Source organism: Streptomyces sp. RPT161, from assembly GCF_027533845.1.
In the GTDB taxonomy this organism is placed as follows: Bacteria; Actinomycetota; Actinomycetes; order Streptomycetales; family Streptomycetaceae; genus Streptantibioticus_A; species Streptantibioticus_A silvisoli_A.
This window is the reverse complement of record NZ_JAPZVN010000001.1, coordinates 1-57,671: the sequence shown is the minus strand read 5'-3', so window position 1 is coordinate 57,671 and position 57,671 is coordinate 1. Positions and strand designations below refer to the sequence as shown.

Sequence of the window (57,671 nt, the reverse complement as noted above, 5' to 3'; positions counted from 1 at the left end):
GGATCGCCACCCGCACCCGCAACCTGGCCGGTGGATTCCTGGAGGAGGACGGCGAGGTGTGGGACTCCGAGGACCGGTTGGTGGTCCAGTCACGGCAGTTGGCGCGGGTTCGCTGAGCGTCGGCTGTCGGCGGGCGCCGCCCACGCCAACTGTTCGCCGCTGGCCTCCGCGGTGCCCTCGCGCACGGTGGGCGGTTCGCGGTCGCGCTGAGGGTTTGCGCGTCGGGGGGTACGCCCACCCGGCCACCCCGTTGCCGCCGGGCTTCTGCTCGCCGTCGCGCTCGGCTGGTTGTGGGCCGGGGCGCGCCGGGGACACGCCCCTGCTGCGGCGCCCGGGTGGGGGTTGCCCCCTGCCCGACTGCCGTGGGGGCGTTTGGCTCTGGGCCGCGCCGCGGGGTGCGGGTGGCCTGGACCGGCCCCCGGCCCGGCGCGGATGCGGCGGACGGGCTCGTAGAATCGGGTCCACCATGGCCTACCTTGACCACGCCGCCACCACTCCGATGCTTCCGGAGGCGGTCCAGGCGATGACCGAGCAGCTCATCAGCACCGGGAACGCCTCCTCGCTGCACGCCGCCGGGCGGCGCGCCCGGCGGATGGTCGAGGAGTCCCGGGAAGCACTCGCCGCCGCGCTGGGCGCCCGGCCCAGCGAGGTGGTGTTCACCGGTGGTGGCACCGAGTCCGACAACCTCGCGGTGAAGGGCCTGTACTGGGCGCGCCGGGCGGCCGACCCGCGCCGCACCCGGGTGCTGGCCAGCCCCGTCGAACACCATGCGGTACTCGACGCGGTGCACTGGCTCGCCGACCACGAGGGCGCCAGGATCGACTGGCTGCCGGTCGACGGCCACGGCAGAGTGCACCCCGAGGCGCTGCGCGAGGCGATCCAGCGCGACCCCTCCGATGTCGCGCTGGCCACGATCATGTGGGCCAACAACGAGGTCGGCACGGTCTTCCCGATAGGGGAACTCATGGCCGTGGCGCGGGAGTTCGAGGTTCCGCTGCATTCCGACGCGGTACAGGCCTTCGGCCAGGTCGAGGTCGACTTCGCCGCCTCGGGCCTGGACGCGATGACGGTGACCGCGCACAAGATCGGCGGCCCGTACGGCGTCGGGGCGCTGGTGCTGCGCCGCGAGTGGGCGCCGGTGCCGTTGCTGCACGGCGGCGGGCAGGAGCGGGACGTCCGCTCCGGGACGCTGGACACCCCCGCGGTGGTGGCGTTCGCCACGGCGGCCACGCTGGCCGCGCGGCGGCGGGAGGAGTTCGCCCGGCAGATCGGCGGACTGCGCGACCAACTGGTCGACGCGGTACGGGAGGCGGTGCCGGACGCGATCCTCAACGGCGATCCCACGCCGGAGGGGCGGCTGCCCGCCAACGCGCACTTCTCCTTCCCCGGGTGCGAGGGAGACTCGTTGCTGCTGCTGCTCGACGCGCGGGGGATCGAGTGCTCGACCGGGTCCGCGTGTACGGCTGGGGTGGCCCAGCCGAGCCATGTCCTGCTGGCGATGGGGGCGGATTCCGCTCGGGCGCGGGGGTCACTGCGGTTCTCGCTCGGGCACACGTCCACCGCTGCCGATGTCGCCGCGGTGGGCGAGGCGATCGGCCCGGTCGTTTCGCGCGCCCGGGCCGCCGGGCTGTCGTAGGGGTACGCGGGTTCGCTCGCGCCGGCGTTCGGGGGTTCGTCCCGCCCCGCCCACGCCTTGACCCTGCGCCTTCGGTCGCCGTTGCGCGCGGTTGGCCGTGGGCCGGGGGGGACCCTGCGAAAAGGGCGGATGGGTGGGGAAAGGCCTCATTTGTCGCCCGGGGCGTGTGACGACGGTTGCGGTGCTCGTGGGGCGTGCTCGGGCGTCTTGAAGAACGGCTGGCGGATGGGGAAGAAGCCCCCGCTCGTCGGCGGGGCGCGTGAGGACGGTCGTGGAGCACCCCGGGCGCTGTGGACCGGGCGGGTGGGAGGGCGATGCTCTGGCCCTCGGGTAGTCCGCCGCGCCGCGTACTCTTGAAGGGCTATGACTGAATTCCCAGGCGCCCCGAACGGGCCTCGTAACGGCAGCCGCCTCCGGGTGCTCGCGGCGATGTCCGGTGGGGTGGATTCCGCCGTCGCCGCTGCCCGGGCCGCCGAGGCGGGGCATGACGTGACCGGCGTCCACCTCGCCCTGTCGGCGAACCCGCAGTCCTTCCGTACCGGCGCCCGTGGCTGCTGCACGATCGAGGACTCCCGGGACGCCCGGCGCGCCGCCGACGTGATCGGCATCCCCTTCTACGTGTGGGACCTCGCCGACCGCTTCCGCGAGGACGTCGTCGAGGACTTCCTCGCCGAGTACGCGGCCGGCCGCACCCCCAACCCCTGCCTGCGCTGCAACGAGAAGATCAAGTTCGCGGCGCTGCTGGACAAGGCCCTGGCGCTCGGCTTCGACGCGGTGTGCACCGGCCACTACGCCACGGTCGTGCTCCGCGAGGACGGCACCCGCGAACTGCACCGCGCCAGCGATGCCGCCAAGGACCAGTCGTACGTCCTCGGCGTGCTCGACGAGCGGCAGCTCGCGCACGCCATGTTCCCCCTCGGCGACACCCTCACCACCAAGGACGAGATCCGCGCCGAGGCGGAGCGCCGCGGTCTGGCCGTCGCCAAGAAGCCGGACAGCCACGACATCTGCTTCATCGCCGACGGCGACACCCAGGGCTTCCTGGCCAAGCGCCTGGGCACCGCGGAAGGCGACATCGTGGACCAGGACGGCACCAAACTCGGTACCCACGAGGGCGCTTACGGCTTCACCATCGGCCAGCGCAAGGGCCTGCGGATCGGCACCCCGGCCGCCGACGGCAAGCCGCGGTACGTGCTGGACATCTCCCCGGTGAACAACACGGTCACCGTCGGCCCGGCCGAGGCCCTGGACGTGGTGGCCCTGACCGCCGTCAAGCCCCGCTGGTGCGGCACCCCGCCGACCGGCCCTGGCCAGTACACCGCCCAACTGCGCGCCCACGGCGGCGAGTCGCGGGTCACCGCCGAACTCGTCGACGGGGAGCTGCGGGTGCGCTTCACCGAGCCCGTACGCGGAGTCGCCCCCGGCCAGGCCGTGGTGCTCTACGACGGCACCAGGGTGGTCGGTTCGGCCACCATCGCGACGACGGAGCGGCGCGAGGGTGCGGCTACCGTAGCCGTATGAACATCTGCGTCTTCCTCTCCGCGGCCGATCTGGACGAGCGATACACCACCCCCGCCCGGGAGTTCGCGGAACTCATAGGCAAGGGTGGGCACACCCTGGTGTGGGGTGGGTCCGACGTCGGTCTGATGAAGGTGGTCGCGGACGGCGTGCGGGAGAACGGCGGGCGCCTGGTCGGGGTGTCCGTGGAGTTCCTGGGCGACAAGGCGCGGACAGACGCGGACGAGATGGTGGTGACCGCCGATCTCGCCGAGCGCAAGGCGCAGTTGCTGGCCCGCTCCGACGCGATCGTGATCATGGTGGGCGGCACCGGCACGCTGGACGAGGCCACCGAGATACTGGAGCTGAAGAAGCACGGGCTGCACACCAAGCCGGTGGTGCTGCTCAACGCGGCCGGCTTCTACGACGGCCTCCGGCAGCAGTTCCAGCGCATGGAGGAGGAGGGCTTCCTTCCACTGCCGCTGGCCGACCTGGTGTTCTTCGCCGAGGACGGCGTCGGCGCGCTGGCCTATCTGGAGGAGGCCGTCGGCATCCAGTGATGCCCGGTGATGACAGCATGGCGGCATGAGTACGCATCTGATCACCGGAGCGGGTTCCGGCATCGGCGCGGCGGTCACCCGCCGTCTCCTCGACCGCGGCGACGAACTGTGGCTGCTGGCCCGGGACGCGGGCCGCGCCAAGGAACTCGCCGAGGCCTTCCCGGGCGCCCGCACCCTCGTCGGCGACCTGGCCGAACCGGAGCGGTTGTCCTGGGCGTTCGGCCACCAGACGCTGCCCGACCGACTCGACTCGCTGCTGCACGTCGCGGGCGTGGTGGACCTCGGACTGATCGCTGAGACGAGCGTGCAGACCTGGAACCGTACGCTCGCCGCCAACCTCGTCGCACCCGCCGAGCTGACCCGGCTGCTGCTGCCCCAACTGCGGCTGGCCCGCGGCCATGTGGTCTTCCTGAACTCCGGCGCGGGCCTGCGCGCCAACCCCGACTGGGGCGCGTACGCGGCCAGCAAGCACGGCCTGAAGGCGCTGGCGGACTCGCTGCGCGCCGAGGAGCACGACAACGGCGTACGGGTGACCAGCATCCACCCCGGCCGCACCGCCAGCCCGATGCAGCAGAAGGTGCACCAGCAGGAGGGCAAGGAGTACGACCCGCAGCGGTGGATCGCCCCCGAGTCGGTCGCCACGACCGTGCTCACCGCCCTCGACCTGCCGCGCGACGCGGAGATCACCGAACTGTCGATCCGCCCGGGACGGTAGCCGGTAACCACGGCCGGCCCGGGCGGTGCCGCGTCGGGCGGTGACGGGCGGGCGGTGGGAGATCTTCCTGGATCGCGGCCCGGGCGCGCCCCGCCCCGGCCGTCTCATACGCTCAGGGCGTGAGCACGGACAACGAAACCCAGCCCCGCCCTTTCGAGCCGCCCGTCGGAGCGGCCACCGGCGTGGGATCCATGCCCGGCGGCGACGCTCGGGAGGCCGCGCGCACCGCCGTCGGAACGGTGGAAGCGCTGCCGTTCCTGCCGGAGCTGCCCGCACGCGGACCGGGCGCCGACATGATCGGCCGCTCCCTCGGCATGCTGGTGGAGCTGTACGCCCGGGTTGAGCCCAGCGGCTGGCGGTTCGGCGACCGGCCGGGCCGCGACACCCGGCGCGCCCGGGCCTGGCTGGGCGAGGACCTGGACGCGCTGGAGGAGTTCACCCAGGGGTACACCGGTCCGCTGAAGGTGCAGGCCGTGGGGCCGTGGACGCTGGCCGCCTGCGTCGAGTTGAAGGGCGGTGAGGCGGCGCTCGGCGACCCCGGCGCCTGCCGGGACCTGACCGCCTCGCTCGCCGAGGGCCTGCGGCAGCACGTGGCGGAGGTGCGGCGCCGAGTGCCGGGTGCCGAGGTGGTGCTGCAACTGGACGAGCCGTCGCTCGCCGCCGTACTGCGTGGGCAGGTGCGCACCGCAAGCGGCTACCGGACGTACCGGGTGGTGGACCGAGCGGTGGTGGAGGGCGCGTTGCGGCAGGTCGTGGCGGCGGTGCGCACGCCAGTGATCGCGCATTCGTGCGCCCCCGCCGTGCCGTTCGCGCTGCTGCGGCGCTCCGGTTTCACCGGTGTGTCGTTCGACTTCGCACTGCTCACGGAGCGTGAGTGGGACGCCATCGGGGAAGCGGTTGAAGGAGGCGTCAAACTGCTCGCCGGAGTGGTGCCCGGCGCGGACGCGGATTCGGGCACCGATTCGAGGGCATTGTCAGACCCTGCCGGTAGCGTCAGTGGTGTCCGGTCGTTGTGGCGCAGGCTGGGGCTGGCACCGGGGACCCTCGCGGAGTCCGTGGTGGTGACTCCGGCGTGCGGTCTCGCGGGCGCCTCGCCAGCGTACGCCCGCGCGGCGCTGGCGCACTGCGTCAAGGCGGCCAGGACACTCGTCGACGACCCTGAGTAGCCGCCCGCAGCGCGCAATGAGGACAACGGAGGACCGGCATGGAGACACCGGCAGAGGTACGGGAGCGGCACGCCCAACTGGCCGAACAGGTCGAGGAGCACCGCTTCCGGTACTACGTGAAGGACGCGCCGGTCGTCAGCGACGCCGAATTCGACCGGCTGATGCGCGAGTTGGAGGCGCTGGAGGACGAGTACCCGCAGCTGCGCACGCCCGACTCGCCGACCCAGAAGGTCGGGGGGACGTATGCCACCGAGTTCACCGAGGTCCGGCACCGCGAGCGGATGCTCTCGCTGGACAACGCGTTCGACGAGGCCGAGTTGGCGGCCTGGGCGGACCGCGTCGCCCAGGACCTGGACGGGCTGCCGTACCACTTCCTGTGCGAGCTGAAGGTGGACGGCCTGGCCGTCAACCTCACCTACGAGCACGGGCGGCTGACCCGGGCCGCCACCCGGGGCGACGGCCGCACCGGTGAGGACATCACACCCAACATCCGTACCATCGGCGAGATCCCCAACCGCCTCAGGGGCGACCGGATCCCGGAGCTGGTCGAGGTCCGCGGCGAGGTCTACTTCCCGATGGAGGAGTTCGAGGCGCTCAACGCCCGCCTGGTGGAGGCTGGTGAGAAGCCGTTCGCCAACCCGCGCAACGCGGCGGCGGGCTCGCTCAGACAGAAGGATCCGCGCATCACCGCCAGCCGTCCGCTGCACATGGTGGTGCACGGCATCGGCGCCCGTAGCGGCTTCGACATCGACTGCCAGTCGCACGCCTACGAACTGCTGCACGAGTGGGGCCTGCCGACCGCCGCTCACTACAAGGTGGTCGACTCCATCGAGGCGGTGCGCGAGTACATCGCGTACTACGGCGAGAACCGGCACTCCGTGGAGCACGAGATCGACGGTGTGGTGGTCAAGCTGGACGAGATCGCGCTCCAGGGCCGCCTGGGCTCGACCTCGCGGGCACCGCGCTGGGCGATCGCGTGGAAGTACCCGCCGGAGGAGGTCAACACCAAGCTGGTCGACATCCGGGTCGGCGTCGGCCGCACCGGGCGGGTCACGCCGTACGCGGTGGTGGAGCCGGTGACGGTGGCGGGCTCCGAGGTCGAGTTCGCCACGCTGCACAACCAGGACGTGGTCAAGGCCAAGGGCGTGCTGATCGGTGACACCGTGGTGCTGCGCAAGGCCGGTGACGTGATCCCGGAGATCCTGGGCCCGGTGGTGGACCTGCGGGACGGCACCGAGCGGGAGTTCGTGATGCCCGCCGAATGCCCCGACTGCGGCGCGGCGTTGCAGCCGATGAAGGAGGGCGACGTCGACCTGCGCTGCCCCAACGCCCGTTACTGCCCCGCCCAGTTGCGGGAGCGCGTCTACTACCTGGCGGGCCGCAAGTGCCTGGACATCGAGAACTTCGGCTACGTGGCGGCCACCGCGCTCACCCAGCCGCTGGAGCCCGCGGAGCCGCCGCTGCGCGACGAGGGCGATCTGTTCGGCCTGACGGTCGAGGAGTTGCTGCCCATCAGGTCGTACGTGCTCGATCCGGACACCGGCCTGCCCAAGCGCGACCCGAAGACGGGTGAGGAGAAGGTCGTCACCTTCTTCGCCAACCAGAAGGGCGAGCCGAAGAAGAACACCCTGGCCATGCTGGAGAACATCGCGGCGGCCAAGGAGCGTCCGCTGGCCCGGATCATCACGGGGCTGTCCATCCGCCATGTCGGGCCGGTCGCGGCCGAGGCGCTGGCCCGCGAGTTCCGTGACCTGGACCGCATCGCCGAGGCGGACGAGGAGGAGCTGGCGGCCGTGGAGGGCGTCGGCCCGACCATCGCCGCCTCGCTCAAACAGTGGTTCGCCGAGGACTGGCACCGGGAGATCATCGAGAAGTGGCGGGCCGCCGGTGTCCGTTTCACCGAGGAGGGCTCCGACGAAGGCCCCCGGCCACTCGAAGGGCTCACCGTGGTGGTAACCGGAACCCTCCAGGAGTACACGCGAGATGGCGCGAAAGAGGCGCTCGTCAGCCGTGGCGCCAAAGTGACAGGGTCTGTTTCGAAGAAGACCGGATTCGTTGTGGTGGGAGACAACCCCGGTTCGAAGTATGACAAGGCGGTTCAGCTGAAGGTGCCGATCCTCGATGAGGCGGGGTTCGCCGTGCTGCTCGAACAGGGTGCGGACGCGGCTCGTGAGGTGGCGGTCAACCCGACCGAATAACAGGTATACGTCACCCGTTCGGCGCATACCAGAAGGATGAGGGAAGCAGTGTTCCATTCGGGCAACCACGGTGGATCGCTGCCCGCGGCAGGCTTATCCGGCCTACTGTTGAGGAGCGCTCCTGCCGGGCATCAGTCCCAACGCCGGGCGTGGCGACCAACAGGCGCAGCACCCCCGGCTGTGAGAGGGACGGGCATGAAACCGACGGACAGCGCCGAACCGGCTTCGCGCCGACGGCGGTCCGCCGTGCCGCCGGTACCCCCGGCGGTGCTGCGCGGAGGGCTGGTAGCCGGTGCCGCGCTGGCGCTCACGGCGGGCGTGGCACGGATACTGGCGGACGGTCACGCCCTGTTCCCCGGCGGCGCGCCGGGCTGGGCGTTCGCCATCCTCACCGGCATCATCGTCGGCCATCTGGTGGCGCTCGGCCGCGACCGCTGGTGGGGCGGCACCGGATCGGGCGCCGCGCTCACCCTGGCGGTGCTGCTGCTGTACGGCTGGGTGCCCTCGGTCCTGGTCAGCCTGGCGGTGGTGGTGCTGGTCGGCACCGCCCGCAGGCACCGATGGCGGCAGGCGGTGCTGCACGGGGCGGTGGACATCCTGGGCATCGGCGCGGCCGCGCTGGCGCTGACGGTGTCCGGCAACCACCCTTCCGTGGAACGCCCCTGGCGGCCCGAGACCTGGGAGCTGTCAGCGCTGCCGGTGGTCGTCGCGGCCTCGCTGTGCTACCTCGCGGCGACCCGCACCCTGCTGTGGTACGCGGTCGCGCCGCGCGGCGGCGGGCTGCCCACGGTGGCCCGTACCGCGCTGATACGGCAGGCCCTGGTCGGGGTGGCGCTACTGGGCATCTCGCCGCTGATCGTCGTGGTGGCCGACCGGATGCCGGTGGTGCTGCCGCTGTTCGCGGTGCCGCTGATCGCGCTGGACTCCACGCTGTGGATCGCCAGGGCCCGGGCGGAGGAGCAGCTGCGCGACCCGCTGACCGGACTGCCCAACCGCCAGTGGCTGTTGGAGCGCACCTGGTCGGCGCTGGACCACGCGGAACGCAACGGTGAACGTGCGGCACTGGTACTGATAGATCTCGACCGGTTCCGCTCGGTCAATGACACACTGGGTCATCTCGCCGGTGACCGGCTGCTGTTGCAGATAGCTGACCGGCTACGGCTCGCACTGCCGCGCGGCGCGGAGGCCGCCCGGCTCGGCGGCGACGAGTTCGCCGTGCTGCTGCCCGCCTGCGACTCGCCGACCCGCGCCCAGCGGGTGGCCCGCACGCTGGTCGGGGCGCTCAGCTCACCGCTCAACCTGGACGGGCTGACGCTGGTGCTGGAGGCCAGCGCCGGCGTGGCCGTCTTCCCGGACCACGCGGTGGACGCCGAGGGGCTGCTGCGGCGCGCGGACGTCGCGATGTACGAGGCCAAGCAGGACCGTAGCGGGGTCGAGGTGTACGAGGCCACCCGGGACGGCAACACCCCTGACCGGCTCGGCCTGTTGGGCGATCTGCGGCGCGCGCTGGACGTCGGGGACGTCAAGCTGCACTACCAGCCCAAGGTGCGGTTCGACGGACAGGTGGCCGGACTTGAGGCGCTGCTGCGCTGGGAGCATCCGGAGCGCGGGCGGGTCAGCCCCGAGGAGTTCATCGCGATCGCCGAGAGCTCCGGACTGATGCCGCAGTTGACCGAGTACGTGCTGGAGACCGCGCTGGCGCAGGTGGCGCGGTGGCGCCAGATGGGCATAGAGGTGCCGGTCGCGGTGAACGTCTCGCCACGCGATGTGCACAGCCCCGGGTTCGCGGGTGCGGTGGCGGCGCGGCTGGCGCGGCATGGAGTGCCGCCGGGGGCGCTGCAGTTGGAGATCACCGAACACGTACTGCTGGAGGATCCGCAGCGCGCCGCCGACACGCTGGCCGGGTTGACCGGGCACGGGGTGAAGATGTCGCTGGACGACTTCGGCACCGGGTACTCGTCGCTGGTGCATCTGCGGCGGCTGCCGGTGAGCGAGCTGAAGATCGACAGGTCGTTCGTGGCCCGGCTGGTGGTCGACAACGAGGACGCGGAGATCGTGCGCTGCACGGTGGATCTGGCCCATTCCCTGGGCCTGCTCGTGGTCGCGGAGGGCGTCGAGGACGACGAGACGTGGGAGCGGCTGCGCGATCTCGGGTGCGACGCGATCCAGGGCTGGCTGGTGGCGGCGGCGATGCCGCCGGAGGAGACGACGGCGTGGCTGCGGATCCGGGCGAAGAGCGGGTGGCATCGCGGGGATGATTCCGTTCGCCCCACGCAGGCGTCCCCTTCGGGCCAGCCCGTGAAGTAGCTCTCCCACCCACCGCCCCTCTCCGCGGGTGTGCCCCAGGCTTCGCCTGGGGCTGCGCCCAGACCTCGCTGGCGGCGCCGCCCGACCCCCGCCTCCAGCCGGGGCTCCAGGCCCCGCCCGAAGCGCCCGGGGTGACGCCGTGGCCGGGGCGGGAGAGCCCCCGGCGGGGCCACAGGCATAACCGTTTCGCGGGGGTGGGGGCGGGAGCCATAGGATTGGGCGCGGAAACTACAGACTCACTCCCTGAGGATCGCCGCATGCCTGGCATCACGCGCGAGGAGGTCGCCCACCTCGGCCGGCTGTCGCGTCTTGAGCTGAAGGACGAAGAGCTCGATCACTTCGCCGAGCAGCTCGACGAGATCATCGGCGCGGTCGCCCGCGTCTCCGAGGTGGCCGGCGAGGACGTACCGCCGACCTCCCACCCCCTGCCGCTCACCAACGTCATGCGCCCGGACACCGTCCGGCCGTCGCTGACCCCCGAGCAGGCCCTCTCCTGTGCCCCGGCGCAGGAACAGCAGCGCTTCAAGGTGCCGCAGATCCTGGGGGAGGACTGAACCGTGAGTGACGTGCGCGCGGCCGCCGGGCCGCACCCGACCACGAAAGCCGCGCCTCTGCGCCGCGCGGGCGGAGAAGCGAACAGTAAGGCAGGGGCATGACCGACCTGACCAGGCTCACCGCGGCCGAGACCGCCGCGAAGATCGCCTCCGGCGAGACCTCCGCCGTCGAGGTCGCCCAGGCTCACCTGGACCGGATCGCCGCGATCGACGAGAAGGTGCACGCCTTCCTGCACGTCGACAGCGAGGGCGCGCTGGCCGCCGCCCGCGCGGTGGACGACAAGCGTGCCAGGGGCGAGAAGCTCGGCCCGCTCGCCGGTGTCCCGCTGGCGCTCAAGGACATCTTCACCACCGAGGGCGTGCCGACCACCGTCGGCTCCAAGATCCTCGAGGGGTGGATCCCGCCGTACGACGCGACCCTCACCAAGCGTCTAAAGGCCGCGGACATCGTCATCCTCGGCAAGACCAACATGGACGAGTTCGCCATGGGGTCCTCCACCGAGAACAGCGCCTACGGCCCGACCTCCAACCCCTGGGACCTCACCCGCATCCCGGGTGGTTCCGGCGGTGGCTCCTCGGCCGCGCTGGCCTCCTTCCAGGCGCCGCTGGCCATCGGCACCGACACCGGCGGCTCCATCCGCCAGCCCGCGGCGGTCACCGGCACCGTCGGCGTCAAGCCGACCTACGGCGGGGTGTCCCGCTACGGCATGGTCGCCTTCTCCTCGTCGCTCGACCAGGGCGGGCCGTGTGCCCGCACCGTGCTGGACGCGGCGCTGCTGCACGAGGCGATCGCCGGGCACGACCCGCTGGACTCCACCTCCATCGACGCTCCGGTTCCGCCGGTGGTCGAGGCGGCGCGTAACGGCGACGTGAAGGGCCTGCGGGTCGGCGTCGTCAAGGAGTTCGCCGGTGAGGGCTACCAGGCCGGTGTGATGCAGCGCTTCAACGAGTCCGTGGAGCTGCTGCGCGAGCTGGGCGCCGAGGTCGTGGAGCTGTCCTGCCCCTCGTTCACCTACGCGCTGGCCGCGTACTACCTGATCGCGCCGTCCGAGTGCTCCTCGAACCTGGCCCGCTTCGACGGCCTGCGGTACGGGCTGCGCACCGGCGACGACGGCACCCGCAGCGCCGAGGAGGTCACCTCCCTCACCCGCGAGGCAGGGTTCGGCCCCGAGGTCAAGCGCCGCATCATGCTGGGCACTTACGCGCTCAGCTCCGGCTACTACGACGCGTACTACGGCTCGGCGCAGAAGGTGCGTACCCTCATCACCCGGGACTTCGAGCGGGCCTTCGCGGACGTGGACGTCCTGGTCTCGCCGACCACCCCGACCACCGCGTTCCCGATCGGGGAGCGGGCGGACGACCCGATGGCGATGTACCTCGCCGACCTGTGCACCATCCCGGCGAACCTCGCGGGCAACGCGGCCATGTCGCTGCCCTGCGGGCTCGCGCCGGAGGACGGTCTGCCGGTGGGCCTGCAGATCATCGCCCCCGCGCTGGCCGACGACCGGCTCTACCGGGTCGGCGCGGCGGTCGAGGCCGCGTTCACCACCCGTTGGGGACACCCGCTGCTTGAGGAGGCACCGACTCTATGAGCACCGCGAAGAAGGTCAAGGGCTTCAAGAAGTCCAAGCCCGGCACCTACCTGCAGATCGGCACCTCGCTGTTCGGTGCCGTCTCCGTGATCAAGCAGCTGCGCACCGCGCGGAGCGAGGGCGACAAGCTCAAGCTCATCGACGCGGTGGTGGGTGCGACGGCCATCGTCACCGGCGTGGCCCTGCTCGTACGCGATCTGCGCCGCCTCGACAGCGGCGACGTCCTCGCCGACTGACGGGTCAGAAAAGGGAAAGTTTCCGTGACTGTCACTGAAGACCTGGTGTCGTACGAGGACGCGCTGGCGGCCTACGACCCCGTCATGGGCCTTGAGGTCCACGTCGAGCTGGGCACCAAGACCAAGATGTTCTGCGGCTGTTCGACCGAGCTGGGCGCGCCGCCCAACTCGCAGACCTGCCCCACCTGCCTCGGCCTGCCCGGCTCGCTGCCGGTGGTCAACGCGGTCGGCGTGGAGTCCGCGGTCAAGATCGGTCTCGCGCTCAACTGCGAGATCGCCGAGTGGTGCCGGTTCGCCCGGAAGAACTACTTCTATCCGGACATGCCGAAGAACTTCCAGACCTCGCAGTACGACGAGCCGATCGCCTTCAACGGCTATCTGGACGTCGAGGTCGACGGCGAGACCTTCCGGGTCGAGATCGAGCGCGCCCACATGGAGGAGGACACCGGCAAGTCCACCCATGTCGGCGGCGCGACCGGCCGCATCCACGGCGCCCAGCACTCGCTGCTCGACTACAACCGGGCCGGCATCCCGCTGATCGAGATCGTCACCAAGCCGATCGTCGGCGCCGGCGCCAAGGCCCCTGAGGTCGCCAAGGCGTACGTGGCCGAACTCCGCGAGTTGATCAAGGCGTTGGGCGTCTCCGAGGCCCGCATGGAGATGGGCCAGATGCGCTGCGACGTCAACCTGTCGCTGCGGCCCATCGGCGAGGAGAAGTTCGGCACCCGCTCCGAGACGAAGAACGTCAACTCGCTGCGCAGCGTGGAGCGCGCCGTCCGGTTCGAGGTCCAGCGGCACGCCGCCGTGCTCGGCACCGGTGGCAAGATCGTGCAGGAGACCCGGCACTTCCACGAGGAGGACGGCTCCACCACCTCCGGCCGGATCAAGGAGGAGGCCGAGGACTACCGGTACTTCCCGGAGCCCGACCTGGTCCCGGTCGCGCCGTCGCGCGAGTGGGTCGAGGAACTGCGGGCGACGCTGCCGGAGTTGCCGCGGGTGCGGCGCCAGCGCCTCCAGGCGGAGTGGGGCATCTCGGACCACGAGATGCAGTCGGTACTCAACGCGGGCGCCATCGACCCGATCGTCGCCACGATCGACGCGGGCGCCCCGGCCGACCAGGCCCGTAAGTGGTGGATGGGCGAACTGGCGCGCCGCGCCAACGAGTCCGGCACCGAGCTGTCCGCGCTGCCGATCTCCGCGGCGCAGGTGGCCCGGGTCTGCGAGCTGGTCGCCGAGGGCACGCTCAACGACAAGCTGGCCCGCCAGGTGATCGAGGCGGTGCTGCTCGGCGAGGGCGACCCGGACCAGGTCGTGGAGCAGCGCGGGCTGGCCATCGTCTCCGACGACAGCGCGCTGGGCGCCGCCGTGGACGAGGCCATCGCGGCCAACCCGGCGGTGGCCGACAAGGTCAGGGACGGCAAGATCGCGGCGGCGGGCGCGCTGGTCGGCGCGGTCATGAAGGCCACCCGCGGCCAGGCCGACGCGGGCCGGGCCCGCGAGCTGATCCTGGAGCGCCTGGGCGTCCAGGGCTGAGACCCACCGTGGAACCAGAGAGGCGGCGATCCGGTACCCCCGGGTCGCCGCCTCTCGCGTACGGCGGCGCGCCCGACGCGCGGCCCCCGGCGCTGCCGCGTACGGCCTGGGTAAGGCCCTGATGAAGGCCCGCTGAGAATTCCCTCCCACGGCTGTGAGGAAGGCCACGAAAGCCGCAAAGGATCTCTTCCGGCTGCCACAGTGGACCGCTGTACCCGCATGTTCTTTGAGGGCATTCGGCCCGAAAGATTCTTTTGCCCGGGTAGTTCCGGTAAGCGCCAGGAAGCAGGGGAATGGCCGCACTCGCCCGGTGGTGTCTGCACCGCCGCCTCGCTGTGATCGTGCTGTGGCTCGCGGCGTTCGCCGGACTCGCCACGGCGGCCTTCGCCACCGGATCCGCGTACTCCAGCGTCTACAACGTTCCCGGCACCGAGGCCGGGCGGGCGGCGGCGCTGCTCGGCAAGTCGTTCCCGGGCGCGGCGGGGTCGGCCGACACCATCGTCTGGCACACCACGCACGGCACCGTGCGCGCCGCCTCGGTGGAGCAGCGGGTCGGCCGCGCGCTGGACGAGGTCTCCCGGCTGCCCGGCGTGCGCACCGTCACCAGCCCGTACGGCCCGCAGGCCGCGGGTGCCGGTGGCGCGCAGATCAGCCGGGACGGGCACACCGGGTACGCCACGGTCACCTTCGACGCCGACGCCGAGCACCTCGACGCCGGCCAGGTGAAGCACGTGGTCAGCACCGCGAAGAGCGCCGCGGCCAAGGACCTCCAGGTCGAACTCGGCGGTGACGCCATCGCGCTCACCCAGCCGGCCAGCGGACAGCTCAGCGAGGTCGTCGGGGTGGCGGTGGCCGCCGTGGTGCTCCTGATCGCGTTCGGCTCGCTGGCGGCGATGTGCCTGCCGATCGTGACCGCCTTGGTCAGCGTGGGCGCAGCGACGATGGGCATCCAACTGCTCAGCCATGTCATGAGCATCGCCAACTTTGCGCCGATGCTCGGCACGTTGATCGGCCTTGGCGTGGGCATCGACTACGCGCTGTTCATCGTCACCCGGCACCGCAGGGGCCTACGGCGCGGTCTGCCGGTGGCCGAGGCGGCGGAGCGGGCCATCGCCACCTCGGGGCGCGCGGTGGTGTTCGCGGGTGGCACGGTGTGCGTGGCGGTGCTGGGCATGCTCGTACTGCGGCTGAGCTTCCTCACCGGGGTGGCGATCGCCGCCGCGCTGACCGTGCTGCTGACCGTCGCCGCCTCGGTCACCCTGCTGCCCGCGCTGCTGGGGGTGATCGGCAGGTTCGCACTCAGCAAGCGTGAGCGGCGACGGCTCTGCGAGCACGGCCCGCAGCCGGAAGTGCCCACCGGCCTGGCCGCCCGCTGGTCGGGCTTCGTGGAACGCCATCCGCGGCTGCTGGCCACTGTGGCCGCAGTGGTGATGCTGGTGCTGGCGGTGCCCACGTTGTCGATGCGCCTGGGTACCTCGGACCAGGGCAACGATCCCGCGACATCCACCACCCGCAAGGCGTACGACCTGGTCGCCGAGGGCTTCGGGCCGGGCGTCAACGGCCCGCTGCAACTGGTCGCGCGTACCGACGACGCGGCCGACAAGGTCGCCCTGGACAAGCTCACCGACACCCTGCGCGACACCCACGGCGTCGCCTCGGTCGCCGCCGGAACCGCCCAGCGCTCCGGTGACATCGAGGTGCTGACCGTCGTGCCCACCACGGCGCCGCAGTCGCAGGACACCAGCGACCTGATCAACCGGCTGCGGCACGAGGTGGTCCCGGCCGCCGAGAAGGGCACGGACCTCCAAGTCGACGTGGGCGGGGTCACCGCGGGGTACGACGACTTCGCGTCCGTGATCGTCGGCAAGCTGCCGGTGTTCGTCGGCGTGGTGATCGCGCTCGGCGGCGTACTGCTGCTGCTCGCCTTCCGCAGCCTGGGCATCCCGCTCAAGGCCGCACTGATGAACCTCGCCGCCGTGGCCTCCTCGTTCGGGGTGGTGGTGGCGATCTTCCATTGGGGCTGGGGCAGCGAGTTGCTGGGCCTGGGCCGGGCCGGTCCCATCGAACCGTTCCTGCCGGTGATCATGGTCTCGGTGCTGTTCGGGCTCTCCATGGACTACCAGGTGTTCCTGGTGAGCAGGATGTACGAGGAGTGGCGGGAGACCGGCGACAACCGGCGGGCGGTACGGGTCGGGCTGGCCGAGACCAGCCGGGTGATCAACTCGGCCGCGGTGATCATGATTTCGGTGTTCCTGGCGTTCGTGCTCAGCGGCGACCGGGTGATCGCGATGTTCGGCATCGGACTCGCCGCCGCCGTCGCGCTGGACGCGTTCGTGCTGCGCACCCTGCTGGTACCGGCGCTGATGCATCTGCTCGGCGGCGCCAACTGGTGGCTGCCCGGCTGGCTGGAGCGCAGACTGCCCCGGCTGAGCATCGAGCCGCCCGAGACTGAGGAGGCACCGGCGCCGCCTAAGGTCCTCCAGGCGCCGGACGCCGTACGGCCTAAGGCATCCGGTACCGCATAGATCGGTAACTCGCCCGATGTGGCGCACCCCCTGGGAGACGAGGCTTGGGGCAGATCGAAAAGCCCAAGTCACCACGTTCACAGGGGGAGTCATGTACTACTACGAGTCCGAGATCCGGTCCCGCGCCGCCGAGCTGCGGCGGGACGCCTGCAAGTGGCGGCGGGCCCAGGAGGCGCGCCGCGGCCAGGACGACGCGCCGCCCGCCCGCGGTCGTGCGGTGGCCCGGCTGCGCTCCCTCATCCACCCGCGCCTGGTCGGCTGACCAGCCGGTATGACGGCCATCGCGCCGGTCCGCAGTACACCGCGCACCGGATTGTCAGACCCCTGTGCGATGCTCGGCATCGTGCAGACGCAGCCCGTGTCCCCGGTGTTCGTCGGCCGCATCCGCGAGCTGACCGACCTCGACGCCGCGCTCGCCCGCGCCAACGCGGGCGAGCCGCAGGCGTTGCTGGTCGGCGGCGAGGCGGGGGTCGGCAAGAGCAGGCTGCTTGAGGAGTTCCTGGGCCGCTGCCGCGCCGCGGGCGCGGTCACCGCGACCGGCGGCTGCGTCGAAATGGGCTGCGACGGGCTGCCGTTCGCCCCGGTGGCCACCGTGCTGCGGGTACTGCACCGGCAGTTGGGGGACGAGCTGGCCACGGCCGCCGCCGGAGTGGAGGGTGAACTGGCCCGGCTGCTGCCGGAGTTGGGCGAGGCCACCCGCGAGGCGCACAACGAGACCGGCCGGGCCCGGCTGTTCGAGCTGACCGCCCGGCTGCTGGAGCGGCTCGCCGCGGACCGTACGCTGGTCGTCGCCATCGAGGACCTGCACTGGGCGGACAGCTCCACCCGCGAACTGCTCGGCTATCTGTTCCGCTCGCCGCACCGGGCCCGGCTGGTGGTGATCGCCACCTACCGCTCCGACGACATCCACCGCCGCCATCCGCTGCGGCCGTTCCTCGCCGAGACCGACCGCATGCGCGTGGTGCGCCGCATCGAGCTGCGCCGCTTCAACCGGGCCGAGGTGCACGCCCAGTTGGCCGGGATCAACGGCACCGAGCCCGGCCCCGCCCTGGTCGACCGGGTCTTCGAGCGCTCCGAGGGAAACGCCTTCTTCGTCGAGGAGTTGGCGCGCAGCATCGCCAAGGGCTGCGGGAGCGGACTGAGCGAATCGCTGCGCGACCTGCTGCTGGTAAGGGTCGAGGCGCTGACGGAGGACGCCCAGCGGGTGGTGCGGATCACCGCCGAGGGCGGCTCCGAGGTGGAGTATCCGCTACTCGCCGCGGTGGCCGGGCTCGGGGAGGAGCAGTTGATCGAGGCGCTGCGGGACGCCGTCGGCGCCAACATCCTGCTGCCCACCGCCGACGGCGACGGCTACCGGTTCCGGCACGCCCTGGTCCGGGAGGCGGTGGTCGACGATCTGCTGCCCGGCGAGCGCTCCCGGCTCAACCGCCGTTACGCCGAAGCCCTGGAGGCCGATCCCGCGCTGGTCCGCGCCGACCAGCGCGCGGCCCGGCTGGCCAGCTACTGGTACCACGCCCATGACCCGGCCAAGGCGCTGCCCGCGGTGCTCGCCGCCTCCGTGGACGCCCGCCGTCGGTACGCCTACGCGGAGCAGATGCGGCTGCTGGACCGGGCGTTGGAGCTGTGGGAGGACACCCCGCCGCACATCCGCCAGGCGCAGCGCCCCTTCGACCAGGTGGACGTGTACCCGGCCTGCGGCTGCGACGACGAGGCGCTCAGCCACCTCGACCTGCTCGCCGAGACGGTGGTCGCCGCCCATCTGTCCGGAGAGCGCGAGCGGGCGCTGTCCATCATCAAGCGGGCGCTGCGCGCCCTGGACGACGGTGCGGACGCCCTGCGCGCCGCCTGGTTCTGGACCCAGCGCGGCAAGCTGCTGGAGGGCCTGGGCCGGGGCGACGGTTGGGCGGAACTCAGCCGCGCCCAGGAACTGGTGCGCGGTCTGCCGCCGTCCGCAGTACATGCCGAGGTGCTGGCCCAGGTGGCGGGCTGGTGCGCGCTGCACGAGCCGGGCCCCGAAGCGTTCAGCACGGCGGAACGGGCGGTGGAACTGGCCCGGTTGGTGGGCGCCGAGGGCACCGAAGTGCACGCCAGGCTCACCCTCGGCTGGCTCAAGGTGGACTCCGGAGATGTCGCGGACGGCCTGGCCGAGATGGCCGAGCTGTGCGAGCGGGTCACCGAGATCGGCAACGTCGGCGTGCTCGGCCGCTGCTACGTCAACTACGCCTCCGCCCTCGAAGGGGTCGGCCGCTCCGACCAGGCGGTTCAGGCGGCGCTCAGGGGCGTCGAGGTGGTGCGCCGGTTCGGACTGTCCGACGCCAGGGCGTGGTTGTACTGCAACCTCGCGGAGTCGCTGTTCTCACTCGGGCGTTGGGCCGAAGCCGAGGAAGCGGCGCTGTCCGCGCGGCGCCTGGCCGCTGGAGCCAACCCCCGCGCCGCCGCGGCCAGCAGACTCACCCAACTCGCACTGGCCCGGGGCGAGCTGGACACCGCCGAGCGTGAACTGGCCGTCTCCCGCGAACACTACGGCACCCACAATCCGCAGCCGCAGTACACCATCCCCACGCTGCGGCAGACCCTCAGCCTCGCCGCGGCCCGCGGCCGGATCCAGGACGCCCGCGCCGCACTGGACGAGGCGCTGGCGGAGGGCTTCCCGCCCGGCACCCAGCGGCACGCCTGGCCGCTGCTGCTCGCGGCGGCCAGCGCGGAGGCGGACGCCGGTGGGCTGCCCGTCGCCGCACCGGACCGGGCCGAAGTCCTGGGCCGCATACGGCTCGCGGCGCGACGGCTGCCCGGCACCGTCCCGGTGTGGCAGGCGTACGCACGGCTGGTGGACGCCGAACTGCTGCGCGCCGAGGGCCGGGACACCCCCGGGCTGTGGGCCGAGGTGGTCGCCGCCTTCGAACCGCTGGAGCGGCCGTACCAGTTGGCGACCGCCCGGTTCCAGTGGGCGCGTGCGCTGCTCGCCTCCGGCGCGGACGGCGAGGCCCGGCAGCGCGCCGCGCGTCCGCTCGCCCTGGCCCACGCGGCCGCCGAGCGAATGGGCGCCGGTCCACTGCGCGAGGGCACACAGCTGCTGGCCCGGCGGGCCCGCCTGTCGTTGGACGAGACGTCCGACGGCGACGGCCAGGACCCGGCCGAGGAGTTGGGCCTGACGCCACGCGAGCGCGATGTGCTGCGGTTGGTCGCGGCGGGGCGGAGCAACCGGCGGATCGCCGAGGAACTGTTCATCTCGCCGAAGACGGCGAGCGTCCATGTCTCCAACATCCTGGCCAAGTTGGCGGTCTCCAACCGCGGTGAGGCGGCGGCGCTGGCGCACCGCCTGAGGCTGTTCGCCCCGGAACCCGCCCCAGCGGCTCCCCACTGACGGCGGCGGGAGGCGCGCGCCCCCACGGGGGTGGGGCACGCCCCTCCCGCCGCGACGGCTCTCATCGGGGGCAACTCGCGAAAGGGCTCTGCCTGATGGGGGCCGGGGTTAGCCCCGGAAAGGGACCCGTCGCGGTGGTGAGCAACCGCGACGGCCCAGACCGGTGGTCTCCAACCCACCGCGACCAAACCGCCGCCGGGCAACCCTCAGTCCCACGACCCCCTGGCAGGCGGCAAACCCGTGACTTCCGCCAAGTCCGCCGCAGACAGCCGTAGTTCCGCCGCCGCCGCGTTCTCCCGGGCCCAGTGGGCCCGCTTCGTGCCCGGTACCGGCACCACGTGCCGGCCTTGCGCCAGCACCCAGGCCAGCGCGACCTGCCCGGGAGTCGCCCCGTGCCGTACCGCGACCCGGCGCAAGCCGGCCACGATGGGCTGGTTGGCGGCCATCATCTCGGCCGTGAACCGCGGATGCCGGGCTCGTACGTCGTCCGGTTCGAAGCCCTGGCCCGGGGTGAGCGTGCTGGTCAGGAAGCCGTTGCCGAGCGGCATCGCCGCCATCAGGCCGACGCCGCGCACCGCGCACCACGGCAGCAACTCATCCAGCGCCTCCCTGGCCCACACCGACAGCTCGGCCTGCACACAGCTCACCGGGAACACCTGCTGCGCCCGCTCCAGCTGGCGCACCGTCTCGGTGTGCAATCCCGTTCCGTAGCGCCGGTTGCCGCGCGCGCCCACCGCGCACAACCCCAGCGAACGCACCTTGCCCGCGGCGACAAGTTCCGCCATCGCGCCCCAGGTCTCCTCGATCGGTACCTCGGGGTCCACCCGGTGCAGCTGGTACAGGTCGATCACATCGGTCTGCAACCGGCGCAGCGAGGCGTCGCAGGCCCTTCTTATGTAGCCGGGGCGGCCGTTGGCCACGATGTGCTGGTCGCCGACGAGCAGACCGCACTTGGTGGAGAGGAAGGCATCCTGCCGCCGCTCCTTCAACACCCGCCCCACCAGAAGCTCGTTGGTGAACGGGCCGTACATGTCGGCCGTGTCGAGCAGCGTGGTGCCCGCGTCGAGTGCCGCGTGCACGGCGCGCAACGAGCCCTCGCCGTCCTGCTGCGAAGTGGTGTACGCCCAACTCATCGGCATGCAACCCAGCCCCACCGCGCCCACTTCGAGGGCTGCCGCACCGATCGACCTGCGCTCCACCTTGGCCCCGTCCTCCTGAAGCTTCCCGCCCGTCGCCCCCCCACCGCTCTCGAAGGAGGCGCTCCGCGCCGCAGCGCTGACCAGCAGGGCGCCCCCCAAGGTAACGCGCCGGTAGAAGGCGCGTTCGTACAGGCCATCGCATAGCCTCCAGAGCATGGTGCGAAGCGCGAACACTCCCGTGACGGTCTGGCTGCCGATGGACCCGGCCACCATCGACGGGCTCCCCGAGGGGCCCGAGTACGTGCGCTGGGACGGCGAGGACGAGTTCCCGGCCGACCCCCGTAACATCGACTTCTACGTACCGCCGTACATGCGCGGCGCCGAGGTCGCCACCCGGCCGCTGCGCCACGGCGCCCGGCCCGGCGTGGTGCAGACGCTCACCGCCGGGGTCGACCACGTACAGGACGAGGTGCCGCGGGAGACGGTGCTGTGCAACGCCCGCGGGGTGCACGACGCCAGCACCGCCGAGTTGGCGGTCACCCTCACCCTCGCTTCACTGCGCGGCATCCCGCGCTTCGTGCGGGGCCAGGACAACGAGAAGTGGTACGCCGGGATGTACCCGGCGCTGGCCGACCGGACGGTGGTCATCGTCGGTTACGGTGCGATCGGCGCCGCGATCGAGGACCGGCTCACCCCGTTCGAGTGCGAGGTGGTGCGGGTGGCGCGTTCGGCGCGGGAGGCCGAACGCGGCCCGGTGCACGCCATGGCCGAGCTGCCGCGGCTGCTGCCCGGCGCCGATGTGGTGATCCTGGTGACCCCGCTCACCGAGGAGACCCGGCACCTGGTGAACGCGGAGTTCCTGGCCCGGATGCCGGACGGCGCCCTGCTGGTCAACGTGGGGCGCGGCGCCGTGGTGGACACCAAGGCGCTGCTGGCCGAGCTGGAGTCAGGACGGCTGACCGCGGCCCTCGACGTCACCGACCCGGAACCGCTGCCTCCAGGGCATCCGCTGTGGCACGCGCCGGGAGTACTCATCTCCCCGCATGTGGGCGGGAGTTCCTCCGCGTTCCCGCCGCGCGCCCGGCGCCTACTCGTTGAGCAACTGCGCCGTTACCTCACCGGGGAGCCGCTGCGCAACACCGTCAGCGCCCCCGAGCCCCCGAAGTTCTGACCGAAAGGCATCAGATGAACACGCTCCGAAACCGCCATCATCTGCCCGATTACGCTGTGTAGAGGAGCTATGTCCCTGAGTGACGGATCTGGTGTATCGTCCCGATCGGGGGTGCGCCGAACAGGCCACGCTTGGCCCTGGCGCGCACCGGAGATGAACAACGCGCACCGGAACGAAACTGTCCGGTCGGTTGCCGAGAACCGGAGACCGGACACTTCAGGACGCGCTTCAGGACGCGAGGGGGATGACGGGCGATGTGCGGCGAATGGAGATTCTCACCGGTACGGACACACCGCCGGGTGCGGTGCCGGGCGGTCGGATGAGCGCGTCCGGGGCGGTGCTCTCCGGTCCGTCCGCCGCTGGCGGACGGACGGCACTCGTGCCCCAACTCCTCGTCGCCGTGCTCTGTGGCGGCTACGCCGCCGGCGCCGCCCTGGGCTGGGGCTCGCCCGCCCTCGCGCAGTTCATGGGTGACTTCGGGCTGTCCGGCGCAGCGTTGACCGCCTGTGCGTCGTGCCTGTGGTACGCGCGCTCCGTCCCCGGCCGGAACCGGCCCGCCTGGGTGCTGTTCGCCGTCTCCTCCGCGATGGTCGCGGCGGGCAACGCCGTCTGGGGATGGTACGAACTGGTGCTGCGCGAGGCCGTACCCCGGGCCTCCGCCGCCGACTTCTGCTTCCTGCTGTTCGCACCGCCGGCCATCATCGGCCTGCTGGTGCTCGCCAAACGCCCGGTGAACAGGGCGGGTTGGATCTGCCTCGGCCTGGACGCCTGGTTGATCGGCGGCTCGCTGCTGACGTTGACCTGGAGCCTGGCGCTGGCCCGTACCGCGCAGTGGGACGGCCGCAGCACGGCCAGCATCGCACTGTCGCTGGCCTATCCGGTACTGGACATCATGTTGGTTTCCATGGTGCTGGCGTTGCACTTCAGGCGCTCCTCGGCCAACCGCTCCGCGGTCAACACCGCGATCGCGGCACTCGCCCTGACCGTGCTGTGCGACGCGCTGTTCACCTCGCCGCTGCTGCGTGAGCACTACCGCTCGGGGCAGATCCTCGACGCGGGCTGGTTCGCCGGGAGCATACTGCTGGCGTACGCGCCATGGGTCGGCAAACGGGACACAACCCGCCGTACGGTACCGCCGCACGGCTCACCGGACCCCAGGGGCAACGGTTCGCTGGGCGCGCTCACCCCGTATCTCGCCGCCGCCGTCTGCACGTTGGGGATCCTGTACAACGTGCTCAACGGTCGGAAGATCGACCGGGTGGTGCTGTTCACCGGCTGCACGGTCGCCCTCGTACTGGTGGCGCGCCAGGGCATCATGCTGCTCGACAACATCGCGCTGACCCAGGAACTGGCCCAGAAGGAGAACCACTTCCGCTCCCTGGTCCAGGGGTCCAGCGATGTGATCATGATCGCCGCGCACACCGGCGTCCTGCGCTACGTCAGCCCCGCCGCCAAGGGTGTCTACGGGCGGGACGCCGAGCAGATGGTGGGCACCGAACTCGCGTCGCACATCCATCCGGAGGACCTCGGCAGAGTGCTGCACGAGGTGCGGCGGTTCCTTGCCGCACCGCCCTCCGAGGAGCCCGCCACCCGTATCGAGTGCCGCATCCGCTCCGGCGACGGCGGCTGGCTCAACGTGGAGTCCTCCGTCAACCGCTACCAGGGCGGCCTGATCTTCAACAGCCGCGATGTGACCGAACGGGTACGGCTCCAGGCCCAGTTGCAGCACAACGCCTCCCACGACCCGCTCACCGACCTGCCCAACCGCGCGCTGTTCTCCGAGCGGGTACGACAGGCGCTCGGCGGCCGCCGAGCCGACGACGGCGAGGCCGCCGTGCTCTACATCGACCTGGACGGCTTCAAGGCGGTCAACGACACCGTGGGCCACCAGGCCGGGGACGAACTCCTCATCCAGGCCGCCCGCAGGCTCCAGGAGTCGGTACGGGCCGGGGACACGGCGGCACGGCTGGGCGGCGACGAGTTCGCCGCCCTCATCTGTGGTGGCAAGGGTGACCGGCACGTGCGCGAGCAGCAGATAGTGGAGATCGCCGAACGGCTGCGGATGACCCTGTCCGAGCCCTACGCCGTACTGGCGGGCAACGCGGCCCGCGGCGGCCCGTCCGACGGCGCGCGCGGCACCACCGCCGAGCGCACCGGGCAGCGGGTCGGGGAGACCACGGTACGGGTGGCCGCCAGCATCGGCGTGGCCTTCGCCGGACCCGGCATCGGCCCGGCCGAGCTGATGCGCAACGCCGACCTGGCCATGTACCGGGCGAAGTCCGCGGGCAAGAACCGCGTGGAGGTGTACGCGCCGCAGATGCAGGCCGAGGTGGCGCGCCGCGCGGAGCTGGCCGAACGGCTGCGAAACGCCCTGGACAAAGGCGAGTTCACCTTGCTGCACCAGCCCGTGGTGGACCTGGAGAGCGGAGTGGTGGACGCCGTCGAGGCGCAGGCCCGCTGGCGGTCCGCCCAGGGCATCCTGTTCACCCCGGCCGAGTTCCTGCGGCTCGCCGACCAACGCCGGGAGGTGGACGAGGACCGCGCCGAGGTCAGCCGCTGGATGCTGGAGCAGGCCGTCGAACAGGCCGCGCACCGGCACCGTATGGGACATCGGGTGCCGGTGTCGGTGCGGATGTCGGCGCGGCGGTTGATGGGCCGCGATCTGCCGCCCAAGACGGTGGAGTCGCTGCTGGCCCGCCATGAGCTGCCCGCCGGTGCGCTGGTGCTGGCGCTCACCGGCCACGATCCGGGGATCTGCCTGGACGAGTTGGAGCGGCGGCTGCTCGCGCTGCGCCGCGCGGGGGTGACCATCGCGCTGGAGGGGTTCGGCACCGGCTACGCGGGCATGCTGGCGCTGCGCAGGCTGCCGGTCGACGTGGTGCGGCTGGACCGGGCCTTCACCGCGGACCTGGTGGAGTCGGCCCGGGTACACAAGATCACCGCCGGGCTGCTGCGGATCGCCCGCGACCTCGGCCTGCGCTCGGTGGCCGACGGCGTGGACCGACCCGAGCAGGTGGTGGCGCTGCGCGAGATGGGGTGCACGCACGGGCAGGGCATGGCGTTCTCCGGGCCGCTGGACGAACCGCGGCTGCGCGGCTCGCTGGCCCGCGGCGGCTACCCGGTGCCGATGTGCGCGGAACGCGATGTCGTACCCGCGGGTAGCGGGATGGGGCTTCGGGGGGTGTCCTCTGACCAGCAGAACACGGCGCTCACATAAAACCATCGCGCTCACATAATGAGACGTCCGTCCCACCCACTTGACACTGGTGACCAAGGGGGAGGAGGGTCGGAGCCATGCGCACCCGAATTCTCGTACTTGGAAAGCGCGTCGGCTGATCCCGGGGCCACTCGTCCGCCCCGCTGACAGCACCGGCGCGCTCCCCTCGCTTGCCTAACGGCACGAGGGGTTTTTTGTTGCACTGGCACCTACCGCCCCTCATACCATTGAGCCGGGGCGGCCTCTTCGAGAAGAGAAACGCAGATGACCGAGCAGGCCACTGGGGCCCACCATCCGCAGCCGCGGGCCCGCAGCGCGGCACAGGCAGCACAGCCCGTCACCGAGCACGTGACGGGTGCCCAGTCCCTCATCCGCTCTCTGGAGGAAGTCGGCGCCGACACCGTATTCGGCATTCCCGGCGGGGCCATCCTTCCCGCCTACGACCCGATGTTCGACTCGAAGCGCGTGCGCCACATCCTCGTCCGCCACGAGCAGGGCGCGGGCCACGCCGCCACCGGCTACGCACAGGCCACCGGCAAGGTCGGGGTGTGCATGGCCACCTCGGGGCCCGGTGCGACCAACCTGGTGACGCCGATCGCCGACGCGCACATGGACTCGGTGCCGCTGGTCGCGATCACCGGCCAGGTCAGCTCCAAGTCGATCGGTACGGACGCCTTCCAGGAGGCGGACATCTGCGGCATCACCATGCCGATCACCAAGCACAACTTCCTGGTGACCAAGGCCGAGGACATCCCGCACACCATCGCCGAGGCGTTCCACATCGCCTCCACCGGACGCCCGGGACCGGTCCTGGTGGACATCGCCAAGGACGCGCTCCAGGCGCAGACCGTCTTCAGCTGGCCGCCGCAGACCGACCTGCCCGGCTACCGCCCGGTGACCAAGCCGCACGCCAAGCAGATCCGCGAGGCCGCCAAGCTGATCGTCCAGGCCAAGCGGCCGGTGCTGTACGTCGGCGGCGGGGTGCTCAAGGCCCAGGCCACCGAGGAGCTGCGGATCCTGGCCGAGCTGACCGGCGCGCCGGTCACCACCACGCTGATGGCGCTGGGCGCCTTCCCGGACAGCCACCCGCAGCACGTCGGCATGCCCGGGATGCACGGCTCGGTCTCCGCGGTCACCGCGCTGCAGAAGGCCGACCTGCTGATCGCGCTCGGCGCCAGGTTCGACGACCGGGTGACCGGCAAGGTCGACACCTTCGCCCCGCACGCCAAGATCGTGCACGCCGATGTCGACCCGGCCGAGATCGGCAAGATCCGGGCCGCCGACGTGCCGATCGTCGGTGACGCCCGCGAGGTCATCGCCGATCTGATCGTCGCGGTCCAGGCGGAGCACGAGGCCGGCCACCGCGGCGACTACGCCGACTGGTGGGCCCAGATCGACTCCTGGCGCAAGACGTACCCGCTCGGCTACGACCTGCCGGACGACGGCAGCCTGTCCCCGCAGCAGGTCATCGAGCGCATCGGCCAACTGGCGCCGCCCAACACCATCTACGCGGCCGGGGTCGGCCAACACCAGATGTGGGCCTCGCAGTACATCAACTACGAGAAGCCGTACACCTGGTTGAACTCCGGCGGCGCCGGGACGATGGGCTACGCGGTCCCGGCCGCGATGGGCGCCAAGGCGGGCATGCCGGACGCCGCGGTGTGGGCGATCGACGGCGACGGCTGCTTCCAGATGACCAATCAGGAACTGGTCACCTGCGCGCTGAACGACATCCCGATCAAGGTCGCCATCATCAACAACGGCGCGCTGGGCATGGTCCGCCAGTGGCAGACCCTGTTCTACAACGAGCGGTACTCCAACACCGTGCTGCACTCCGGCCCCGCGGCAGAGGAGAAGCAGGCCAACCTCGGCACCCGCACCCCCGACTTCGTCAAGCTCGCCGAGGCGATGGGCTGCGTGGGCATCCGCTGCGAGGACCCCGCCGACCTCGACGCGGTGATCGAGAAGGCCAACTCCATCAACGACCGCACCGTGGTGGTGGACTTCATCTGCCACGAGGACGCGATGGTCTGGCCGATGGTCGCCGCGGGCACCTCCAACGACGAGGTGATGGCCGCGCGCGGAGTCCGCCCGGACTTCGGCGACATGGATGACTGAGACCAGGACCGAGCCAGGAAGCGAAGGAAGAACCGCCGTTATGTCCAAGCACACGCTCTCCGTCCTGGTGGAGAACAAGCCGGGCGTGCTGGCCCGGATCACCGCGCTGTTCTCGCGCCGCGGCTTCAACATCGACTCGCTCGCCGTCGGCACCACCGAGCACCCCGACATCTCCCGCATCACCATCGTGGTCAACGTGGTGGAGGAGCTGCCGCTGGAGCAGGTCACCAAGCAGCTCAACAAGTTGATCAACGTGCTCAAGATCGTCGAGTTGGAGCCGTCAGCGGCGGTGCAGCGGGAACTCGTCCTGGTGAAGGTCCGCGCAGACAACGAGACCCGCTCGCAGATCACCGAGATCGTCTCGCTGTTCCGCGCCAAGACCGTCGACGTCTCACCGGAGGCGGTCACCATCGAGGCCACCGGCGGCAGCGAGAAGCTGGAGGCGCTGCTGAAGATGCTGGAGCCGTTCGGGATCAAGGAACTGGTCCAGTCCGGCACCATCGCCATCGGCCGCGGCGCCCGCTCCATCACCGACCGCTCGCTGCGCGCCCTGGACCGCAGCGCGTAACCGGTCCGCCGACCGCATGGCGAGACCGTCAAGACCCCCTTCCACCCACCGGCATACGGTGGGAGGCGCAACCTTCACATCAGCCAAGGAGAAGTCCCAAGTGGCCGAGCTGTTCTACGACGAAGACGCCGACCTGTCCATCATCCAGGGCCGCAAGGTCGCGGTTCTCGGCTACGGAAGCCAGGGCCACGCCCACGCGCTGTCGCTGCGCGACTCGGGAGTGGACGTGCGGGTCGGCCTGCCCGAGGGCTCCAAGTCGCGGGTGAAGGCCGAGGAGCAGGGCCTGCGCGTGGTCACCCCGGCCGAGGCGGCCGCCGAGGCTGACGTGATCATGGTCCTGGTGCCGGACCCGATCCAGGCCAAGGTCTACGAGGACGCCATCAAGGGCAACCTCAAGGACGGCGACGCGCTGTTCTTCGGGCACGGGTTCAACATCCGCTTCGACCTGATCAAGCCCCCGGCGAACGTGGACGTGTGCATGGTCGCCCCCAAGGGCCCGGGCCACCTGGTGCGCCGCCAGTACGAGGAGGGGCGCGGGGTGCCGTGCATCGTCGCGGTCGAGCAGGACGCCAGCGGCAACGCGTTCGCGCTGGCGCTCTCGTACGCCAAGGGCATCGGCGGAACCCGGGCGGGCGTCATCAAGACCACGTTCACCGAGGAGACCGAGACCGACCTGTTCGGCGAGCAGGCGGTGCTGTGCGGTGGCGCCTCCGCGCTGGTCAAGGCGGGCTTCGAGACCCTGGTCGAGGCGGGCTACCAGCCGGAGATCGCGTACTTCGAGTGCCTGCACGAGCTCAAGCTGATCGTCGACCTGATGTACGAGGGCGGCCTGGAGAAGATGCGCTGGTCGATCTCCGAGACCGCCGAGTGGGGTGACTACGTCACCGGTCCGCGGATCATCACCGACGCCACCAAGGCGGAGATGAAGAAGGTCCTCGGCGAGATCCAGGACGGCACGTTCGCGCGGAACTGGATCAACGAGTACAACGCGGGTCTGCCCAAGTACAACGAGTACAAGAAGGCCGACAGCAACCACCTGCTGGAGACCACCGGCAAGGAGCTGCGCAAGCTGATGAGCTGGGTGGACGACGAGGCGTAACGCCTCCGGCGCGGTTGGTTCCGGTCCGGGGGCTCCGGCCCCCGGACCTCCTCGCGCGGGCCGCGCCCCCGTGTCCCCCGTCCTGGTTGTGGTTAGCCGCGGCGTATAGACCCGTGAGGGTGATCCTTACGGAACGGCGGGAGACGCGCGGTGGTCCGCCGATACAATTCGTTAACAAGCGCGTCAGGCTCACAGCGTCGTGCGTCTTCCACGCGGCATGCCATCCCTCCCTCTCTGGAGCGGCCGTACGGGACCGGCCAGCCCGAAGGACAAGTGAGGACTCCGTGAGCACTGCTTCAACCACCAAGCCTGTCGTACTCATCGCCGAGGAGCTGTCGCCCGCGACCGTCGACGCGCTCGGGCCGGACTTCGAGATCCGGCACTGCAACGGCGCCGACCGTTCCGAGCTGCTGGCCTCCATCACCGACGTCGACGCGATCCTGGTCCGCAGCGCCACCAAGGTCGACGCCGAGGCGATCGCCGCCGCCCGGAAACTCAAGGTCGTGGCCCGCGCCGGGGTCGGCCTGGACAACGTGGACGTCTCCGCCGCCACCAAGGCGGGCGTGATGGTCGTCAACGCGCCGACCTCCAACATCGTCACCGCCGCCGAGCTGGCCTGCGGCCTGATCATCGCCACCGCCCGCAACATCCCGCAGGCCAACTCCGCGCTGAAGAACGGCGAGTGGAAGCGCAGCAAGTACACCGGCGTCGAACTGTCCGAGAAGACCCTGGGCGTGGTCGGCCTCGGCCGCATCGGCGTGCTGGTCGCCCAGCGGATGTCCGCGTTCGGGATGAAGATCGTCGCTTACGACCCCTACGTACAGCCCGCGCGCGCCGCGCAGATGGGCGTCAAGCTGCTCTCGCTGGACGAGCTGCTGGAGGTCTCCGACTTCATCACCGTGCACCTGCCCAAGACGCCCGAGACCCTCGGCCTGATCGGCGACGAGGCGCTGCACCGGGTCAAGCCGAGCGTCCGGATCGTCAACGCCGCCCGCGGCGGCATCGTCGACGAGGAGGCGCTGGCCTCGGCGTTGAAGGAGGGCCGGGTCGCGGGCGCGGGCCTGGACGTGTTCTCCACCGAGCCGTGCACCGACTCCCCGCTGTTCCAGTTCGACTCCGTCGTCGCCACCCCGCACCTTGGCGCGTCCACCGGCGAGGCCCAGGAGAAGGCGGGCATCGCGGTCGCCAAGTCCGTACGGCTCGCGCTGGCAGGCGAGTTGGTGCCGGACGCGGTCAACGTGCAGGGCGGTGTGATCGCCGAGGACGTACGACCCGGACTGCCGCTCGCCGAGAAGCTCGGCCGCATCTTCACCGCCCTCGCCGGCGAGGTCGCGGTGCGCCTGGACGTCGAGGTGCGCGGCGAGATCACCCAGCACGACGTCAAGGTGCTCGAACTCTCCACGCTCAAGGGCGTGTTCGAGGATGTCGTCGCAGAAACGGTCAGCTATGTGAACGCCCCGCTGTTCGCCCAGGAGCGCGGCGTCGAGGTCCGGCTGACCACCAGCTCGGAATCGCCCGAGCACCGCAACCTGGTGACCGTGCGAGGCACGCTGGCGGGCGGCGACGAGGTGTCGGTCTCCGGGACGCTCGCGGGCCCGAAGCACATCCTGAAGATCGTCGGAGTCGGCGACTTCGACGTGGACCTGGTCCTCACCGAGCACATGGCCTTCCTGCGCTACGGTGACCGCCCCGGCATCGTCGGCATCATCGGCCGGATCCTCGGTGACGCCGGGATCAACATCGCCGGTATGCAGGTGGCCCGTACCACCGAGGGCGGCGAGGCGCTGGTCGCCCTGACCGTGGACGACTCCATCCCGCAGCCCGTACTGGCCGAGATCGCCCAGGAGATCGGCGCCACCTCGGCGCGCGCGGTCAACCTGGTGGACTGACCGCGGGGTTGCCCGACCCGTCCGGCCCGTCGCCCTCCCGGGGCGGCGGGCCGCTGCTGTCTGTTCGCCGTGCGGGTTGGCGCCGCACCGCCGAGCAGCCCTCCATGGCGCGATCTGGACATCGACCCGCCAACGCTCGCCAGGCAGGCCCTAGCATGGCGGTTCGGGTGCCAAGGGGGAGGGGCCACAGGGATGTCCTTACGGGGCCGGGCGGTGTGCGTCGTGCTCGGGGTCGCGTTGGCGGTCCCCGGCTTCACGGCCTGCAACGACCTGAACACATCGGCGGACTGCGGCAGGTCGGCGCTGAGGATCACCGGGGATGTGCAGGACGTGGTGGCCGCGGTCACCAACGTGGGGAACCTGGTGGACTCCGAGCGGCGCAAGCAGACGTCCCAGTCGTTCCACAAGCTCCAGCGGGACGTCAAGGACATGGCCAGGAACAGTCACAACGTCGACCAGCGCAAGGCGGCCGACGATGTGGCCAAGGCCGCGCGGGGCGTCAAGGCCGCGGCCGACAGCGGCGGTTCGCCGGACGTGAAGCCGCTGGGCGACGCGGCGGCCGAGCTGTCCAGGGTGTGCACCTCGTCCTGAGCGGACGACGGTCACAACCTGGCCGCCTTCAGGGCCATGTGCAGCAGCAGCCGGTCCTCGCCCTCGTCCAGGTCGAGCCCGGTCAGCCGCTCGACCCGGGACAGCCGGTAGTAGAGCGTCTGCCGGTGGATCGCCAGCGCCGCCGCCGCGCGGCCCGCCTGGCCCGCGCAGTCCAGGAACACCTCGGCGGTGTGGGCGAGTTCGGTGTGCGCGGGCCGCAGCAACTCGGCCACACTGCGGTCCGCGCCGGCCGGCAGAGCGGTCAGCAGCCGGTACGGCCCGATGTGCGACCACTGCGCCACCGGCCCCAGCCGCGGCTGCGCCCGAACCGCCCGCGCCGCGCCCGCCGCCTCGCGCCAGGCGTCCGCCAACTCCCCGAGTCCCGGCCGGGGTTCACTGATACCGGCGGCGCCCCGGGCACGGGACGACTCCAGCAGCCGGACGGCGGCGGTCCGGGCCGGGGTCACCACGTCCGGTGAGCGCAGCCGCACCAGTGCCGCCAGCCCCTCGTCGCGCACCGGGCACAGCGCCGCGGTGCCCGGCACTGCGCGTACGTCCGGCAGCGCGTCGGTGTCCTCGTCGGTGTCCGCGGTGTCCCACGGGCTCACGCAGAGCAGTGCGAACGGTCCGTCCGCGGCCCGGCCGAGGGTCGCGCGCAGCACGTGCTCCGCGGCCTCCCGGCGCTCCCGCGGTCCGGTGATCAGCGCCAGCAGCTCCCGGCCGAGGTCGGCTCCGGCGCGTGCCTCCGCGGCCAGCAGGGTGCCGATGCGCGCTGCGACCGCCATCGCCGCCCCCAGCGGCCGGGCCTGCCCGTCGTCCAGCAGCCACACATAGCCGTAGACCACGCCCCGGTGCCGGACCGGCAGACAGATCCGCGCCCGTATCCCGGCCTCCGGATCCGCCGGGATGCGCACCGGCGCCTGCGCCCGCGCGATACCGAAGCCCTCGAACCAGGAGCGGACCTCGGCGGTGGAGCCGCGGGTCAGGATGGAGCGGGTGCGGATGGGGTCCATCGCGCCCGCCTCGCTGTCGTGCGCGCAGAAGGCGATCAGCCGGAAGTCCCGGTCCTCCAGGGTCGCGGGCGCGCCGAGCAGCGCCGACACCTCGTCGACGAGTTCCTGGTAGTCGCTGTAGTCCCCGCGCACCGGGCCATTGTCCCTCATACATGTGTATGAGGGGTCGGTCACGGATGCGTGACACCTGTCGATAGCTCACGGTGAGGGGGAAACCTAGATTTCATGGCGGAGCCACCTGCGCGAAGTGGTCACTTCGCATGCCTCGCCGCACGCGTACGGGCTCCTTGCACCCTTGCTCTACGCGCACATTGGAGGAGCCCCGTGCTGGGTCCCGTGTTGCTCGCCGCCTCGCGCAGCGACCGCATGCGCCGCATCGTCGCGGCCGCCCCCGTCACCCGGCCGGTCGTGGACCGCTTCGTCGCCGGTGACGAACTGCGGCCCGCCATGGCCAACGTCCGGGCGCTGACCGCCGCCGGGCTTGAGGTCACCCTCGATCACCTGGGCGAGGACGTCACCGACCGGGTCACCGCCAACGCCACCCGCGACGCCTACCTCCGGCTGCTGGAGGCCATCGCCGCCGAAGGGCTCGGCAAGCACGCCGAGGTGTCGGTGAAGCTGTCCGCCTTCGGCCAGGCGCTTCCGGTGGACGGGCACGACATCGCGCTGGAGAACGTCCGCGAGGTCGCCGAGGCGGCCACCGCCGCGGGCACCACGGTCACCCTCGACATGGAGGACCACACCACGGTCGACTCGACCCTGGCCATCCTCGACGAACTGCGCAAGGAGCACCCGGGCACCGGCGCCGTCGTGCAGTCCTACCTGTTCCGCACCGAGGACGACTGCCGCCGCCTGGCCACCCCGGGCTCCCGGGTGCGGCTGGTCAAGGGCGCCTACAAGGAGCCCGCCTCGGTCGCGTACCAGGACAAGCGCGAGGTGGACCGGGCCTATGTGCGCTGCCTGAAGATCCTGATGGCGGGCGGCGGGTACCCGATGATCGGCTCACACGACCCGCGCATGATCGCCATCGGCCAGGACCTGGCCCGGCGCAACGGGCGGCAGCCCGGTGACTACGAGTTCCAGATGCTCTTCGGCATCCGCACCGCCGAACAGCGCCGCCTGGCGGCGGAGGGCGAGCGCATGCGCATTTACGTGCCGTACGGCGCAGACTGGTACGGGTACTTCATGCGCCGACTCGCCGAGCGCCCCGCGAACCTCGCGTTCTTCCTGCGCTCGTTCGTCCCCGGCGCCTGACCGGCGCCACAGCATCACCCAACGTAGAAGGAGACCCCCTCACATGGACGCCGTGACCCAGGTCCCGACTCCGGTCAACGAGCCGGTGCACTCCTACGCGCCGGGCAGCCCGGAGCGTTCCCGTCTCGAAGTGAAGCTCAAGGAGCTGAGCGAGAACCCGGTCGACCTGCCGATGACCATCGGCGGCGTGAAGCGGATGGGCGGAGGGGAGCCCTTCGACGTCGTACAGCCGCACAACCACGCGGCCCGGCTCGGCACGCTGCGCGGCGCCACCGCCCAGGACGCGCGGGACGCCATCGACGCGGCGCTGGCCGCGGCGCCCGCCTGGCGCGAGATGTCCTTCGACGACCGCGCCGCGATCATCCTGCGCGCCGCCGAGCTGCTGGCCGGGCCGTGGCGGGAGACGATCGCCGCCGCGACCATGCTGGGCCAGTCCAAGACCGCCCAGCAGGCCGAGATCGACACCCCCTGCGAGCTGGTCGACTTCTGGCGGTTCAACGTCGCCTACGCCCGGCAGATCCTGGCCGAGCAGCCCCCGGCGAACTCGCCGGGCGTGTGGAACCGCCTCGACCACCGCCCGCTGGAAGGTTTCGTCTACGCGATCACGCCGTTCAACTTCTCGGCGATCGCGGGCAACCTGCCGACCGCGCCCGCGCTGATGGGCAACGTGGTCATCTGGAAGCCGTCCCCGACGCAGACCAGGGCCGCCGTGCTGCTGATGGAGCTGCTGGAGGAGGCGGGCCTGCCCAAGGGCGTCATCAACCTGCTGACCGGCGACGGCATCGCGGTCTCCGAGGTGGCGCTGAACCACCCCGAGCTGGCGGGCATCCACTTCACCGGCTCCACCAGGACCTTCCAGTACCTGTGGAAGACGGTGGGCGCCAACATCGAGAAGTACCGGAACTACCCGCGGATCGTCGGCGAGACCGGCGGCAAGGACTTCGTGGTCGCCCACCCGTCGGCCGACCCGGCGGTGCTGAAGACCGCCCTGACCCGCGGCGCCTTCGAGTACCAGGGCCAGAAGTGCTCGGCGACCTCCCGCGCCTACATCCCGCGCTCCATCTGGGACAGCGGCTTCAAGGAGGCCTTCGCGGCGGAGGTGGACGGCATCACCATGGGCGATGTCACCGACCTCGACAACTTCATCGGTGCCGTGATCGACGACCGGGCCTTCGCCAAGAACAAGGCCGCCATCGACCGCGCCAAGGCCGACCCGACCTGCGAGATCATCGCCGGCGGCACGTACGACGACTCGGTGGGCTACTTCGTCCGCCCGACCGTCGTGGTCTGCGCCGACCCGGAGAACGAGGTCTTCCAGGACGAGTACTTCGGCCCGTTCCTCGCCGTGCACGTCTACGAGGACGAGAACTACGAGCAGATGCTGGCGCAGATGGAGTCCGTCTCCAAGTACGCGCTGACCGGCTCGATCATCGCCGGTGACCGGGCCGCCGCCGCGCACGCCATGGACGTGCTGCGGTACGCCGCGGGCAACTTCTACATCAACGACAAGTCGACCGGCGCCGTGGTCGGCCAGCAGCCGTTCGGCGGCGGCCGGGCCTCCGGCACCAACGACAAGGCGGGCGCCGCGCAGAACCTGATGCGCTGGACGTCCACCCGTGCGATCAAGGAGACGCTGGTCCCGCCGACGGACTACCGCTACCCGCACATGGGCTGAACCCGGCCTGGCCCTGGCCTACGGCATGGGCGACCCGCGGCCCCCTGGCAACCGCCAGGGGGCCGTTCGTGTGGTTGCCGTCTCAGATAGTAGGAAGTCCGAGTAATCATGGCGACAGAACGGCGAAGTCGTCCTAGCGTTGTAAGAGCCGAACGTCTCGCTTGATCCAGCGATCGGCGGATGAGAGCCGGTGCCTTCGCGCAGGCCACCCCTGCGGCTCCCGCTCCCCGCCCCTTCCGGCGCACCCCTCGCCCCCTGCCCGGCAGGGGACCCCAGCGTCATGGTTGGAGTTGTGCACCCATGGATGAGACCGCCCGCAAGAACGCCGCCGAAGCCCTGCAGCGCGCCCTGGACCGCCGCGACAACGGCGGAGCCACCGGTCACGAGCGCCGCTGATGCACCGTAACTCCCTCTCCGGCCGGGCGACTTGGCCGCTCGGCCGGTCGGGCGTCCAGAATGTGGATACGCAATGTCATTGACTGGGACGAGGCGTACAGTGCCCACCATGTCTCGCACCATCAGCCTCGCAGTGATCCCCGGTGACGGCATCGGCCAGGAAGTCGTGTCAGAAGGCCTCAAGGTGCTCAGCGCCGTCCTTCCGCAGGACGTGAAGCTGGAGACGAAGACCTACGACTTCGGCGCCAAGCGCTGGCACGGGACCGGTGAGACCCTCACCGACGCCGATCTGGCACAGCTCAAGGAGCACGACGCCATCCTGCTCGGCGCCATCGGCGACCCGTCGGTGCCGTCCGGTGTGCTGGAGCGCGGGTTCCTGCTCAAGCTGCGGTTCGCCTTCGACCACCACGTCAACCTGCGGCCCAGCAAGCTGCTCCCCGGTGTGAAGTCCGCGCTCGCGGGCGACCATGAGATCGACTTCGTGGTGGTCCGCGAGGGCACCGAGGGTCCGTACGTCGGCAACGGCGGTGTGCTGCGCGCCGGTACGCCGCACGAGGTGGCCACCGAGGTCAGCGTCAACACCGCCTTCGGCGTCGAGCGGGTGGTGCGGGATGCCTACGCCCGTGCCCAGGCCCGGCCGCGCAAGAAGCTCACCCTGGTGCACAAGAACAACGTGCTGGTGCACGCCGGGCACCTGTGGAAGAACATCTTCGACCGGGTCGGCCAGGAGTTCCCCGAGGTCACCACCGACTACCTGCATGTGGACGCGGCGACGATCTTCTTCGTCACCCAGCCCGAGCGGTTCGACGTGGTCGTCACCGACAACCTCTTCGGTGACATCCTCACCGACCTCGCCGCCGCCATCACCGGCGGCATCGGCCTGGCCGCCAGTGGGAACATCAACCCCTCCGGGGAGTTCCCGTCGATGTTCGAGCCGGTGCACGGTTCCGCGCCGGACATCGCGGGCCAGGGCAAGGCCGACCCGACCGCCACCGTGCTGTCGGTCGCCTTGCTGCTCCAGCACCTCGGCCACCCCGACGAGGCCGCCCGCATCGAGGCCGCGGTCGCCGCCGACCTCGCAGAGCGCACCGGAGCCCAGCGCTCCACCAGCGCGATCGGCGACGCGCTCGCCGCCCGAGTATCCGGCTGACGCCGGACCCCTACCTCCACGAGGACCTGTCCGGCGGAACCAGCATCCGCCGGACAGGTCCTCGTGCTGTGCAACGGCGATCCCGGATGCCACCATCGACCCCTGGACCGCGATCCGCGCCACATGTGCGAGTGGTTTTCACCCCCACCCCTCTCGGCGATAATCGGACAGAGGGCCGCACTAAGGGAGGAAGCTAGGACGTCCTAGCAACGCCCCAAGGCGGAGTACGCGGTCCGCCACTACCTCACGGTGAAGGACACGCACACATGACGACGCCCACGATCGAGCTCAAGCCCTCGGCCCACCCGCTCTCCGACGCGGAGCGGGAGGCGATCCTGGCCAACCCCGGTTTCGGCCGCCACTTCACCGACCACATGGTCACCATCCGGTGGACGGAAGGCCGTGGTTGGCACGACGCCCAGCTCGTCCCGTACGCGCCGCTGTCGATCGACCCGGCCAACATGACGCTGCACTACGCGCAGTCCATCTTCGAGGGGCTCAAGGCGTACCGGCAGCCGGACGGCAGCGTGGCCACCTTCCGCCCGTGGGCCAACGCCGAGCGCTTCCAGGCCTCGGCGCGCCGGCTGGCCATGCCCGAACTGCCGGTGGAGACCTTCATCGCCGCGTGCGACGCGCTGGTCAGCCAGGACAAGGCGTGGGTGCCGAGCGAGGGTGAACAGTCGCTCTACCTGCGGCCGTTCATGTTCGCCAGTGAGGTCGGACTCGGCGTCCGGCCCGCGAACGAGTACCTGTTCATCGTGATCGCCTCCCCGGCCGGTGCCTACTTCCCCGGTGGCGTCAAGCCGGTGTCCGTCTGGCTCTCCGAGGAGTACGTGCGGGCCGCGCCCGGCGGCACCGGTGCCGCCAAGTGCGCCGGCAACTACGCCGCTTCGCTGGTCGCGCAGGCCCAGGCCATCGAGCACGGCTGCGACCAGGTGGTCTGGCTGGACGCGATCGAGCGCCGGTGGATCGAGGAAATGGGCGGTATGAACCTGTACTTCGTGTACGGGGACAAGATCGTCACGCCCGAGCTGACCGGTTCGCTGCTGCCCGGTATCACCCGGCTGTCGCTGCTCCAGATCGCCGAGGACCTCGGCTACGAGGTGGCCGAGGGCCGGATCTCGGTGGACGACTGGAAGAACGGCAACGCCGACGGCACCCTCACCGAGGTCTTCGCCTGCGGCACCGCCGCCGTGATCACGCCGGTCGGTTCGGTGAAGTCGACCCGCGACAACTGGACCGTCGCGGACGGCGAGCCGGGCAAGGTGACGATGCGGTTGCGCAAGGCGCTTCTCGACATCCAGACGGGCGTCGTGCCCGACACCCACGGGTGGATGCACCGCTTGGGCTGACGCCCAATTCGGCGGATCGCCCGGCGGCTTGCGGTGAGTTCGGCACCGCCGGGCCGGTTGTGCGTGGTTGCGTGCCGTCGCGGCGGACAAGCTGGGGGTTTGGGGGCTTGCCCCCAAGGAAGACCGCCGCAGCGGCGCGCAACCACACACAGCGTTATCGGCGGTGCCGAACCGACCTCAGTTGACGGTGACCGCCGCCTCGGGAGCCGGGGTCGCCGTCGGAAGAGGGTGCGGGCGGCCCGCGTTCAGGGCGGCGTACACGACCGCCGCCACCGCGGCGGACAGCAGGAAGCTGATGTCGATCCCGCCGGTGTGCTTCAGAAGCGGCCCGCTGTACAGCGGAGTGTCGACCTCCAGCAGACCGACCGCCGACCCGCAGGCCCAGGCGGCCACCGCCGACACGTTCCAGCCCGCCCGGTACCAGTAAATCCCCCCGAACGTACGGCGGTTGTACACCTGTAGCGCGTCGGCGTCGTAACACCCCCGCACCCTGCGGAACCCCATCAGTGTGATCACCGCCCACGGAGTGCCGATCGCGGTGAGCACCAGGACGAACGAGGTCATCGCGTCCTGTGCGGCCCAGGCGAAGTGGCCCAGGTAGACCAGCGCGGTGGAGACCGCCGCCACCACGTAGGTGGCCTGTGTACGGGTCGCCTTCGGCAGGATCGCGTCCAGGTCGAGGCCCATGCTGTAGAGCATCAATCCGGCGTTGCCCACCGACCCCGCGGAGCCGTTGAGCAGCAGCAGCGGCAGGTACCAGGCGGGGGACGCGGCCACCAGAGAGGTCGCGTAGTCACCGCCCGCGCTGACGCACAGGGCGGTGAACGTACCGAACAACTGCGGTACCAACAGCCCGACGACCAGCCCGAAGCAGGTGCCCCAGAACACCTTCGGCTGGCTGAAGCGGTTCGGCGAGACGTAGCGCGTGTAGTCACCGAGCAGCGTGATGAACGCGATCGGGCCGCTGAGCCCGGCCGAGACGGCGGACAGCAGCCAGGTCGGCCAGTAACTCCCAAGCAGGTACGACGAGCCGTGCGGCGGTGCGGCGTGGAACATCCCGAAGTACGCGATGACACCGACGAACAGCAGCACCGTCAGCGTGACGGTCAGCAGCCGGCTGAGCCGCAGCAGCATCCGGTACCCGAACACCGCCGACGACGCGGTGGTCAGCGCGAGCACCGCGTAGACCGTCGCATAGCTCGCCGCGCCGGTGGGCAGCCCGAGCAGCCGGTGCAGACAGCCCACCACCGCGTCACCGCCGACCCACAGGGTGAGCGCGGTGTACCCGAGGGAGAGCAGCAGCCCGATCATCGACCCCAACAGCCGTCCCCGGACGCCGAAATGGGCCCCGCTGCTGGTCGACAGGTTGGTGGCGGTGCGCAGGGACACCAGCGCGAGCGGCGCCACCAGCAGCGTTCCCACCAGGGTGCCGGCCACCAGTGAGGTGAACGAGCCCCACCAGCCCAGTCCGAAGGAGACCGGGAGCCAGCCGAAGACGATCACGCCGAGGGCGAGGTTGGAGCCCAGCAGGATGCTGATCACGTCCCGTGGCCCGCTGGTGCGCTCCTCTTCGGGGACGGTGTCGACGCCCCGCTGTTCGATCTGCATGCGCGGTCTCCCTGGACATTGACTAGGAGGGGAGGTTTTAGAACGCCGCTCAATGTGACTCACGCCAAGCAGTAGGTCAACCCTTCTTTTCGAAGAGTTTCCTTGTTAGAGTGACGTTCAAATTTTTGATCTTCGGCCTGGAGGAGGCGGGGAGATGCGGCTGACCCCGACGGAGCGCGACCGCCTGCTGCTGTTCGGTGCCGCCGAGTTGGCACGGGCGCGGCGGGCCCGTGGTCTGCGGCTGAACGTGCCCGAGGCCACGGCCCTGATAGCCGACACGGTGTGCGAGGCGGCCCGGGACGGCAGGCGGCTCGCCGAGGCCATCGAGGCCGCGCGCGCCGTGCTGACGCCCGACGACGTACTGCCCGGGGTGGCCGATGTGATCGGCGATGTCATGGTCGAGGCGGTCTTCGACGACGGCTCCCGGCTCGCCGTGGTCAGCGACCCGATCAGCGGCGGCTCGCTCGGTGACGACGCGCCCGGCGCGGTACTGCCCGGACCCGCCGACCCGCCGGCCGAGCCCACCGTGCGGCTGTCCGTGCGCAACACGGCGACCGTCCCGATCAGCGTCACCTCGCACTTCCACTTCTTCGAGGCCAACCCCCGGCTGGGTTTTGCCCGTTCGGCCGCCTACGGAATGCGGCTGGCGGTGCCGGCCGGGTCCTCGGTGCGGTTCGACCCCGGGGCGCAGGTGGAGGTCGGCCTGGTGCCGATCGGCGGCGACCGGGTGGCGATCGGCTTCGCCGGTCTGGTCGACGGACCGCTGGACGCGCCCGGCGCCCGGCGGGAGGCCCTGCGGCGGGCGGCGGCCTGCGGCTATCTGGGAGCGGAGGAGGAAGAATGATCGACACCCGTGAGTACGCGGCCGTCCACGGCCCGCGCGCCGGCGACCGGGTCCGGCTGGGCGATTCCGGACTGGTGATCCGGGTCGAGTCGGACTCCCAGCGCACCGGCGAGGAGTTCCTGGCCGGATTCGGCAAGACCGCCCGCGACGGCCTGCATCTGAAGGCCGCCGCGGTGCGCGACACCTGCGACGTGGTGATCAGCAACGTGCTGGTGATCGACGCGGCGCTGGGCATCCGCAAGGTGTCCATCGGCATCCGCGAGGGCCGGATCCACGCCATCGGCCGGGCGGGCAACCCCGACACGCTCGACGGGGTGGACGTGGTGGTCGGTACCGGCACCACCATCGTGCCGGGCGAGGGTCTGATCGCCACCGCGGGTGCCATCGACACCCACGTCCATCTGCTGTCCCCGCGGGTGATGGAGGCGTCCCTGGCCTCCGGTGTCACCACCATCATCGGCCAGGAGTTCGGCCCGGTGTGGGGCGTCGGCGTCAACTCGCCGTGGGCGCTGCGGCACGCGTTCAACGCCTTCGACGCCTGGCCGGTCAACATCGGCTTCCTGGCCCGGGGCTCGTCCTCCGACCCGGCGCCGCTGGTCGAGGCGCTCGCCGAAGGCGGGGCGTCCGGGTTCAAGGTCCACGAGGACATGGGCGCGCACGCCCGCGCGCTGGACACGGCGCTTCGGGTCGCCGAGGAGCACGACGTCCAGGTCGCCCTGCACAGCGACGGTTTGAACGAGTGCCTGACGGTCGAGGACACCCTGAAGGTGCTCGAAGGACGCACCATCCACGCCTTCCACATCGAGGGCTGCGGCGGCGGCCATGTCCCCAACGTGCTGAAGATGGCGGGCGTGCCGAACGTCATCGGCTCGTCCACCAACCCCACCCTGCCGTTCGGCCGGGACGCGGTGGCCGAGCACTACGGCATGATCGTCTCCGTCCACGACCTCAAGCCGGACCTGCCCGGCGACGCGGCCATGGCCAGGGACCGGATACGCGCCGGAACCATGGGCGCCGAGGACGTGCTGCACGACCTGGGCGCGATCGGCATCACCTCCTCCGACGCGCAGGGCATGGGGCGCGCCGGCGAGACCGTACGCCGCACCTTCGCCATGGCGGGCAAGATGAAGGCCGACCTTGGGCCGCTGGCGGGGGACGGCGCGGACGACGACAACGCCCGGGTGCTGCGCTACATCGCGAAGCTCACCATCAACCCGGCGATCGCCCACGGCCTGGCGCACGAGGTCGGCTCGCTGGAGGTCGGCAAGCTCGCCGACATCGTGCTGTGGCAGCCGCGCTATTTCGGAGCCAAGCCGCAACTCGTGCTCAAGTCCGGCTTCCCGGCGTACGGGGTGACCGGCGACCCCAACGCAGCCACCGACACCTGCGAACCGCTGGTGCTGGGACCGCAGTTCGGCTCGTACGGGGCGACGCCCGCCGACATCTCGGTGGCGTTCGTGGCCGGTGCCGCCGTCGCGCTGGGCGACGACCGGATGCCCACCCGGCGCCGCCGGGTCGCGGTACGCGGCACCCGAGGCATCGGTCCGGCCGACCTGGTGCTCAACTCCCGTATCGGACACGTCCAGGTGGACGGCGACAGCGGCCTGGTGACGCTGGACGGCGAGCCGGTGCGCTCCGATCCGGCCGAGCGGGTCTCGCTCAACCGCCTCTACTTCCTCTGACTCCCTGAAGGACAGCCATCCATGACCGCACTGCCCGCAGCCGACGGCTTCCGCATGCCCCCCGAGTGGGCGCCGCACGACCTCACCTGGATGGCCTGGCCCTCGTCGTCCATCACCTTCGACGACGCCGAGGACCTCGCCGCGTCACGGGCGGCGTGGGGTGCGGTGGCCAAGGCGGTGGCCCGCTTCGAGCCGGTGACCATGGTGGCCGCGCCGGGCGACGCGCAGGGCGCCCGCGCGCAGCTGGGCGGATACGGGGTGAAGGTGGTCGAACTGCCGCTCAACGACGCGTGGATGCGGGACATGGGACCCACCTTCCTGGTGGGCGGCGGCCAACTGGCCGCCGCCGACTGGACGTTCAACGGCTGGGGCGGCCAGGAGTGGGCCCGCTGGGACCTGGACGCCGAGGTCGGCGCGCGGGTGGCGGAGCTGGCCGGTGCCCGCCGCTACTCGTCCAAGCTGGTCAACGAGGGCGGCGGCATTCATGTCGACGGCGAGGGCACGGTGCTGCTCACCGAGACCGTGCAGCTCGACCCGGGGCGCAACCCCGGCTGGACCCGCGAGGAGGTCGAGGAGGAGCTGCACGCCTTCCTGGGCACGTCCAAGGCGATCTGGCTGCCGCGCGGGCTCACCGCCGACTACGGCAGGTTCGGCACCCGGGGCCATGTCGACATCGTCGCCGCGTTCGCCCGGCCCGGGGTGGTCGTGGTGCACAGCCAGCAGGACCCGGCACACCCCGACCACGAGGTCTCCCGCGAGGTCATCGCGCTGCTGAGGGGCGCCACCGACGCCCGGGGCCGCAGTCTTGAGGTGGTCGAGCTGCCCGCCCCCGCCGTCACCGAGGTCGACGGCGAACCGGTCGACTACTCTTACGTCAACCACTACCTGTGCAACGGCGGCGTCGTGCTGTGCGGCTTCGACGATCCGGCGGACGAACGCAACGCGGAGATCTTCGCGCGGCTGTTCCCGCAGCGCGAGGTGGTCCTGGTCGACGCCCGTGAGATCTTCGCCCACGGCGGCGGCATCCACTGCATCACACAGCAGCAGCCCCGGGTGTGATCCACCCGGCGGACCGAACTCGGAGGTCGCGGTGCCCGGACCCGTCCGCCCCAGGCGACGGCTGAAGCAGCCCCGGGAGCAGGTGATGGCCGCCGCGATGACGGCCATCGCCGAGCGCGGCCTCGCCGAGCTGACGATCGCCGGGCTCGGCCGCGAGGTCGGCATGAGCAGCGGGCACGTCATGTACTACTTCGGCAGCAAGGACGAACTGCTGCTGCAGACCCTGGAGTGGAGCGAGGAGCAGCTCGGCGTGGAGCGCCGGGCGGTGCTCTCCAGGCGGGCTCCGGTGCGGGAGCGGCTGGACGCGTTCGTGGACCTCTACCTGCCCGACGGCCCGCGCGATCCGCGCTGGGTGCTGTGGTCCGAGGTGTGGAACCGCTCCCACCCGACCGAGGAGGCGCTGCGCCGCCAACTCGACCTCGAACTGGTCTGGCACCGCGATCTGGTGGCCCTGGTCGCCGAGGGCATCTCGCACGGCGAGTTCCGCACCGTGGACGCGGAACGCTTCGCCATCCGCATGCGCGCGCTGCTCGACGGCTTCGGCACCCATCTGGTGGTGGGCTTGCCGGGAGCGCAGCGGGAGCAAGTGCTGGGGCACGTGGGGGAGTTCGTGACGGATTCGCTGGGGCGCTGAGGCGGCCTCGGGCCGGCTGTAAACGAACCCTGTGAGTCCGGTAAAGCCAGGGCCAAAACTCTACGCGCGTCATTCACATGTCGACGTCCAGCCATACGGTTGTCATGTCCGCGCTGTACGCATGGCGCGGCATCGCCGCGATGCCTCTTCACCCCCCACACTTGGAGGAAGCATGCGCCGTATCCGGTTAGTCCGGCTGGCAACCGCCACCGTCGCCGCCTCCGCGGCCCTCGCCCTGACCGCCCCCACCTCGCACGCCGCCTCCGGCGCGTACTCCCTGATCGTCCAGCCCGACCAGGGCATCCAGCCGATCTACGACCTGATCAACTCGGCCCACAAGAGCATCGACCTGACGATGTACGAACTGGTCGACACCACCGCCCAGAAGGACCTGGTGGCCAAGGAGAAGGCGGGCGTCAGGGTCCGCGTGATCCTGGACAAGCGCCGGAAGTCCACCAACTCCAGCACGTACACGTACCTGAAGAACAACGGCGTCGCAGTGGCCTGGTCGAGCAGCGCGTACTACTTCACGCACGAGAAGACGATGGTCGTCGACGGCACCCAGGCCGTCATCATGAGCGGCAACATGACCTCGAAGTACTACGCGGCCGACCGCAACTACACGGTCACCGACACCGACAGCGCCGATGTCTCCGCGATCGAGAAGGTCTTCAACGCCGACTACGCGACGAAGTCCGTCACCCCCGGCGACGGCGACCACCTGGTGTGGTCCCCGACCGACTCGCAGTCCCAACTCCTCGCACTGATCAACGGCGCGCAGACCAACCTGTACGTGGAGAACCAGGAGATGGGTGACGCCACCGTGGTCAACGCCCTCACCGCGGCGGCCCAGCGCGGCGTCCAGGTCGAGGTCGTGATGAGCAACACCGGCAACACCTACGCCAGCGAGTTCGACACCCTCACCTCGGCGGGCGTGAAGGTCAGCACGTACGCCGCCTCGGCGCCCCTGTACATCCACGCCAAGGCGATCGTCGCCGACCAGGGCACGGCGCAGGAGAAGGTCTTCGTGGGCTCGGAGAACTTCTCCAACACCTCCCTCAACAAGAACCGCGAGCTGGGCATCATCCTCCAGGACACCAAGATCGCAGACGGCGTCCAGAAGGTGATAGCGAAGGACTTCGCGGGCGGTACGACCTGGTCGTGACGGCCTTGCGGTAACGGCTCGTTGACCCCACGGCCGCGCTCCGCCAAGCGGAGCGCGGCCGTCCCCCGTCTACCATGCCGGACATGATCAAGGCTGCCGTGTTCACATCGGCGAGACGCTCATCGGCATCCAAGCCGAATACGCCGCTCGTGAGGCGGCCGGCCGCGGTGAGCGCATGGAGGAGAGTGACCTCTACCCCGATGTACGTCCCGCCTACACACAGCCACCATTCGACGTGGCCCCTGGCAACGGCTGATCCGTTGTGAGAGGGAACGCTCGGGCTGCGCGTGTCACGTGTGATACCGGCAAGGCCAGTTCAACCGAGCGGCACATGGGCGAAGGGCTCCCACTCGTACATCCGGCGATCCCGGTTCAGCACAATCAGCTCGACCTGCTCGATACGAGCCGTCGCGGTCGGTTCGTTCACCGAGGCGAGTGCCTCGGCGATCGGTGCTGCGGGGCCGTCGTCGTTGCTGTAGGCGATCGATACGTGTGGTGTGAACCCGTCGGCGTTCTCCGGAACGTCTTCCCAGACGGCGCCGATGGCCGCACGGACCGCAGATCGTACAGCGGCTGGCCCCTGCCTTGGTTCGGCATCCCACCGGATCGCCTCGGGCGTGATCTGAGGTCGGTTGAGGGTCAGGTCGAAAGCCGGGATATGCGCAAGGCGTACCGTTGCCGCGTCGACGATCGCGAGTGCGTCTTTCTCTGAAACCTCGTCAGTGAAGCCGAGGCCTTGCATCGTCAGGTGCAGCCACTGGTCAGGCACCAGGTCGAGGCCTGTGACGTCCGCGAGGCACCGACGGTACGCCGCAGCCAGGCGGTGGACGTCGGCGGCGCCTTGAAAAGTGAGGTGCCATGTGTAGAACTTGCGGCCAGGCTTCCAACCGGGCCGCCACCACCAATGGTTCGCCATGTCTCCGTGGTCAGTGCCCATGGCCCTGGATCCAATCAGGCCCCGCCTCCCTTGACGAGAGCGCAACGCGTCGCGGCGCCGACTCGGTAACGAAGCCCTGGATCTCCTCCCGCAGGGCGATGGCTGTTGAACTGTCGACCATCGTGGACCTGGCGATCGTTTCGCTCAGTTCCCGCATCCGGGTCGTCACGGGAGTCATGCGGCGTTCCGGTGGCAGTGCGAGGACGGGGCGCAACGCCTCAGCCGCGCCGTCCGGGCACCGCAGCGCGATGTGTGCTGCGGCCTCGGAGATATGCATCTGAGCGGTGGTGCCATAGGCGTGGAACGGCTCATTGACAAGGGCTTCGTGGGCCTCGTTGAGGGCCCGCGCTGGATCGCCAGTCCGGAGGTGGACCGATGACGCGTAGTTGGCGCGCCGCAATTCGGGGCAGGAGAACAGGCCACCAATGTCGTCGGTTCCCGTGACACGGTCCCGCGCGGTGTCGGCTTGGTCCAGGGCTTGTTGGGCCTCGGCCCGTGCTCCGATCATGGACCAGGCGTCGGCCTCCTGGCAGGCCAGGAGGACTCCGACGGTTCCGCCGGGGTGGTAGCTGGCGCCGTGGCGGGCGTGGGTGACGGCGTCCTTCAACCTGCCGTCCCAGAAGGGGATTTTCGAGCGGGTTGACAGAGCCCACGCTCGAAGGTCGTTGTGTCCGGCCAGATCGGCGCACAACCACGCCGTACGGCCCTGGGTGTCCGCCTCCCGCAGTTGGCCGAGATCCGAAGACATCCAGGCAAGGAGGCCGCACAAGTACCCGGCCGCCACGTACAGGTCTGCGGACTGGCGCGGATGCTGATGCCCTTCGAGTAGCGCGAACACGCGGTCACGCAGGACCCGGGTGCGTCGGAACAGGTCCATCGGTTCGTCGGTGAGGTAATCGGCCGCCAACGACCGTGCGTCGGCCATCAGTTGCTCAAGTGCTATGTCGCCAACGTTGGATACTTCCGCCCACTGAGCCCAGGCCGCCGACTCTGCGGCGGCGGACCGTACGAGCTCAACGCCAGTCGGTGGCACCTCCGCCGATGGAGCCTTGGTGGTTTCGTTCTTGCGCGGCTGGGCGACCGAGGCCGTGTGCCGAAGGACGCGCAGGTCGTTGGCGGGGAGCTCGCGAAGGTCGTCCAGGTCGAGGAGGTCTTCGACATCGCACCCGTAGAGCTGGGCGAGGAGTACCAGGACTGCAAGGGTCGGGCGACGCTCGGAAGGCCCGGGCCACTTTTCCCATTTCCCCAGGAGACTCGCATCAGCGGCGACCGCCTCGCCCGGACGTTCCGTGCCGAGTGCGTTGAGTCGATCCGCAGCCTCTTGCAGCGTCCACCCCAGGGAGTGCCGCCACGCCTCGCGGGGCCGCATGCGCCAGCGTGCGCGCATCTCGACGGCGATCTCGGCTGTGCGGCAGCCCGTGGCAGTCATTTCCTGGCGGAGAGCGTCTCGGGAAGCCTTCGAACCGGGTTTGTGCTGAGGGGTCATCACGGCCTCCATGCACGGGCGGTGTGAACTCACAGTAGCCGACCGGTTTACGCGTAGCGGCCTCATGGCCCGATGGTTGGAGTGACGATCTGTCCAACCGCCTTCCCTTCCTCAAGCGTTATCCCAGGTCAGCTGGGCCTGCGGAGTCCAGCATTCTTGGACATCGCTGCCCGTGACGGGCCGCCCGTCGACCAGTCATCGTGGTCACGTCCCTGGACCATGACGAACGAGGCCCCTCATGAGAGTGCAAACACAACCGGCCGCAGCCACCTTGGCGTTCATCTACGACCGCCACTTGACGTTGGACACCACCACCCTCGAACTCCGGCTGGCAACGTGTGCGCATTACGCCGATGCTCAGGGCTGGCAGCTTGGTGGCTGGTTCGCTGACAAGGGCGGCGATGCGCTCACGAACGACCGAAGGCCGGCGTTCGAGGCGATGCTGAACACCATCCGGTCCGCGGGCGCCGACGCGCCCCGTGTATGTCTCGTCAACGACTGGGACAGGCTGAGCCGCGACCCGGAAGCCGCGGAACGCTCATCCGGCGTGTGTTGCGCCTCAGCGCCTGGGTCGAAGCCTGCACCGGCGAGAAGCGCCTTGCGGACGGCACCTGGGTACAGCGTGCCCGACTCAGCGGAATCCAGATCACGGCGTGATGCCCACAGATTCCCGTACCGGCCGGACAGCGCTGGTCAGATCGACAGGCCGGGCGGGTGGCAAGTGCGTGACGGCGCGGAGACCGTCTCTTCGCATGGCACAGGTAACCACGGAGGTGTATCCCATGGCGGACCTCTACACGCTGCCCGCGAAGGGCGCGGAATTCACCACGTTCTGCGGCGGCAACCTCGGCGGCGAGCACGAGACGTGTCTTGCTGTCGCCGAGATCCCCGGTGCGACGGGCGCCTACATCCTGCATGACGACAAGCCCGAGGGCGTCGGCCGGGAACTTCGAGCCACGGCGGCGGAGTTGGACGCGTTCGTCCGTGGCTGGGCCGCGCTGAGGGGGCTCGCGTTCTAGCCAGCACCACTCGCACCCGTGGGCCGCCCCTGTTCGGCTTGGGGTGGCCCCACCCGCTCAGGAAGGGGCCGCATGAACTGGCAGGGACACTGGCATGGGTACGGGCCGTGGATCGGCAGCAGAGACGCCTACGGCAACGAAGGCATGCGCCGCCCAGGGCGCCTCGCCTCTGATGAGCAGACACGCTCCTTCCTTGCCTCCGACATGCCGCCGATGATGAACGGCCACTGGCTGCTGCGCCGGAGTCAGACCGCGGCCGATCGCACCTGGACCAACCCCGAAACTGCGGTGGCGTGGTTGGAAAAGACGTATGCGGAGAACCCGCCGTTCGAGCGGGACGACGGTAGGCGCGCGTACACCGGCCGTGAAACAAAGACGGAATACGCGATGGATGTCCTTCCCCGAGGAGTGGATGTGTCCTGGGTCTACTACCTCAAGTCCGCGAGCCTGGCGTCCTTTTCGGTCGTGTGCTGTCCCAACCACTTCCACCCCGAGATCCCCTGCCCCCTTCCTCCCAGGTGATCGACGCGGAGCCGAGGAGACGACCGATGTCGCTGAAGCTGCTCTTACCGAACGAGACGGACGAGGTACTGAAGTCGTGGCCGACTGAGCCAGGCGTGCGTCGGCGAGGCACAACGGAACTGGACCGCGATGTGACGCTGTCCCTGATAGACGCGTACATCGACTACGACTGTCTCTGTCCCCAGTACGTGGCAGTGGTCAGGAACGGCCAAGCCGTGCATCCGGGCCGATACACGCGAGGCGGCACGGTGATCCCGGGGAGGCTGCGCACCCTGCTCGACGACGGTTACACGGTGAACCTGCGTGAAATCCAGCGCTCGATTCCCTTCCTGGCCCGGATGACACGGAAGATCCAGCAGGAGACGGGCTACCCGAACCACGTCAGCGCGATCATCACCCCGCCGGGTCACCAAGGGCTGACACACCACTGGGACCAGTTCACAGGTGTCATCGCACAGATCACAGGCCGCAAACGGTGGCCGTTGTGGCGGCCGGCGGTTGATCAGCCGATGGGGGAGTTCCTGTCGTCGCCTCGGATGTGGACTCCCGACCTTCAGAAAAGACTGGAGACGTCTTCGCCGGACACCGAGTTCGAGTTGGCGCCCGGTGACACGCTGGTGCTGCCCAGGGGATGGATACACAGCCCCTACGCGGTTGGCGGGGAGACCAGCTTCCATCTGACGTTCGCCCTCAAGGAGCGGTCCTGGTTGTGGGTGGCGCAGCAACTCATCGGCTTGGCGGTCGATGACCCCTCGTTCCGGGCCGGGGTGCCACCGGCGGCGTTGGCCGGAGGCCTCGAAGCCGACCTGCTGGGTGCCCGGGGAATGGCGATCCGTTTCCTCCAGCATCTCGATCCCGTGCTGGCCGCGGAGCGGGTTCGGCAGGCAGCAGTGAGCGAGGGGGCAGGCGCTGCCGGATAGGTGGTGAGGGACCTGCCCGTCGTCCGCGGGCGATACCGGAGCCGGGGGGTGCGGGGGCGGGCACGGGCGAATCGCCCGCATCCTGAGACGGTCGTCCGCGCGGACGTGTGCGTGTGCCAGACTGCCCCCGTGTCCTTCGCCATGATTATTGGCTAGGCGCGCCGGTCCGCAGTGGCCGTCATCGTGTACACCGTGGTGGCGGCGCCGTGTCCCAGACCCGCGCGCAGACCTCTCGCATCCGCGAGAGGTTTTTTCGTTTCCTGGACCAACCGCACCGGGTAGCGAAGCGCGAGGGATCATTGGGGGCAAGTGGAGTTGGTTGTTCCGCAAACCACACACTCGACAGGAGTGCACCACCATGACGCTGCCCGACGACAGCTTCCATGTGTTCGACACCACGCTGCGCGACGGCGCGCAGCGTGAGGGCATCAACCTCTCCGTCGCCGACAAGCTGGCGATCGCCCGGCACCTGGACGAGTTCGGGGTGGGGTTCATCGAGGGCGGGTGGCCGGGGGCCAACCCGCGGGACACCGAGTTCTTCCAGCGGGCGTCCGAGGAGATCGACTTCCGGCACGCGCAACTCGTCGCCTTCGGCGCCACCCGTAGGGCCGGGGTACGGGCCGACGGGGACCCGCAGGTCGCCGCGCTGCTGGAGTCGGGGGCACCGGTGATCACCCTCGTCGCCAAGTCGCACGACCGGCACGTCGAGCTGGCGCTGCGCACCACGCTGGAGGAGAACCTCGCGATGGTGCGGGAGACGGTGAGCTATCTGCGGGAGCAGGGGCGGCGGGTCTTCGTGGACTGCGAGCACTTCTTCGACGGCTACCGGGCCAACCCGGAGTACGCCAAGTCGGTGGTGCGCACCGCGCACGAGGCAGGGGCGGACGTCGTCGTGCTGTGCGACACCAACGGCGGCATGCTGCCCGCCCAGGTCGCCGCCGTGGTCCGCACCGTGCTCGCCGACACCGGCGCCCGGCTGGGCATCCACGCCCAGGACGACACCGGCTGCGCGGTCGCCAACACCCTCGCCGCGGTCGACGCGGGCGCCACCCACGTGCAGTGCACCGCCAACGGCTACGGCGAGCGGGTCGGCAACTCCAACCTCTTCCCGGTGGTCGCCGCGTTGGAGCTGAAGTACGGCAGGCGGGTGCTGCCCGAGGGCGCGCTCGCCGAGATGACCCGGATCTCGCACGCCATCGCCGAGGTCGTCAACCTCACCCCGGCCACCCATCAGCCGTACGTGGGAGTCTCCGCCTTCGCGCACAAGGCCGGGCTGCACGCCTCCGCGATCAAGGTCGACCCGGACCTGTACCAGCACATCGACCCCGAACTGGTCGGCAACACCATGCGGATGCTCGTCTCCGACATGGCCGGCCGCGCCTCCATCGAGCTGAAGGGCAAGGAACTGGGCTACGACCTCACCGGCGACCGCGAACTGGCCGGACGGGTCGTTGAGCGGGTCAAGGAGCGCGAACTGGCCGGGTACACCTACGAGGCCGCCGACGCGTCCTTCGAACTGCTGCTGCGCGACGAGGTGCGCGGCGAGGCCACCCGCTTCTTCCGGGTGGAGTCCTGGCGGGCCATCGTGGAGCAGCGGCCGGACGGCGTCCAGGTCAACGAGGCGACGGTGAAGCTGTGGGCGAAGGGCGAGCGGATCGTCGCCACCGGCGAGGGCAACGGCCCGGTGGACGCGCTGGACCGCGCGCTGCGCGCCGGGCTCGAAGGCGTCTATCCGGCGCTGGCCCACATGGAGTTGGTCGACTACAAGGTCCGCATCCTGGAGGGACGGCACGGCACCGAGTCCACCACCCGGGTGCTGGTCTCCACCAGCGACGGGCGCGGAGAGTGGTCCACGGTCGGCGTCGGCGAGAACGTGATCGCCGCGTCCTGGCAGGCGCTGGACGACGCCTACACCTACGGCCTGATCCGCGCCGGGGCCGAGCCGCAGGAGTGCTGAGCCGGTGGCTCACGCCGAGTGGGTCAGTATCCCCCGGGTGACCGGCTGGGCGTACGGCAGTCCGGCGGCGTAGCGCTCCAGCTCGTCGATCGCGGCATGCGCCAACCGGCCGAGCTCGTTGCCGAGCGACCCGGCGACATGCGGGGTGAGCAGCACGTTCGGCAGCTCGTACAGCGGTGAGCCGGCGGGCGGCACTTCCGGCTCGGTGTGGTCGAGCACCGCGTACAGCCTGCCCCGCACCAGTTCCTCGGTGAGCGCCTCGGTGTCCACCAGGCAGCCCCGGGCGGTGTTGATCAAGGTCGCGCCGTCCGGCAGCAGCGCCAGCCGGGCGCGGTCGAACAGATGCCGGGTGTGCGGCAGCGCGGGCGCGTGCAGCGTGACGATGTCGCTGCGCCGGGCCAGTTCGTCCAACTCCACCGGCTCCGCGCCGAGTCGGCGTGCCGCGTCCCCGGGCAGGTACGGGTCGTACACCAGTACCCGCAGGTCGAACGGGCGCAGCAGCTCGATCACCCGGCGGCCGACCCGCGAGGCGCCGACCACGCCCACGGTACGGCGGTAGTTGCCCAGGTCCGCGCGCCCGACGAGCCCGTCCGGCGGGGTGCGCCCGGCGCGGTAGGCCCGGGCGAACTCCAGGATCCGCTTGCCGGAGAAGAGGATCGCGGCGACGGTGTACTCGGCGACCGGCAGCGCGTTGGCCGCCGCCGCGCAGGAGACGGTGAGCCCGCGCTCCCAGCACGCCTCGGTGATGTGCTCCTTGACCGAACCTGCCGCGTGCACCACGGTGCGCAGCCGGGGCATCAGGGCCAGTGCCTGCGCGGTGAGCGGCGGGCAGCCCCAGCAGGTGAACAGCGCCTCCGCGGTGGCCAGTCGGGCGGTGTGCCTGGGACCGGTGAAGTCGGCGGGGGAGCTGATCAGCAGCTCTGGGTCCACGTGGGCGACGCGGCGCAGCCGCCGCAGCGCCGCGTGGTCCAGCAGTGCCTCGCGCACCGCCCGGCTTATGGCGAGGACGGCGTGCGGACGGCGCGGGCTCCCCGCCGTACCTTCCGGCGGAAGGTACGGCTGCCTCGGTGGGCTTTCCTGCGGGCGGTGCGGCATCCGCGCGGCTCCTCAGTCGAGGTCGGGTTCGTCGCGGATCTCCACGAACCGGTCCCGCAGGCCGTCGAGTTCGAGCACCACGATCTCGTTGCGGCCCGGGCGCAGCAGCGGCCACGGCAGGTACAGGGTGCGCTGCGGGCCCCGCTCCCAGTACCGGCCGAGACAGAAGCCGTTGACCCACACATAGCCCTTGGCGCCGCCGGGCACGGCCAGATAGGCGTCGCCGGGCTCGGTGACCTCCAGACCGGCGCGGTAGAAGACCGGCCCCGGCCGCTGGCCCGTCGTACCGGCCGCCGAGGCGCCCCACGGCAGGTCGGGCAGCGGCCCGCCCAGCGGTACGGTGCGCACCGTCCACCCGTGCACGTACTGCTGGCCGTGCCGTACCGCGGCCAGCCCCTTGCGGTCGCCCAGCCGCGGCCCGTAGTCGACCCGGCCCATCGACTCCACCAGCAGTTCCAGCCGGGTGCCCGAGGAGCCGACGGAGATCTGCGGAAGGTCGTCTTCCTCGTCCCGCTCCAGCACCGCGAGCGGCTGGCCGTCCAGATAGACGTGCGCCCGGTCCGCCAGGCCCTCCAGCACCAGCGGGTACTCGGTGCGCGGCCCCGGCACATGCGCCTCGTAGTGCGCCAGCCCGTGGGCCAGCCCGAGGTCCTCGAACGACGGTGGTACGGGGGAGTGCACGGCCGGGGTGGCGATGGCGTCCAACAGGTCGAACAGCCTTACCGCGTCGGTGAGTTCGACACGGCTCGGCGGCAGCAGCGCGGGGAGTTGCTCGGGCTCCGGCGGGGCGGCCTCGGCGAACCCGGTGAGCACCTCCCGGAACGCCCAGAACTTGGGCGTCGGCGCTCCGCGTTCGTCGATCGGGGCGTCGTAGTCATAGGAGGTCACCATCGGCTGGTACGGGCCGTCGTGTGCCGGACCGCCGCGGTTGGCCCCGGCCCAGGTGCCGAAGCTGGTGCCGCCGTGCGCCATGTAGATGTTGACCGAGGCCCCCAGGTCCAGGATCCGGCGCAGGGTGTCGGCGGCGTCCCGCGGATCGCGCAGCGCCCGCTTCTCGCCCCAGTGGTCGAACCAGCCGCACCAGAACTCCATGCACATCGGCGGATCGTCCGGCCGGAGCCGGGCCAGCTCCGCGAAGGCGTCCTCCGGGTGGTTGCCGAAGTTGACGGTGGCGACGGCACCGGTCAGCGAGCCACCGGTGAGCGGGGCGTCCTCGGGGCCGTCGGAGGTGAACAGCGGTACGTCCACGCCGCGTTCGCGCATCATCGTGCGCAGCCGCTCCAGGTACGCGGTGTCGCTGCCGTACGACCCGTACTCGTTCTCCACCTGCATCATCAGCACATTGCCGCCCCGGGTGATCTGGTGGGCGGCCAGCCGCGGCAGCAGCTCGTCGTACCAGCGCCGCACGTGCGCCAGATAGGCGGCGTCCGACACCCGCAGCCGCACCTCGCGGTCGGCCAGCAGCCACCAGGGCAGCCCGCCGTTCTCCCACTCGGCGCAGATGTACGGGCTGGGCCGGACGATCGCGTACAGCCCCGCCTCGGCCGAGGCGGTCAGGAACGCCTCGACGTCGGCGATCCCGGTGAAGTCGAAGCGGCCGGGCCGCGGCTCGTGCAGGTTCCACGGGACGTACGTCTCCACGCAGTTGAGCCCCAGGGCGCGCACCATCCGCAGCCGGTGCGGCCACTGCTCGGGCAGCACCCGGAAGTAGTGCAGCGCGCCGGAGAGCACGCGCAGCGGGCGGCCGTCGAGTTCGAAGCCGGACGGGACGATGCGGAAGGACGACACGGGCGCTCCAGCGTCGGTCGGGTGCGGTGGCACGTGCTGTGCATCGCACTCTATGGCGGCGGCCGCCACCGGATCAGGCATCGGCGCACTCCGCCGGGCGTGGCGGGATGGTCCCGCGCGGTGACCAACAGCACACGTACTGACCAGTAACGTAACCGGGCCGTCACCCCTAGAGTGAACGCCGGATGGTGCCGCCGGGACGGGCGGCGACCCGCACCCCTCGATCCGACCAGGGAGACTCGATGCGCTCTCCGAAGGACTTCTTCCGCCCACTGGCCGTCGGGGCCCCCGCCCCGGTACGGGAAGTGCCGTTCCGGCCGTCCCGGATGATCCACTTCTTCGACCCCGGCAACGAGAAGATGGCGGCGAAGGTCCCCGCCATCGCGCCCACCGTCGACGTTCTGCTCGGCAACCTGGAGGACGCGGTCGCGGCGGACCGCAAGGAGGCGGCGCGAAGCGGTCTGGTCGGCATCGCCAGAACCACCGATTTCGGGGACACCCAGCTGTGGACCCGGGTCAACAGCCTTGACTCGCCGTGGGTGTTGGACGACCTGGTCACCCTGGTCACCGAGATCGGCGACAAGCTCGACGTGATCATGGTGCCGAAGGTCGAGGGCGCCGAGGACATCCACTACGTCGACCGGCTGCTCGCCCAGCTGGAGGCCAAGGCGGGCGTCCAGCGGCCGATCCTGGTGCACGCCATCCTGGAGACCGCCACCGGCGTGGCCAACGTCGAGGAGATCGCCGGAGCCAGTCCGCGGATGCAGGGCATCTCGCTCGGCCCGGCCGACCTGGCGGCCAGCCGCCGGATGAAGACCACCCGGGTCGGCGGCGGCCACCCCGGCTACCTGGTGCGCGAGGACCCCCGGGGCGAAGACCAGCCGCGCGCCACCTACCAGCAGGACCTGTGGCACTACACCATCGCCCGCATGGTCGACGCCTGCGCCGCGCACGGGATCCTGCCGTACTACGGGCCGTTCGGCGACATCCGGGACACCGTCGCCTGCGAGGACCAGTTCCGCAACGCCTTCCTGCTCGGCTGCGTCGGGGCGTGGAGCCTGCACCCGGTGCAGATCGACATCGCCAAGAAGGTGTTCTCGCCGGCGCCCGCCGACGTCGCCTGGGCCCGCAGGGTGATCGCCGCGATGGGCGACGGTACCGGCGCGGTGATGATCGACGGCAAGATGCAGGACGACGCCACCTACAAGCAGTGCCAGGTGGTGGCACGACTGGCGGACGAGCTCGCCGCCCGCGACCCCGAGCTGGCGGACGCCTACGCGGCTGCCGAGAAGGAGTGACCCGCACCATGTCCAACGCGAGTCCGCGACCGCGCCGTTCGGTGCTGTACATGCCCGGTGCCAACGAACGCGCCCTGGAGAAGGCCAAGTCCCTCCCGGCCGACGCCCTCATCCTCGACCTGGAGGACGCGGTCGCCCCCGACGCCAAGGCCGACGCCCGCAAGCGGGTCGCCGCCGCGGCGGCCTCCGGAGAGTACGGCCACCGCGAGGTGACCATCCGGGTCAACGGCCCCGGCACCGCCTGGCACGCCGACGACCTGCGGGCCGCCGCCGAGGCCGGCCCGGACGCCGTGGTCGTCCCCAAGGTCGACTCCGCCGAGACGGTGCGCGAGGTCGAGCGTGCCCTGGAGGCGGCGGGCGCCCCGGACCGCACCGCGATCTGGGCGATGGTCGAGACCCCGCGGGCGATGCTGGACGCCCGAGCGGTGGCGGCGGCCAGCGAACGGCTCACCGTACTGGTGATGGGCACCAACGACCTGGCCAAGGAACTGCACGCGGAGCACGTCCCGGGCCGCGCCCCGCTGCTCACCGGTCTGTCGCTGGCACTGCTGGCGGCCAGGGAGACCGGCAAGGTGATCCTGGACGGTGTCTACAACGACGTGAAGGACCTCGAAGGCTTCGAGGCCGAGTGCGTCCAGGGACGGCAGTTCGGGTTCGACGGCAAGACGCTGATCCACCCGGCGCAGGTCGAGCCGTGCAACCGGATCTTCGCGCCCTCGCCGGAGCAGGTCGAACGGTCCCGGCGGATCATCGAGGCGTTCGAGGAGGCGGCCCGGGAGGGCCGCGGTGTGGTCACCGTGGACGGCAGGATGATCGAGAACCTGCACGTCGAGGAGGCCCGCCGGATCCTGGCGCTGGCCGCCGCGGTCGCCGGTCGCTGAACCCCACAACCCCAGAACCGACCCCAGTCTTCGCCGCCGGCCGGCCACCCCGGCCGGTCGGCCCGGCTGGTGCGAATGGTACAAACGACAGGGCCCCGTCCGCTTGGCACGGGGCCCTTTCGTCACCCCCTTCTGTGGAGTTCCTCCATGAAGTCGCTTCTGACAGTGTGAGAAGTCAACGCCAGGAAAACGGGGGTCGCGCTCGTAAGGTCGATACATGACCGTTGTGGACGAGGTGCCAGCCGACGCGAGCGATGCCCG

Annotated in this window: 44 protein-coding genes and 2 pseudogenes (1 of these 46 running past the window's edge); 39 read left to right on the top strand and 7 right to left on the bottom strand. The window is 70.7% G+C overall.

Annotated features, from left to right (window positions below; genetic code table 11):
* From O5O46_RS00230 to O5O46_RS00160, 15 genes are all read left to right on the top strand, one after another.
* Positions 1–116 carry the end of a thioesterase family protein gene (locus O5O46_RS00230; RefSeq protein WP_269853104.1) on the top strand. 739 nt of this gene lie to the left of the window's left edge, so 116 of the gene's 855 nt are visible here — the last part of the coding sequence; the start codon falls outside the window, past its left edge; it ends in the stop codon at positions 114–116.
* A gap of 350 nt (positions 117–466) precedes the next feature.
* Positions 467–1,636: a cysteine desulfurase family protein gene (locus O5O46_RS00225; RefSeq protein WP_269853103.1), complete on the top strand. Its 1,170-nt coding sequence runs from the start codon at positions 467–469 to the stop codon at positions 1,634–1,636.
* Between the two features lie 363 nt (positions 1,637–1,999).
* On the top strand, positions 2,000–3,157 hold the full coding sequence (gene mnmA / locus O5O46_RS00220) for a tRNA 2-thiouridine(34) synthase MnmA (RefSeq protein ID WP_269853102.1): 1,158 nt from the start codon (positions 2,000–2,002) through the stop codon (positions 3,155–3,157).
* Entirely contained in the window at positions 3,154–3,693 is a 540-nt protein-coding gene (locus O5O46_RS00215) for a TIGR00730 family Rossman fold protein (protein WP_269853101.1), read from the top strand. The genes mnmA and O5O46_RS00215 overlap by 4 nt, the downstream gene beginning before the upstream one ends.
* Positions 3,694–3,718: 25 nt before the next feature.
* Positions 3,719–4,408, top strand: coding sequence for an SDR family oxidoreductase (locus O5O46_RS00210; protein ID WP_269853100.1), 690 nt, complete (start codon positions 3,719–3,721; stop codon positions 4,406–4,408).
* A 119-nt stretch (positions 4,409–4,527) separates the two neighbouring features.
* Positions 4,528–5,574, top strand: a complete 1,047-nt coding sequence (locus tag O5O46_RS00205) for a methionine synthase (protein ID WP_269853099.1) — start codon at positions 4,528–4,530, stop codon at positions 5,572–5,574.
* Between the two features lie 38 nt (positions 5,575–5,612).
* Positions 5,613–7,772 (top strand): NAD-dependent DNA ligase LigA, encoded by a 2,160-nt coding sequence (ligA, locus tag O5O46_RS00200; RefSeq protein ID WP_269853098.1) that lies wholly within the window; start codon positions 5,613–5,615, stop codon positions 7,770–7,772.
* 195 nt (positions 7,773–7,967) lie between these two features.
* Positions 7,968–10,079 (top strand): putative bifunctional diguanylate cyclase/phosphodiesterase, encoded by a 2,112-nt coding sequence (locus O5O46_RS00195; RefSeq protein ID WP_269853097.1) that lies wholly within the window; start codon positions 7,968–7,970, stop codon positions 10,077–10,079.
* A 257-nt stretch (positions 10,080–10,336) separates the two neighbouring features.
* Complete coding sequence (gene gatC, locus O5O46_RS00190) at positions 10,337–10,633, top strand: Asp-tRNA(Asn)/Glu-tRNA(Gln) amidotransferase subunit GatC (protein WP_269853096.1); 297 nt, start codon at positions 10,337–10,339, stop codon at positions 10,631–10,633.
* Positions 10,634–10,731: 98 nt separating this feature from the next.
* Positions 10,732–12,225, top strand: a complete 1,494-nt coding sequence (gatA, locus tag O5O46_RS00185; RefSeq protein ID WP_269853095.1) for an Asp-tRNA(Asn)/Glu-tRNA(Gln) amidotransferase subunit GatA — start codon at positions 10,732–10,734, stop codon at positions 12,223–12,225.
* The gene (locus O5O46_RS00180; RefSeq protein WP_269853094.1) at positions 12,222–12,461 is read left to right on the top strand and encodes a hypothetical protein; all 240 of its coding nucleotides are present in this window, start codon (positions 12,222–12,224) and stop codon (positions 12,459–12,461) included. Before gatA ends, O5O46_RS00180 begins: the two co-directional genes overlap by 4 nt.
* 24 nt (positions 12,462–12,485) lie before the next feature.
* Entirely contained in the window at positions 12,486–13,994 is a 1,509-nt protein-coding gene (gene gatB, locus O5O46_RS00175) for an Asp-tRNA(Asn)/Glu-tRNA(Gln) amidotransferase subunit GatB (protein ID WP_269853093.1), read from the top strand.
* Positions 13,995–14,287: 293 nt separating this feature from the next.
* Complete coding sequence (locus O5O46_RS00170) at positions 14,288–16,519, top strand: MMPL family transporter (protein WP_269853092.1); 2,232 nt, start codon at positions 14,288–14,290, stop codon at positions 16,517–16,519.
* 91 nt (positions 16,520–16,610) lie between these two features.
* On the top strand, positions 16,611–16,781 hold the full coding sequence (locus O5O46_RS00165) for a hypothetical protein (RefSeq protein ID WP_269853091.1): 171 nt from the start codon (positions 16,611–16,613) through the stop codon (positions 16,779–16,781).
* Positions 16,782–16,850: 69 nt separating this feature from the next.
* Complete coding sequence (locus O5O46_RS00160) at positions 16,851–19,883, top strand: helix-turn-helix transcriptional regulator (RefSeq protein WP_269853867.1); 3,033 nt, start codon at positions 16,851–16,853, stop codon at positions 19,881–19,883.
* 206 nt (positions 19,884–20,089) lie between these two features.
* On the opposite strand, the gene O5O46_RS00155 is transcribed toward O5O46_RS00160, so the two are convergent.
* Entirely contained in the window at positions 20,090–21,082 is a 993-nt protein-coding gene (locus O5O46_RS00155; protein WP_269853866.1) for an aldo/keto reductase, read from the bottom strand.
* 154 nt (positions 21,083–21,236) lie between these two features.
* Between O5O46_RS00155 and O5O46_RS00150 the strand changes: the two genes are divergently transcribed.
* The 7 genes from O5O46_RS00150 to O5O46_RS00120 all read left to right on the top strand — a co-directional run bounded on the left by O5O46_RS00150 (position 21,237) and on the right by O5O46_RS00120 (position 31,675).
* The gene (locus O5O46_RS00150) at positions 21,237–22,193 is read left to right on the top strand and encodes a 2-hydroxyacid dehydrogenase (protein WP_269853090.1); all 957 of its coding nucleotides are present in this window, start codon (positions 21,237–21,239) and stop codon (positions 22,191–22,193) included.
* A gap of 319 nt (positions 22,194–22,512) precedes the next feature.
* The gene (locus O5O46_RS00145; RefSeq protein WP_269853865.1) at positions 22,513–25,410 is read left to right on the top strand and encodes a putative bifunctional diguanylate cyclase/phosphodiesterase; all 2,898 of its coding nucleotides are present in this window, start codon (positions 22,513–22,515) and stop codon (positions 25,408–25,410) included.
* Between the two features lie 264 nt (positions 25,411–25,674).
* Positions 25,675–27,528: an acetolactate synthase large subunit gene (locus O5O46_RS00140; RefSeq protein ID WP_269853089.1), complete on the top strand. Its 1,854-nt coding sequence runs from the start codon at positions 25,675–25,677 to the stop codon at positions 27,526–27,528.
* A 40-nt stretch (positions 27,529–27,568) separates the two neighbouring features.
* Positions 27,569–28,096, top strand: coding sequence for an acetolactate synthase small subunit (gene ilvN / locus O5O46_RS00135; protein WP_269853088.1), 528 nt, complete (start codon positions 27,569–27,571; stop codon positions 28,094–28,096).
* A gap of 100 nt (positions 28,097–28,196) precedes the next feature.
* Positions 28,197–29,195 carry a ketol-acid reductoisomerase gene (gene ilvC / locus O5O46_RS00130; RefSeq protein ID WP_269853087.1) on the top strand — a complete coding sequence of 333 codons (999 nt, stop codon included), beginning with the start codon at positions 28,197–28,199 and terminating at the stop codon, positions 29,193–29,195.
* A gap of 284 nt (positions 29,196–29,479) precedes the next feature.
* On the top strand, positions 29,480–31,084 hold the full coding sequence (gene serA / locus O5O46_RS00125; RefSeq protein ID WP_269853086.1) for a phosphoglycerate dehydrogenase: 1,605 nt from the start codon (positions 29,480–29,482) through the stop codon (positions 31,082–31,084).
* A 192-nt stretch (positions 31,085–31,276) separates the two neighbouring features.
* Positions 31,277–31,675, top strand: a complete 399-nt coding sequence (locus O5O46_RS00120; protein WP_269853085.1) for a hypothetical protein — start codon at positions 31,277–31,279, stop codon at positions 31,673–31,675.
* A gap of 11 nt (positions 31,676–31,686) precedes the next feature.
* On the opposite strand, the gene O5O46_RS00115 is transcribed toward O5O46_RS00120, so the two are convergent.
* Positions 31,687–32,838: a PucR family transcriptional regulator gene (locus O5O46_RS00115; protein WP_269853084.1), complete on the bottom strand. Its 1,152-nt coding sequence runs from the start codon at positions 32,836–32,838 to the stop codon at positions 31,687–31,689.
* Positions 32,839–33,012: 174 nt separating this feature from the next.
* Between O5O46_RS00115 and O5O46_RS00110 the strand changes: the two genes are divergently transcribed.
* From O5O46_RS00110 to O5O46_RS00095, 4 genes are all read left to right on the top strand, one after another.
* A complete protein-coding gene (locus tag O5O46_RS00110; RefSeq protein WP_269853083.1) occupies positions 33,013–33,942 on the top strand; it encodes a proline dehydrogenase family protein in 930 nt (309 codons plus the stop codon).
* Positions 33,943–33,985: 43 nt separating this feature from the next.
* The gene (pruA, locus tag O5O46_RS00105; protein ID WP_269853082.1) at positions 33,986–35,617 is read left to right on the top strand and encodes an L-glutamate gamma-semialdehyde dehydrogenase; all 1,632 of its coding nucleotides are present in this window, start codon (positions 33,986–33,988) and stop codon (positions 35,615–35,617) included.
* A 505-nt stretch (positions 35,618–36,122) separates the two neighbouring features.
* The gene (locus tag O5O46_RS00100) at positions 36,123–37,163 is read left to right on the top strand and encodes a 3-isopropylmalate dehydrogenase (protein ID WP_269853081.1); all 1,041 of its coding nucleotides are present in this window, start codon (positions 36,123–36,125) and stop codon (positions 37,161–37,163) included.
* A 266-nt stretch (positions 37,164–37,429) separates the two neighbouring features.
* Positions 37,430–38,515 (top strand): branched-chain amino acid aminotransferase, encoded by a 1,086-nt coding sequence (locus tag O5O46_RS00095; RefSeq protein WP_269853080.1) that lies wholly within the window; start codon positions 37,430–37,432, stop codon positions 38,513–38,515.
* A gap of 177 nt (positions 38,516–38,692) precedes the next feature.
* Here the strand turns inward: O5O46_RS00095 and O5O46_RS00090 are convergent, their stop codons facing one another.
* A complete protein-coding gene (locus tag O5O46_RS00090; protein ID WP_269853079.1) occupies positions 38,693–40,123 on the bottom strand; it encodes a cytosine permease in 1,431 nt (476 codons plus the stop codon).
* A gap of 154 nt (positions 40,124–40,277) precedes the next feature.
* On the opposite strand from O5O46_RS00090, the gene ureA reads away from it, so the two are divergent.
* From ureA to O5O46_RS00060, 6 genes and pseudogenes are all read left to right on the top strand, one after another.
* Positions 40,278–40,967, top strand: coding sequence for an urease subunit gamma (gene ureA / locus O5O46_RS00085; protein WP_269853078.1), 690 nt, complete (start codon positions 40,278–40,280; stop codon positions 40,965–40,967).
* Positions 40,964–42,649: an urease subunit alpha gene (locus tag O5O46_RS00080; protein ID WP_269853077.1), complete on the top strand. Its 1,686-nt coding sequence runs from the start codon at positions 40,964–40,966 to the stop codon at positions 42,647–42,649. Before ureA ends, O5O46_RS00080 begins: the two co-directional genes overlap by 4 nt.
* A 21-nt stretch (positions 42,650–42,670) precedes the next feature.
* A complete protein-coding gene (locus tag O5O46_RS00075) occupies positions 42,671–43,708 on the top strand; it encodes an agmatine deiminase family protein (protein WP_269853076.1) in 1,038 nt (345 codons plus the stop codon).
* A 31-nt stretch (positions 43,709–43,739) separates the two neighbouring features.
* On the top strand, positions 43,740–44,342 hold the full coding sequence (locus O5O46_RS00070) for a TetR/AcrR family transcriptional regulator (RefSeq protein WP_269853075.1): 603 nt from the start codon (positions 43,740–43,742) through the stop codon (positions 44,340–44,342).
* A 172-nt stretch (positions 44,343–44,514) separates the two neighbouring features.
* Positions 44,515–45,507 (top strand): phospholipase D-like domain-containing protein, encoded by a 993-nt coding sequence (locus O5O46_RS00065; protein ID WP_269853074.1) that lies wholly within the window; start codon positions 44,515–44,517, stop codon positions 45,505–45,507.
* Between the two features lie 121 nt (positions 45,508–45,628).
* Positions 45,629–45,721 (top strand): annotated as a pseudogene (locus O5O46_RS00060) (HAD family hydrolase); the annotation flags it as partial.
* 102 nt (positions 45,722–45,823) lie between these two features.
* Here the strand turns inward: O5O46_RS00060 and O5O46_RS00055 are convergent.
* Positions 45,824–46,444, bottom strand: a complete 621-nt coding sequence (locus tag O5O46_RS00055) for a 2'-5' RNA ligase family protein (protein WP_269853073.1) — start codon at positions 46,442–46,444, stop codon at positions 45,824–45,826.
* A complete protein-coding gene (locus O5O46_RS00050) occupies positions 46,434–47,930 on the bottom strand; it encodes an XRE family transcriptional regulator (protein WP_269853072.1) in 1,497 nt (498 codons plus the stop codon). The genes O5O46_RS00055 and O5O46_RS00050 overlap by 11 nt, the downstream gene beginning before the upstream one ends.
* A gap of 238 nt (positions 47,931–48,168) precedes the next feature.
* On the opposite strand from O5O46_RS00050, the pseudogene O5O46_RS00045 reads away from it, so the two are divergent.
* The 5 genes and pseudogenes from O5O46_RS00045 to cimA all read left to right on the top strand — a co-directional run.
* Positions 48,169–48,444: pseudogene (locus O5O46_RS00045) on the top strand (recombinase family protein); the annotation flags it as partial.
* A gap of 268 nt (positions 48,445–48,712) precedes the next feature.
* Complete coding sequence (locus tag O5O46_RS00040) at positions 48,713–48,949, top strand: DUF397 domain-containing protein (RefSeq protein ID WP_269853071.1); 237 nt, start codon at positions 48,713–48,715, stop codon at positions 48,947–48,949.
* A gap of 72 nt (positions 48,950–49,021) precedes the next feature.
* Positions 49,022–49,471, top strand: a complete 450-nt coding sequence (locus tag O5O46_RS00035) for a hypothetical protein (RefSeq protein WP_269853070.1) — start codon at positions 49,022–49,024, stop codon at positions 49,469–49,471.
* A gap of 26 nt (positions 49,472–49,497) precedes the next feature.
* Positions 49,498–50,391, top strand: coding sequence for a JmjC domain-containing protein (locus tag O5O46_RS00030; RefSeq protein WP_269853069.1), 894 nt, complete (start codon positions 49,498–49,500; stop codon positions 50,389–50,391).
* Between the two features lie 358 nt (positions 50,392–50,749).
* Positions 50,750–52,348, top strand: a complete 1,599-nt coding sequence (cimA, locus tag O5O46_RS00025; RefSeq protein WP_269853068.1) for a citramalate synthase — start codon at positions 50,750–50,752, stop codon at positions 52,346–52,348.
* 9 nt (positions 52,349–52,357) lie between these two features.
* Here cimA and O5O46_RS00020 read toward each other — a convergent pair whose 3' ends face one another.
* On the bottom strand, positions 52,358–53,443 hold the full coding sequence (locus tag O5O46_RS00020) for a hydroxyacid dehydrogenase (RefSeq protein WP_269853067.1): 1,086 nt from the start codon (positions 53,441–53,443) through the stop codon (positions 52,358–52,360).
* A gap of 12 nt (positions 53,444–53,455) precedes the next feature.
* The gene (locus O5O46_RS00015) at positions 53,456–55,231 is read right to left on the bottom strand and encodes a glycoside hydrolase family 35 protein (RefSeq protein WP_269853066.1); all 1,776 of its coding nucleotides are present in this window, start codon (positions 55,229–55,231) and stop codon (positions 53,456–53,458) included.
* A 242-nt stretch (positions 55,232–55,473) separates the two neighbouring features.
* Here O5O46_RS00015 and O5O46_RS00010 point away from each other — a divergent pair, with 242 nt between their 5' ends.
* Positions 55,474–56,529, top strand: coding sequence for an HpcH/HpaI aldolase/citrate lyase family protein (locus O5O46_RS00010; protein ID WP_269853065.1), 1,056 nt, complete (start codon positions 55,474–55,476; stop codon positions 56,527–56,529).
* An 8-nt stretch (positions 56,530–56,537) separates the two neighbouring features.
* Complete coding sequence (locus tag O5O46_RS00005; protein ID WP_269853064.1) at positions 56,538–57,410, top strand: HpcH/HpaI aldolase/citrate lyase family protein; 873 nt, start codon at positions 56,538–56,540, stop codon at positions 57,408–57,410.
* Positions 57,411–57,671 lie beyond the last annotated feature (261 nt).

Coding starts and splice junctions, on each gene's coding strand:
- O5O46_RS00225 (WP_269853103.1), top strand. CDS start 467: ATGGCCTACCTTGACCACGCCGCCACCACTCCGATGCTTCCGGAGGCG.
- mnmA (WP_269853102.1), top strand. CDS start 2,000: ATGACTGAATTCCCAGGCGCCCCGAACGGGCCTCGTAACGGCAGCCGC.
- O5O46_RS00215 (WP_269853101.1), top strand. CDS start 3,154: ATGAACATCTGCGTCTTCCTCTCCGCGGCCGATCTGGACGAGCGATAC.
- O5O46_RS00210 (WP_269853100.1), top strand. CDS start 3,719: ATGAGTACGCATCTGATCACCGGAGCGGGTTCCGGCATCGGCGCGGCG.
- ligA (WP_269853098.1), top strand. CDS start 5,613: ATGGAGACACCGGCAGAGGTACGGGAGCGGCACGCCCAACTGGCCGAA.
- O5O46_RS00195 (WP_269853097.1), top strand. CDS start 7,968: ATGAAACCGACGGACAGCGCCGAACCGGCTTCGCGCCGACGGCGGTCC.
- gatC (WP_269853096.1), top strand. CDS start 10,337: ATGCCTGGCATCACGCGCGAGGAGGTCGCCCACCTCGGCCGGCTGTCG.
- gatA (WP_269853095.1), top strand. CDS start 10,732: ATGACCGACCTGACCAGGCTCACCGCGGCCGAGACCGCCGCGAAGATC.
- O5O46_RS00180 (WP_269853094.1), top strand. CDS start 12,222: ATGAGCACCGCGAAGAAGGTCAAGGGCTTCAAGAAGTCCAAGCCCGGC.
- O5O46_RS00170 (WP_269853092.1), top strand. CDS start 14,288: ATGGCCGCACTCGCCCGGTGGTGTCTGCACCGCCGCCTCGCTGTGATC.
- O5O46_RS00165 (WP_269853091.1), top strand. CDS start 16,611: ATGTACTACTACGAGTCCGAGATCCGGTCCCGCGCCGCCGAGCTGCGG.
- O5O46_RS00160 (WP_269853867.1), top strand. CDS start 16,851: ATGCTCGGCATCGTGCAGACGCAGCCCGTGTCCCCGGTGTTCGTCGGC.
- O5O46_RS00150 (WP_269853090.1), top strand. CDS start 21,237: ATGGTGCGAAGCGCGAACACTCCCGTGACGGTCTGGCTGCCGATGGAC.
- O5O46_RS00145 (WP_269853865.1), top strand. CDS start 22,513: ATGAGCGCGTCCGGGGCGGTGCTCTCCGGTCCGTCCGCCGCTGGCGGA.
- O5O46_RS00140 (WP_269853089.1), top strand. CDS start 25,675: ATGACCGAGCAGGCCACTGGGGCCCACCATCCGCAGCCGCGGGCCCGC.
- ilvN (WP_269853088.1), top strand. CDS start 27,569: ATGTCCAAGCACACGCTCTCCGTCCTGGTGGAGAACAAGCCGGGCGTG.
- O5O46_RS00120 (WP_269853085.1), top strand. CDS start 31,277: ATGTCCTTACGGGGCCGGGCGGTGTGCGTCGTGCTCGGGGTCGCGTTG.
- O5O46_RS00115 (WP_269853084.1), bottom strand. CDS start 32,838: ATGAGGGACAATGGCCCGGTGCGCGGGGACTACAGCGACTACCAGGAA.
- pruA (WP_269853082.1), top strand. CDS start 33,986: ATGGACGCCGTGACCCAGGTCCCGACTCCGGTCAACGAGCCGGTGCAC.
- O5O46_RS00100 (WP_269853081.1), top strand. CDS start 36,123: ATGTCTCGCACCATCAGCCTCGCAGTGATCCCCGGTGACGGCATCGGC.
- O5O46_RS00095 (WP_269853080.1), top strand. CDS start 37,430: ATGACGACGCCCACGATCGAGCTCAAGCCCTCGGCCCACCCGCTCTCC.
- O5O46_RS00090 (WP_269853079.1), bottom strand. CDS start 40,123: ATGCAGATCGAACAGCGGGGCGTCGACACCGTCCCCGAAGAGGAGCGC.
- ureA (WP_269853078.1), top strand. CDS start 40,278: ATGCGGCTGACCCCGACGGAGCGCGACCGCCTGCTGCTGTTCGGTGCC.
- O5O46_RS00080 (WP_269853077.1), top strand. CDS start 40,964: ATGATCGACACCCGTGAGTACGCGGCCGTCCACGGCCCGCGCGCCGGC.
- O5O46_RS00075 (WP_269853076.1), top strand. CDS start 42,671: ATGACCGCACTGCCCGCAGCCGACGGCTTCCGCATGCCCCCCGAGTGG.
- O5O46_RS00065 (WP_269853074.1), top strand. CDS start 44,515: ATGCGCCGTATCCGGTTAGTCCGGCTGGCAACCGCCACCGTCGCCGCC.
- O5O46_RS00055 (WP_269853073.1), bottom strand. CDS start 46,444: ATGGGCACTGACCACGGAGACATGGCGAACCATTGGTGGTGGCGGCCC.
- O5O46_RS00050 (WP_269853072.1), bottom strand. CDS start 47,930: ATGACCCCTCAGCACAAACCCGGTTCGAAGGCTTCCCGAGACGCTCTC.
- O5O46_RS00040 (WP_269853071.1), top strand. CDS start 48,713: ATGGCGGACCTCTACACGCTGCCCGCGAAGGGCGCGGAATTCACCACG.
- O5O46_RS00035 (WP_269853070.1), top strand. CDS start 49,022: ATGAACTGGCAGGGACACTGGCATGGGTACGGGCCGTGGATCGGCAGC.
- O5O46_RS00030 (WP_269853069.1), top strand. CDS start 49,498: ATGTCGCTGAAGCTGCTCTTACCGAACGAGACGGACGAGGTACTGAAG.
- cimA (WP_269853068.1), top strand. CDS start 50,750: ATGACGCTGCCCGACGACAGCTTCCATGTGTTCGACACCACGCTGCGC.
- O5O46_RS00020 (WP_269853067.1), bottom strand. CDS start 53,443: ATGCCGCACCGCCCGCAGGAAAGCCCACCGAGGCAGCCGTACCTTCCG.
- O5O46_RS00010 (WP_269853065.1), top strand. CDS start 55,474: ATGCGCTCTCCGAAGGACTTCTTCCGCCCACTGGCCGTCGGGGCCCCC.
- O5O46_RS00005 (WP_269853064.1), top strand. CDS start 56,538: ATGTCCAACGCGAGTCCGCGACCGCGCCGTTCGGTGCTGTACATGCCC.